This is a genomic window from Pseudomonas defluvii, assembly GCF_001695625.1.
Lineage (GTDB): Bacteria > Pseudomonadota > Gammaproteobacteria > Pseudomonadales > Pseudomonadaceae > Aquipseudomonas > Aquipseudomonas defluvii.
On the sequence record NZ_MBPN01000005.1, the window covers coordinates 1 to 56152 of the forward strand.

The 56152-nt window shown below is 61.4% G+C and carries 53 protein-coding genes; 28 read left to right on the plus strand and 25 right to left on the minus strand.

The window, feature by feature from the left end:
* Positions 1 to 181: 181 nt before the first annotated feature.
* The 8 genes from rpsF (at position 182) to EKA13_RS02145 (ending at position 9677) form a co-directional block, all read left to right on the plus strand.
* Complete coding sequence (gene rpsF, locus EKA13_RS02110) at positions 182 to 607, plus strand: 30S ribosomal protein S6 (RefSeq protein WP_065757891.1); 426 nt, start codon at positions 182 to 184, stop codon at positions 605 to 607.
* 28 nt (positions 608 to 635) lie between these two features.
* Positions 636 to 866 (plus strand): 30S ribosomal protein S18, encoded by a 231-nt coding sequence (gene rpsR / locus EKA13_RS02115; RefSeq protein WP_065757892.1) that lies wholly within the window; start codon positions 636 to 638, stop codon positions 864 to 866.
* Positions 867 to 902: 36 nt separating this feature from the next.
* On the plus strand, positions 903 to 1802 hold the full coding sequence (locus tag EKA13_RS02120) for a hypothetical protein (protein WP_065757893.1): 900 nt from the start codon (positions 903 to 905) through the stop codon (positions 1800 to 1802).
* Positions 1803 to 1823: 21 nt separating this feature from the next.
* Positions 1824 to 2270, plus strand: coding sequence for a 50S ribosomal protein L9 (rplI, locus tag EKA13_RS02125; RefSeq protein ID WP_065757894.1), 447 nt, complete (start codon positions 1824 to 1826; stop codon positions 2268 to 2270).
* Positions 2271 to 2380: 110 nt separating this feature from the next.
* Complete coding sequence (dnaB, locus tag EKA13_RS02130; RefSeq protein WP_065757973.1) at positions 2381 to 3778, plus strand: replicative DNA helicase; 1398 nt, start codon at positions 2381 to 2383, stop codon at positions 3776 to 3778.
* Between the two features lie 101 nt (positions 3779 to 3879).
* Positions 3880 to 6177, plus strand: a complete 2298-nt coding sequence (locus tag EKA13_RS02135; RefSeq protein WP_065757895.1) for a YgiQ family radical SAM protein — start codon at positions 3880 to 3882, stop codon at positions 6175 to 6177.
* Between the two features lie 156 nt (positions 6178 to 6333).
* Positions 6334 to 8787 (plus strand): circularly permuted type 2 ATP-grasp protein, encoded by a 2454-nt coding sequence (locus EKA13_RS02140; RefSeq protein ID WP_065757896.1) that lies wholly within the window; start codon positions 6334 to 6336, stop codon positions 8785 to 8787.
* On the plus strand, positions 8787 to 9677 hold the full coding sequence (locus tag EKA13_RS02145; protein WP_065757897.1) for a transglutaminase family protein: 891 nt from the start codon (positions 8787 to 8789) through the stop codon (positions 9675 to 9677). Before EKA13_RS02140 ends, EKA13_RS02145 begins: the two co-directional genes overlap by 1 nt.
* A gap of 2 nt (positions 9678 to 9679) precedes the next feature.
* Here EKA13_RS02145 and EKA13_RS02150 read toward each other — a convergent pair whose 3' ends face one another.
* Positions 9680 to 10267, minus strand: coding sequence for a cytokinin riboside 5'-monophosphate phosphoribohydrolase (locus tag EKA13_RS02150; RefSeq protein WP_065757974.1), 588 nt, complete (start codon positions 10265 to 10267; stop codon positions 9680 to 9682).
* A 349-nt stretch (positions 10268 to 10616) separates the two neighbouring features.
* On the opposite strand from EKA13_RS02150, the gene azu reads away from it, so the two are divergent.
* Positions 10617 to 11063, plus strand: coding sequence for an azurin (gene azu / locus EKA13_RS02155; protein WP_065757898.1), 447 nt, complete (start codon positions 10617 to 10619; stop codon positions 11061 to 11063).
* An 87-nt stretch (positions 11064 to 11150) separates the two neighbouring features.
* Here the strand turns inward: azu and nadE are convergent, their stop codons facing one another.
* Positions 11151 to 11978 carry an ammonia-dependent NAD(+) synthetase gene (gene nadE, locus EKA13_RS02160; RefSeq protein ID WP_065757899.1) on the minus strand — a complete coding sequence of 276 codons (828 nt, stop codon included), beginning with the start codon at positions 11976 to 11978 and terminating at the stop codon, positions 11151 to 11153.
* Between the two features lie 3 nt (positions 11979 to 11981).
* The gene (gene pncB, locus EKA13_RS02165) at positions 11982 to 13187 is read right to left on the minus strand and encodes a nicotinate phosphoribosyltransferase (protein WP_065757900.1); all 1206 of its coding nucleotides are present in this window, start codon (positions 13185 to 13187) and stop codon (positions 11982 to 11984) included.
* A 431-nt stretch (positions 13188 to 13618) separates the two neighbouring features.
* Between pncB and EKA13_RS02170 the strand changes: the two genes are divergently transcribed.
* The 6 genes from EKA13_RS02170 to EKA13_RS02195 all read left to right on the plus strand — a co-directional run bounded on the left by EKA13_RS02170 (position 13619) and on the right by EKA13_RS02195 (position 20166).
* The gene (locus EKA13_RS02170) at positions 13619 to 14755 is read left to right on the plus strand and encodes a branched-chain amino acid ABC transporter substrate-binding protein (protein ID WP_065757901.1); all 1137 of its coding nucleotides are present in this window, start codon (positions 13619 to 13621) and stop codon (positions 14753 to 14755) included.
* Between the two features lie 164 nt (positions 14756 to 14919).
* Entirely contained in the window at positions 14920 to 15834 is a 915-nt protein-coding gene (locus EKA13_RS02175; RefSeq protein WP_065757902.1) for an ABC transporter permease subunit, read from the plus strand.
* Between the two features lie 2 nt (positions 15835 to 15836).
* Entirely contained in the window at positions 15837 to 17120 is a 1284-nt protein-coding gene (gene livM / locus EKA13_RS02180) for a high-affinity branched-chain amino acid ABC transporter permease LivM (protein WP_065757903.1), read from the plus strand.
* Positions 17117 to 17992 (plus strand): ATP-binding cassette domain-containing protein, encoded by an 876-nt coding sequence (locus EKA13_RS02185; protein ID WP_065757904.1) that lies wholly within the window; start codon positions 17117 to 17119, stop codon positions 17990 to 17992. The genes livM and EKA13_RS02185 overlap by 4 nt, the downstream gene beginning before the upstream one ends.
* Entirely contained in the window at positions 17989 to 18705 is a 717-nt protein-coding gene (locus EKA13_RS02190) for an ABC transporter ATP-binding protein (protein ID WP_065757905.1), read from the plus strand. Before EKA13_RS02185 ends, EKA13_RS02190 begins: the two co-directional genes overlap by 4 nt.
* A gap of 693 nt (positions 18706 to 19398) precedes the next feature.
* Positions 19399 to 20166 carry an SDR family oxidoreductase gene (locus EKA13_RS02195; protein ID WP_065757906.1) on the plus strand — a complete coding sequence of 256 codons (768 nt, stop codon included), beginning with the start codon at positions 19399 to 19401 and terminating at the stop codon, positions 20164 to 20166.
* A gap of 70 nt (positions 20167 to 20236) precedes the next feature.
* Here EKA13_RS02195 and EKA13_RS02200 read toward each other — a convergent pair whose 3' ends face one another.
* The 3 genes from EKA13_RS02200 to EKA13_RS02210 all read right to left on the minus strand — a co-directional run bounded on the left by EKA13_RS02200 (position 20237) and on the right by EKA13_RS02210 (position 22542).
* Entirely contained in the window at positions 20237 to 21346 is a 1110-nt protein-coding gene (locus EKA13_RS02200) for an AGE family epimerase/isomerase (protein WP_083199730.1), read from the minus strand.
* A 71-nt stretch (positions 21347 to 21417) separates the two neighbouring features.
* Positions 21418 to 22050, minus strand: coding sequence for a TetR family transcriptional regulator (locus EKA13_RS02205; protein ID WP_065757907.1), 633 nt, complete (start codon positions 22048 to 22050; stop codon positions 21418 to 21420).
* Between the two features lie 135 nt (positions 22051 to 22185).
* The gene (locus EKA13_RS02210; RefSeq protein ID WP_065757908.1) at positions 22186 to 22542 is read right to left on the minus strand and encodes a hypothetical protein; all 357 of its coding nucleotides are present in this window, start codon (positions 22540 to 22542) and stop codon (positions 22186 to 22188) included.
* Positions 22543 to 22881: 339 nt separating this feature from the next.
* Between EKA13_RS02210 and EKA13_RS02215 the strand changes: the two genes are divergently transcribed.
* The 4 genes from EKA13_RS02215 (at position 22882) to EKA13_RS02230 (ending at position 27436) form a co-directional block, all read left to right on the plus strand.
* The gene (locus tag EKA13_RS02215) at positions 22882 to 24942 is read left to right on the plus strand and encodes an AsmA family protein (RefSeq protein WP_065757909.1); all 2061 of its coding nucleotides are present in this window, start codon (positions 22882 to 22884) and stop codon (positions 24940 to 24942) included.
* Positions 24943 to 25014: 72 nt separating this feature from the next.
* Positions 25015 to 25905: an esterase/lipase family protein gene (locus EKA13_RS02220; protein WP_065757910.1), complete on the plus strand. Its 891-nt coding sequence runs from the start codon at positions 25015 to 25017 to the stop codon at positions 25903 to 25905.
* Positions 25906 to 25997: 92 nt separating this feature from the next.
* Positions 25998 to 26288, plus strand: coding sequence for a PsiF family protein (locus EKA13_RS02225; RefSeq protein WP_065757911.1), 291 nt, complete (start codon positions 25998 to 26000; stop codon positions 26286 to 26288).
* 140 nt (positions 26289 to 26428) lie between these two features.
* On the plus strand, positions 26429 to 27436 hold the full coding sequence (locus EKA13_RS02230; protein ID WP_065757912.1) for an AI-2E family transporter: 1008 nt from the start codon (positions 26429 to 26431) through the stop codon (positions 27434 to 27436).
* 30 nt (positions 27437 to 27466) lie between these two features.
* Here the strand turns inward: EKA13_RS02230 and EKA13_RS02235 are convergent, their stop codons facing one another.
* Both EKA13_RS02235 and EKA13_RS02240 read right to left on the minus strand, forming a co-directional pair.
* Positions 27467 to 28408 (minus strand): hypothetical protein, encoded by a 942-nt coding sequence (locus EKA13_RS02235; protein WP_065757913.1) that lies wholly within the window; start codon positions 28406 to 28408, stop codon positions 27467 to 27469.
* A 54-nt stretch (positions 28409 to 28462) separates the two neighbouring features.
* Positions 28463 to 29728, minus strand: a complete 1266-nt coding sequence (locus tag EKA13_RS02240; protein ID WP_065757914.1) for an Hsp70 family protein — start codon at positions 29726 to 29728, stop codon at positions 28463 to 28465.
* 167 nt (positions 29729 to 29895) lie between these two features.
* Between EKA13_RS02240 and cbpA the strand changes: the two genes are divergently transcribed.
* Together cbpA and EKA13_RS02250 are read left to right on the plus strand one after the other, a co-directional pair.
* Positions 29896 to 30861: a curved DNA-binding protein gene (cbpA, locus tag EKA13_RS02245; protein WP_065757915.1), complete on the plus strand. Its 966-nt coding sequence runs from the start codon at positions 29896 to 29898 to the stop codon at positions 30859 to 30861.
* A complete protein-coding gene (locus EKA13_RS02250) occupies positions 30861 to 31166 on the plus strand; it encodes a chaperone modulator CbpM (protein WP_065757916.1) in 306 nt (101 codons plus the stop codon). Before cbpA ends, EKA13_RS02250 begins: the two co-directional genes overlap by 1 nt.
* 58 nt (positions 31167 to 31224) lie before the next feature.
* On the opposite strand, the gene EKA13_RS02255 is transcribed toward EKA13_RS02250, so the two are convergent.
* The 15 genes from EKA13_RS02255 to EKA13_RS02325 form a co-directional block, all read right to left on the minus strand.
* On the minus strand, positions 31225 to 31746 hold the full coding sequence (locus EKA13_RS02255) for a GNAT family N-acetyltransferase (protein WP_065757917.1): 522 nt from the start codon (positions 31744 to 31746) through the stop codon (positions 31225 to 31227).
* 6 nt (positions 31747 to 31752) lie between these two features.
* The gene (locus EKA13_RS02260) at positions 31753 to 32274 is read right to left on the minus strand and encodes a GNAT family N-acetyltransferase (RefSeq protein ID WP_065757918.1); all 522 of its coding nucleotides are present in this window, start codon (positions 32272 to 32274) and stop codon (positions 31753 to 31755) included.
* Between the two features lie 34 nt (positions 32275 to 32308).
* On the minus strand, positions 32309 to 33007 hold the full coding sequence (gene urtE / locus EKA13_RS02265; protein ID WP_065757919.1) for an urea ABC transporter ATP-binding subunit UrtE: 699 nt from the start codon (positions 33005 to 33007) through the stop codon (positions 32309 to 32311).
* Between the two features lie 9 nt (positions 33008 to 33016).
* Positions 33017 to 33877 (minus strand): urea ABC transporter ATP-binding protein UrtD, encoded by an 861-nt coding sequence (gene urtD, locus EKA13_RS02270; protein ID WP_065757920.1) that lies wholly within the window; start codon positions 33875 to 33877, stop codon positions 33017 to 33019.
* Complete coding sequence (gene urtC, locus EKA13_RS02275; protein WP_065757921.1) at positions 33874 to 34953, minus strand: urea ABC transporter permease subunit UrtC; 1080 nt, start codon at positions 34951 to 34953, stop codon at positions 33874 to 33876. The genes urtD and urtC overlap by 4 nt, the downstream gene beginning before the upstream one ends.
* The gene (urtB, locus tag EKA13_RS02280) at positions 34953 to 36452 is read right to left on the minus strand and encodes an urea ABC transporter permease subunit UrtB (protein ID WP_065757922.1); all 1500 of its coding nucleotides are present in this window, start codon (positions 36450 to 36452) and stop codon (positions 34953 to 34955) included. The genes urtC and urtB overlap by 1 nt, the downstream gene beginning before the upstream one ends.
* A 64-nt stretch (positions 36453 to 36516) precedes the next feature.
* Positions 36517 to 37782 carry an urea ABC transporter substrate-binding protein gene (gene urtA / locus EKA13_RS02285; protein ID WP_065757923.1) on the minus strand — a complete coding sequence of 422 codons (1266 nt, stop codon included), beginning with the start codon at positions 37780 to 37782 and terminating at the stop codon, positions 36517 to 36519.
* A 220-nt stretch (positions 37783 to 38002) separates the two neighbouring features.
* Complete coding sequence (locus EKA13_RS02290; RefSeq protein WP_065757924.1) at positions 38003 to 39367, minus strand: PepSY-associated TM helix domain-containing protein; 1365 nt, start codon at positions 39365 to 39367, stop codon at positions 38003 to 38005.
* A 49-nt stretch (positions 39368 to 39416) separates the two neighbouring features.
* On the minus strand, positions 39417 to 41492 hold the full coding sequence (locus EKA13_RS02295; RefSeq protein ID WP_065757925.1) for a TonB-dependent copper receptor: 2076 nt from the start codon (positions 41490 to 41492) through the stop codon (positions 39417 to 39419).
* An 80-nt stretch (positions 41493 to 41572) separates the two neighbouring features.
* The gene (locus EKA13_RS02300; RefSeq protein ID WP_065757926.1) at positions 41573 to 41977 is read right to left on the minus strand and encodes a DUF2946 domain-containing protein; all 405 of its coding nucleotides are present in this window, start codon (positions 41975 to 41977) and stop codon (positions 41573 to 41575) included.
* A gap of 19 nt (positions 41978 to 41996) precedes the next feature.
* Positions 41997 to 42467, minus strand: a complete 471-nt coding sequence (locus EKA13_RS02305) for a copper chaperone PCu(A)C (RefSeq protein ID WP_065757927.1) — start codon at positions 42465 to 42467, stop codon at positions 41997 to 41999.
* Positions 42468 to 42513: 46 nt separating this feature from the next.
* Complete coding sequence (locus EKA13_RS02310; RefSeq protein WP_065757928.1) at positions 42514 to 42900, minus strand: DUF2946 domain-containing protein; 387 nt, start codon at positions 42898 to 42900, stop codon at positions 42514 to 42516.
* Between the two features lie 118 nt (positions 42901 to 43018).
* Positions 43019 to 43735, minus strand: coding sequence for a cobalt-precorrin-6A reductase (locus EKA13_RS02315; protein ID WP_065757929.1), 717 nt, complete (start codon positions 43733 to 43735; stop codon positions 43019 to 43021).
* Positions 43732 to 44826 carry a cobalt-precorrin-5B (C(1))-methyltransferase gene (locus EKA13_RS02320; protein ID WP_065757930.1) on the minus strand — a complete coding sequence of 365 codons (1095 nt, stop codon included), beginning with the start codon at positions 44824 to 44826 and terminating at the stop codon, positions 43732 to 43734. The genes EKA13_RS02315 and EKA13_RS02320 overlap by 4 nt, the downstream gene beginning before the upstream one ends.
* Complete coding sequence (locus tag EKA13_RS02325; RefSeq protein ID WP_065757931.1) at positions 44819 to 46030, minus strand: bifunctional cobalt-precorrin-7 (C(5))-methyltransferase/cobalt-precorrin-6B (C(15))-methyltransferase; 1212 nt, start codon at positions 46028 to 46030, stop codon at positions 44819 to 44821. The genes EKA13_RS02320 and EKA13_RS02325 overlap by 8 nt, the downstream gene beginning before the upstream one ends.
* A gap of 116 nt (positions 46031 to 46146) precedes the next feature.
* Between EKA13_RS02325 and cobG the strand changes: the two genes are divergently transcribed.
* The 7 genes from cobG to EKA13_RS02360 all read left to right on the plus strand — a co-directional run bounded on the left by cobG (position 46147) and on the right by EKA13_RS02360 (position 52731).
* Positions 46147 to 47475 (plus strand): precorrin-3B synthase, encoded by a 1329-nt coding sequence (gene cobG / locus EKA13_RS02330; RefSeq protein ID WP_065757932.1) that lies wholly within the window; start codon positions 46147 to 46149, stop codon positions 47473 to 47475.
* Entirely contained in the window at positions 47468 to 48094 is a 627-nt protein-coding gene (locus tag EKA13_RS02335; RefSeq protein WP_065757933.1) for a precorrin-8X methylmutase, read from the plus strand. The genes cobG and EKA13_RS02335 overlap by 8 nt, the downstream gene beginning before the upstream one ends.
* Complete coding sequence (locus tag EKA13_RS02340) at positions 48094 to 48825, plus strand: precorrin-2 C(20)-methyltransferase (RefSeq protein ID WP_065757934.1); 732 nt, start codon at positions 48094 to 48096, stop codon at positions 48823 to 48825. Before EKA13_RS02335 ends, EKA13_RS02340 begins: the two co-directional genes overlap by 1 nt.
* Complete coding sequence (cobJ, locus tag EKA13_RS02345; protein WP_065757935.1) at positions 48825 to 50525, plus strand: precorrin-3B C(17)-methyltransferase; 1701 nt, start codon at positions 48825 to 48827, stop codon at positions 50523 to 50525. Before EKA13_RS02340 ends, cobJ begins: the two co-directional genes overlap by 1 nt.
* Positions 50526 to 50633: 108 nt before the next feature.
* Positions 50634 to 51326, plus strand: coding sequence for a hypothetical protein (locus EKA13_RS02350; RefSeq protein ID WP_065757976.1), 693 nt, complete (start codon positions 50634 to 50636; stop codon positions 51324 to 51326).
* A 75-nt stretch (positions 51327 to 51401) separates the two neighbouring features.
* A complete protein-coding gene (locus tag EKA13_RS02355; RefSeq protein WP_065757936.1) occupies positions 51402 to 52106 on the plus strand; it encodes a hypothetical protein in 705 nt (234 codons plus the stop codon).
* Complete coding sequence (locus EKA13_RS02360) at positions 52099 to 52731, plus strand: hypothetical protein (protein WP_065757937.1); 633 nt, start codon at positions 52099 to 52101, stop codon at positions 52729 to 52731. The genes EKA13_RS02355 and EKA13_RS02360 overlap by 8 nt, the downstream gene beginning before the upstream one ends.
* Here EKA13_RS02360 and EKA13_RS02365 read toward each other — a convergent pair.
* Together EKA13_RS02365 and EKA13_RS02370 are read right to left on the minus strand one after the other, a co-directional pair.
* Positions 52728 to 53324 carry a MarC family protein gene (locus tag EKA13_RS02365; protein ID WP_065757938.1) on the minus strand — a complete coding sequence of 199 codons (597 nt, stop codon included), beginning with the start codon at positions 53322 to 53324 and terminating at the stop codon, positions 52728 to 52730. The two genes, EKA13_RS02360 and EKA13_RS02365, sit on opposite strands and share 4 nt — an antisense overlap.
* A 24-nt stretch (positions 53325 to 53348) precedes the next feature.
* Complete coding sequence (locus EKA13_RS02370) at positions 53349 to 56132, minus strand: hybrid sensor histidine kinase/response regulator (RefSeq protein ID WP_065757939.1); 2784 nt, start codon at positions 56130 to 56132, stop codon at positions 53349 to 53351.
* Between the last annotated feature and the right edge of the window lie 20 nt (positions 56133 to 56152).

Sequence of the window (56152 nt, forward strand, 5' to 3'; positions counted from 1 at the left end):
TGCGCAACGTTGTTCAAATAATCACCAATTACCTTGCTTGTCTGCGGGCGCTTCTCTACAATTGCGGCCCTTGTCGTGTTGGCAGGCGCGCATGTGCCTCTTTCCAAGGCAGGACATACAAGTGTCATTCACTCCTTGTCTGACCACTCTGGTGGCAGACTACAACCCGTAAGGAGCATTCATGCGTCATTACGAAATCATCTTTCTGGTCCACCCTGACCAGAGCGAGCAAGTCGGCGGCATGGTTGAGCGTTACACCAAGCTGATCGAAGAAGACGGCGGCAAAATCCACCGTCTGGAAGACTGGGGCCGTCGTCAACTGGCCTACGCAATCAACAATGTTCACAAGGCTCACTACGTGATGCTGAACGTTGAGTGCACCGGCAAGGCCCTGGCCGAGCTGGAAGACAACTTCCGTTACAACGATGCCGTGATCCGTAACCTGGTCATCCGTCGCGACGAAGCCGTTACCGGCCAGTCCGAGATGCTCAAGGCTGAAGAGAACCGCAGTGAGCGCCGTGAGCGTCGCGACCGTCCTGAGCATGCTGACAGCGCCGAAGGCGATGACAGCGACAACAGCGACAACAGCGATAACGCTGACGAGTAATCCACGGACCTTTTGAGGAGCCAATTACATGGCACGTTTCTTCCGTCGTCGTAAATTCTGCCGCTTCACTGCTGAAGAAGTGAAAGAGATCGATTACAAAGATCTCAACACCCTGAAAGCTTATGTATCCGAAACCGGCAAGATCGTTCCAAGCCGTATCACCGGTACCAAAGCTCGTTATCAGCGTCAGCTGGCTACCGCTATCAAGCGCGCCCGCTTCCTGGCCCTGCTGCCCTACACCGACAGCCACGGCCGCTGAGACCGGGTCGTCGACAAGTAGCAAGGGATAGAACGCATGCGCGCCTTGGCTGATTTCATCATGCGCGGTCGCGTGCAGGCCACTTTAGTGGTGGTTGGTTGTGCGGCAATGCCGCTGCTGTTCTGGTTGAGTGCCGCCGCCGGGAGCCTGGTGTTCCTGCGGCGCGGTTTCAGTGACGCCTCCGGTGTCCTCGCCTGGGCTTTGTTGCCCGCGTTGGCCTGGTGGTTCTTCGGTGACCCACGCATCTTGATGGTGCTGTTGGGAACGCTTGGCCTGGCTGCGTTTTTACGCGCTGGGCAGTCCTGGAACAGGGTGCTGTTGATCAGCACTGCCTTGGGGTTGGTGTACGGTGTGGTTCTTGGGTCGGTTTTCCGCGAACCGGTCGAAGCTTTGTCACAAGCGCTTGAGAAAGCCTTGCCGCAAATGCTCGACGGGCTCTACCAGCAGTTGACGGTAGAAGAGCGAGCGCACCTGGGTAGCCTTATCGCGCCAGTTCTCTATGGCCTGATCGCCGCGTTGTTGCAAGCCGTCAGTCTGTTGGCCCTGATGTTGGGTCGCTACTGGCAGGCAGTGTTGTATAACCCGGGTGGCTTCGGTCGCGAGTTTCGCGCCGTCAGACTACCGCTGGTGCCGGCGCTGGTGCTGCTGGCGTGCATGCTGATCGGGCCCAATTTCGGGGCCGGGTTGGCGATGTTGACGCCGATTTGCAGTGTACCGCTGATGTTTGCAGGGGCTGCCCTGTTGCATGGGCTGGTGGCGCAGGGCCGGCTGGCAAGGTTCTGGCTGGTTGGGTTGTACGTGACACTGCTGCTGTTCATGCAGCTGATTTATCCGTTGCTCGTGGTGTTGGCCATTGTCGACAGCCTGATTGATTTTCGCGGCCGCGGGGCACCAAAAAATGGTGCCGACAACGGTTCCGCGAACGGTGAAGGTTAAAAGTTAAGAGGTTATTACCAAATGGAACTGATCCTGCTGGAAAAAATCGCCAACCTGGGCAACCTGGGCGATAAGGTAAATGTTAAGGCTGGTTACGGCCGTAACTACCTGCTGCCGCAAGGCAAGGCCACCGTTGCCAACGCTGCCAACCTGGCTGCGTTCGAGGAGCGTCGCGCCGAGCTGGAAAAACTGGCTGCAGACAAGAAGTCTTCTGCTGAAACCCGCGCTGCCCAACTGGCCGAGCTGGAAGTGACCATCACTGCCACCGCTGGCGACGAAGGCAAGCTGTTCGGTTCGATCGGCACCCACGACATCGCTGATGCCCTGACCGCCTCCGGCGTTGAAGTGGCTAAAGCTGAAGTTCGTCTGCCGAACGGCACCATCCGTAATGTTGGCGAATACGACGTTGCCGTGCACCTGCACAGCGATGTTGAAGCCACCGTTCGCGTGGTTGTTGTCGCAGCCTAAGCTGCACCAATCGGCTGGCACCTCGCGTGTCAGCCGGTTAACATCGGGCACGATCCTGCTAGGCAGGTCGTGCCCTTTGTCTTTTTCGTCTCCCTGATTTCCGTGTGGCCATGAACGAGATATCCGCTCCCGAACAATACGATCTGCAAACCGCTGCCCTGAAGGTGCCGCCGCATTCCATCGAGGCCGAACAGGCTGTGCTCGGTGGCCTGATGCTGGACAACAACGCCTGGGAGCGCGTGCTGGATCAAGTCTCGGATGGCGACTTCTACCGGCATGACCACCGCCTGATCTTCCGTGCGATCTACAAGCTGGCCGATCAGAACACCCCGTTCGATGTGGTAACCCTGCATGAGCAGCTGGATCGGGAAGGTCTGAGCTCCCAGGTGGGTGGGTTGGGTTACCTCGGTGAGCTGGCCAAGAACACGCCATCGGTCGCCAACATCAAGGCCTATGCGCAGATCATTCGTGAGCGGGCGACCCTGCGTCAGCTGATCAGTATCAGCAGCGAGATTGCCGACAGCGCCTTCAACCCGCAGGGTCGCAACGCGGCAGAGATTCTCGACGAAGCCGAACGGCAGATCTTCCAGATCGCCGAAGCGCGTCCAAAGACCGGTGGCCCGGTTGGGGTCAACGAGCTGCTGACCAAGGCCATTGACCGTATTGATACCCTGTTCAACTCCGACAGCGATATCACCGGTATTTCCACGGGTTATACCGACCTGGATGAGAAGACCAGCGGTCTGCAGCCCGCTGACCTGATCATCGTCGCCGGCCGTCCGTCGATGGGTAAGACCACCTTCGCCATGAACCTGGTGGAGAATGCGGTGCTGCGCAGTGACAAGGCGGTACTGGTGTACTCCCTCGAGATGCCAGGCGAATCGCTGATCATGCGTATGCTCTCGTCGCTCGGGCGTATCGACCAGACCAAGATCCGTTCCGGCCAGCTCGATGACGATGACTGGCCGCGCCTGACATCGGCAGTCAACCTGCTCAATGATCGCAAGCTGTTCATCGACGATACGGCCGGTATCAGCCCGTCGGAAATGCGTGCCCGTACCCGTCGTCTGGTGCGCGAGCATGGCGAGATCGGCATGATCATGATCGACTACCTGCAGTTGATGCAGATCCCGGGCTCCAGCGGTGACAACCGTACCAACGAGATCTCCGAGATCTCCCGCTCGCTCAAGGCGCTGGCCAAAGAGTTCAACTGCCCGGTCATCGCACTGTCGCAGCTTAACCGTTCCCTTGAGCAGCGGCCGAACAAGCGCCCGGTGAACTCCGACTTGCGGGAATCCGGAGCGATCGAGCAGGATGCTGACGTGATCATGTTCGTCTACCGCGATGAGGTCTACCATCCGGAAACCGAACACAAAGGCATTGCCGAAATCATTATCGGCAAGCAGCGGAACGGCCCGATCGGCTTTGTCCGGCTGGCGTTCATCGGTAAATACACGCGCTTCGAGAACCTGGCGCCGGGTAGCTACAACTTCGACGACGACGAGTAATTTTCGCAGCGCCAATTCCGAGCTGCAGCGTCGGAATTGGTCAAAATTTGTGCTATAGTCCGCGCCCGCGATTTTCCTGTACTTCAGAACCGGTCACTGACATGCAAGCAGCCAAACCACTTTTCGACTATCCCAAGTACTGGGCCGAATGCTTCGGACCAGCACCGTTCCTGCCGATGAGCAGGGAGGAGATGGATCAGCTCGGCTGGGATTCCTGCGACATCATCATTGTGACCGGTGACGCCTACGTCGATCACCCGTCGTTCGGTATGGCCATCATCGGCCGTCTGCTGGAAGCCCAAGGGTTCCGGGTGGGGATCATTGCCCAGCCGAACTGGCAGTCGAAAGACGACTTCATGAAGCTGGGTGAGCCGAACCTGTTTTTCGGTGTCGCTGCGGGCAACATGGACTCCATGATCAACCGCTACACCGCCGACAAGAAGATCCGTTCCGACGACGCCTATACGCCGGGTGGCCTGGCTGGCAAGCGTCCGGATCGCGCCAGCCTGGTCTACAGCCAGCGCTGCAAGGAAGCCTACAAGCATGTACCGATCGTGCTGGGTGGCATCGAGGCTTCGCTGCGCCGGATCGCGCATTACGACTACTGGCAGGACAAGGTGCGTCATTCGATCCTGATCGACGCCTGTGCCGACATCCTGCTTTACGGCAATGCCGAGCGGGCCATTGTCGAAGTGGCCCAGCGCCTGTCGTACGGCGAGAAAATCGAAACCATTACCGACATTCGTGGCACGGCATTTGTTCGTCGGGACACCCCTGAAGGCTGGTACGAGGTCGACTCCACACGTATCGACCGTCCGGGCAAGATCGACAAGATCATCAACCCGTACGTGAATACCCAGGACACTCAGGCCTGCGCCATCGAGCAAGAAAAAGGCCCGGTTGAAGACCCGAATGAACCGAAGGTCGTCCAGTTGCTGGCGAGCCCGCGGATGACCCGCGACAAGACCGTGATTCGCCTGCCGTCCTTCGAGAAGGTCCGTGGCGACGCGGTGCTCTACGCTCACGCCAACCGAGTCCTGCACCTGGAGACCAACCCAGGCAACGCCCGGGCGCTGGTGCAGAGACACGGTGACGTGGACGTCTGGTTCAACCCTCCGCCCATTCCGATGACCACTGAGGAAATGGACTATGTGTTCGGCATGCCCTATGCGCGCGTGCCGCACCCGGCGTATGGCAAGGAGAAAATCCCGGCCTACGACATGATCCGTTTTTCGGTCAACATCATGCGCGGCTGCTTTGGTGGCTGCACCTTCTGCTCGATCACCGAGCACGAAGGCCGGATTATCCAGAACCGCTCCGAAGAGTCGATCATTCGCGAGATCGAAGAGATTCGCGACAAGGTGCCAGGGTTTACCGGGGTCATCTCCGACCTTGGCGGCCCTACCGCGAACATGTACCGAATCGCCTGCAAGAGCCCGGAAATCGAGTCCGCGTGCCGCAAGCCGTCGTGCGTGTTCCCCGGCATTTGCCCGAACCTGAACACCGACCACTCGTCGTTGATTCAGTTGTACCGCAGTGCGCGTGCCTTGCCGGGTGTGAAGAAGATCCTGATCGCCTCGGGCCTGCGTTATGACCTGGCGGTAGAGTCGCCGGAGTACGTCAAGGAACTGGTGACCCACCACGTTGGCGGTTACCTGAAGATTGCGCCGGAGCACACCGAAGAAGGCCCGCTGAATCAGATGATGAAGCCGGGTATCGGTACCTATGACCGCTTCAAGCGTATGTTCGAGAAATTCTCGAAAGAGGCGGGCAAGGAACAGTACCTGATCCCGTACTTCATTGCGGCGCACCCGGGCACTACCGATGAAGACATGATGAACCTGGCCCTTTGGCTCAAGGGCAATGGTTTCCGTGCCGACCAGGTACAGGCGTTCTATCCGTCGCCAATGGCGTCGGCTACCGCCATGTACCACTCGGGCAAGAACCCGCTGCGCAAGGTCACCTACAAGAGTGACCCGGTCACGATCGTCAAGAGCGAAGCGCAGCGTCGCCTGCACAAGGCATTCCTGCGCTATCACGATCCGAAGGGTTGGCCGATGCTGCGTGAGGCGCTGGAGCGTATGGGCCGTAGCGACCTGATCGGCCCGGGCAAACACCAACTGATCCCGTTGCACCAGCCTGCAACCGACAGCTACCAGAGTGCGCGACGCAAGAACTCGACGCCTGCAGGCAGCCACAAGGTCGCCAAGGATCAAAAGATCCTGACCCAGCACACTGGCCTGCCGCCGCGTGGCAGCGATGGTGGCAAGCCGTGGGACAAGCGCGAAGAGGCCAAGGCGGCAGCGTTCGCCCGTAACCAGGATGCGGCCAAGGCGCGCAAAGACGCCGCCAAGGGCAAAGGCAAGAAGAAGCCGCGTCAGCCGGTACTGCCGCGCTAACCTGGCCTTGGCCCGCGCGCCGGGGTGGTGCGTTGCCCGTGCGGCAAGGCACGATTCTGGTGCGCCGATAGGCTAAGCCGTGCGCAGGCGCGGCGTAGCCGCTCATGGCACAACTCTTGCGCGGTTCAGGGCTGACCTTGGCCCTTGAGCGCTGCCATGCCTGACCAGCCTGACTCCTACCATGAACTGTTGCAGGGCGACGGAGCGGTACGCCCGCACTGGCAGGCGCTGTTCGCGCAGTTGCAGCGCAGCAGCCCCGAGCAGTTGGCGCAGCGTCAGGCGCTGTTGACCCGCCAGCTTCAGGAAAATGGTGTCACCTATAACATCTACGCCGACCCCAAGGGCGCTGATCGCCCGTGGGAGCTGGACCTGTTGCCGCACGTGTTGTCTGCCGAGGAATGGCAGCCACTGGCCGCCGGTATCGCTCAGCGCGCGCGTCTGCTCAATGCGGTACTGGCCGATACCTACGGACCGCAACAGCTGCTGGCCGACGGGCTTTTACCTCCCGAACTGATCTACGGGCACAACAATTTTCTCTGGCCCTGCCAAGGTATCGAAGTGCCTGGCGGAACCTACCTGCATGTCTACGCCGCTGACCTTGCACGCGCGCCGGATGGGCGCTGGTGGATCACTGCAGACCGTACCCAGGCGCCTTCCGGTGCTGGCTATGCCCTTGAGAACCGCACAATTCTTTCGCGGGCCTGGCCGGAGCTCTACCGCAGCCTCCATGTACAGCACCTGGCGGGTTTCTTTCGAACCTTGCAGCAGACTCTCGCCGAGACGGCACCGAGTGAAGGGGAGGCGCCGCTGGTGGTGCTGCTGACCCCCGGGCGATTCAACGAGAGTTACTTCGAACACCTGTATTTGGCGCGGCAACTGGGTTACCCCTTGGTCGAGGGTAGCGACCTGACGGTGCGCGATGCCACCGTGTACCTCAAGACACTGGATGGTTTGCGTCGTGTTCACGGCATTTGGCGGCGTCTTGACGATGACTTCTGCGACCCGCTGGAGTTGCGCACGGATTCGGCATTGGGCGTTCCTGGTTTGCTCGATGCCGTGCGTCAAGGGCGCGTGCTGGTGGCCAATGCCTTGGGCTGCGGTGTTCTGGAGTCACCCGGCCTGCTTGGTTTTTTGCCCGCTATCAATGAGCACCTGTTCGGCGAGGCCTTGAGCCTGCCCTCCGTTGCCAGTTGGTGGTGCGGCGAGCCTCCGGCATTGGCACAGGCGCTGGAGAAACTGCCAGACCTGGTGTTCAAGCCAGCGTTCCCTTCGCAGCGGTTCACGCCTGTGTTGGGAGGCGCACTTGATGCTGAACAGCAGCAGGCGCTGGCGGCGCGTATTGGTGCGCGACCGGCTGTCTATGTTGCCCAAGAGCGGGTGCAGTTGTCTCTGGCGCCGGTCTGGCAGGTCGATCAACGTGCACTGCAATCCCGTTCGGTAGGTATGCGTGTTTACGCCGTGGCCTGTGCCGATGGCTATCGGGTGTTGCCTGGCGGGCTGGTGCGGGTGTCGGCACAGGCTGATGCCGACGTGATCTCGATGCAGCGCGGTGGTGCCAGCAAGGATGCCTGGGTGTTGGGTGAGCAGGCCTGCGCCGGTGAGCAGTGGCGGACGCGGCACAGTATTGGCGTGGCAGACCTGATTCGTCGCGACCCGTACTTGCCCTCGCGGGTGGTGGAAAACCTGTTCTGGTTCGGCCGTTACTGTGAGCGCTGTGATGTGGGGGCGCGCTTGTTGCGCATTCTGTTGACCCGTTACCTGGACGATGACAGTCCACTGGCGCTGGAGGGGGCTGTGGCGTTGGCGGACGGCTTGTCATTACTGCCAGAGGGCGCAAGCCTGCCCGAACGTTTGCGTGCTGCATTGCTGGATGCCGAATGGGGCTTCGGTTTGCGCGCCAACCTGCAGCGCTTGCAGGGCGCAGCCTCTCAGGTGCGCGGCAAGCTCTCACGGGAAAACTGGCAGGCGCTGCAGGAGTTGCAGCGGCAAGCGCGAGTGCTGGAGAACGCGGAGGCGGGCTTCGGTGAGCTGCTGGAAACCCTCGACCGTCTGGTCATGTCGTTGGCGGCGCTGTCGGGCTTCGCCCTGGACGACATGACCCGTGATGAGGGTTGGCGCTTTCTGATGATCGGGCGCCGACTGGAGCGGCTGCAAGCCTTGAGCGACAACCTGGCACTGTTCTTGAGTGGCCCGGCAGTGTTTGATCAGGCCGGGCTGGAGGCCTTGCTGGAGCTGGGCAACAGCAGCATCACTTACCGCTCGCGTTACCTGGAGGTCGCTCAGTTACTGCCGGTGCTCGACCTGCTCGTGCTTGATGAGCAGAACCCGCATGCCCTGTTGTTTCAGCTCAAGCTCACGACGGCCTCGCTCAACCGCCTGCACCGTGACCTCGGTACACCGCTCGAGCCCGAACTGGTTAGCCTGGCTGAACGGTTGCGCCGCTATGACCTGGCGACGGTGCAAGGTGCATCGACGGTCAATGTCGCGCTTGCTGAACTGGTTGGTTTGCTGGAAGGCATTTCTTCGGCATGTGCTCACGTGGCTGAGCGTCTGGCGTTGCGTCACTTTGTGCATGTCGACGATCTTAGCCAGCAGACGGTGTCGATCTGATGAGTGTCCGTTACCAGGTGGTTCATGAAACCCTCTATCGCTACACCAGCCCGGTGTCGTTGGCCCAGCAACTGGTTCATTTGTGGCCGCGCGACTGTGCCTGGCAGCACTGCACTGAGCGGGACATGCAGATCAGCCCGGCGCCGACCCGGCGCAGTGATGCGCTGGACGTCTTTGGCAACCCGTTGACCCGCCTGGCGTTTGATTGCCAGCACGACGAACTGCGCATCGAGACCCGACTGACGCTTTGTGTGTACGCCAGGGCGTTACCGGATCTGGCTCGCTCGCAACCCTGGGAGGCGGTGCGAGAGGCGCTGAGTTACAGCAGTCGACCGTTTTCCGCCGAGCGCCTGGAGGCCTGTCGCTATCGCTTCGAGTCGCCACAGGTGCGGCTCAAGCAACGGTTTGTGGCCTATGCAGATAGTTGCTTCGTGCCGGGGCGTCCATTGCTGTTGGCGGTGCAGGCGTTGATGGAAAAGATCTTCAACGAGTTCACCTTCGATGCAACGGCAACACAGGTTGCCACGCCGCTACTGGAGGTGCTGGAGCGACGTCGTGGTGTATGCCAGGACTTTGCCCACCTGATGCTCGCCTGTCTGCGCTCGCGGGGCCTGGCGGCGCGCTATGTCAGTGGTTATCTATTGACGCGACCACCACCCGGCCAGCCGCGACTGATCGGTGCCGATGCGTCGCATGCCTGGGTTTCGGTGTTCTGTCCGGAGCAGGGCTGGGTGGATTTTGACCCGACCAACAACCTGCGGCCTGCGTTGGAGCACATCACCTTGGGCTGGGGACGCGACTTTTCCGATGTCTCGCCGCTGCGTGGGGTGATTCTTGGCGGTGGCAGCCATGACCCGGAAGTACGGGTCACGGTCACCCCCTTGGCTTGAAATCAGGCGGGCTGCTGGTCGGCCCACTTGGGTGGCACTACCGGCTTCCAGTGCTCAAGGGCATCGAGCAGGGCGTCAGGCGAGGTGTTTTTCTGTAGCAGCGTGCGGTGTTGTTCACGGACGAAGCCTTCGCTGACCATGTGGTCGAGAAAGCCGGTCAGCTTGTCGTAGAAGCCGTTTACGTCCAGCAAACCGAGTGGTTTGCCGTGGTAACCCAGTTGGCCCCAGGTCCAGACCTCGAACAGTTCTTCGAGTGTACCCAGGCCTCCGGGCAGTGCGATGAAGGCATCACTGAGTTCGGCCATGCGCGCTTTGCGTGCGTGCATACCGTCGACCACTTCCAGGCGGCTCAGGTTGGGGTGGCCGATTTCAGCGCTTTTCAGGCGCTCGGGAATGATCCCGACGACCTCGCCACCGGCCGCCAGGGCCGCATCGGCGACGATCCCCATCAGGCCCACGGCACCGCCACCATAAACCAGTGTCAGGCCGCGTTGGGCAATCGCCTGGCCCAGCGCTTCGGCGGCTGCCCGGTAAGCGGGGCTGGCGCCGGTACTGGCACCACAAAACACACAAACGGAACGTAACGACATGGCGCTCTCCTGATCGTTGAGCGCGACAGGGTAAAGCGCCATTGGGTGCCTTCCAAGTGTTGTGTCATTCCGGGCGGGAGAACTCACAGGCGGCGCCGCTGGCGCCGCAGGCGTAGGCGGCCAGCAGGCTGCGCATCAGACTATTGAGGGACACGACAGTTACTCCTAAGTGAGCGGTTGTTTCATCGTCCAACAAAGGGGCATGATGGGCACGTTGATTGTCTTGATGAGCACCATAGAACAAATTCACTGCCTGGCTAACGATGCAGCGCTTGACCCATATCACGGGCCTTGTCATGCGTATCGGGCAGTCTGAAGACGATAAAAAACCCTGCCATGGAGATTCACGATGTTTGCCAAACTTGTTGCCGTATCCCTGCTGAGCATTGCCAGCGCTCAGGTCATGGCCGCTGAATGCAAGGTCACGGTCGACTCCACCGATCAGATGTCCTTCAATACCAAGGAAATCGCCATCGACAAGAGCTGCAAGCAGTTCACGGTTGAACTGACCCACTCCGGCTCATTGCCGAAGAACGTCATGGGCCACAACCTGGTGGTGAGCAAGGAGGCCGACATGCAGGCCATCGCTACCGACGGCATCGGCGCCGGTCTCGACAACAACTACCTGAAAGCGGGTGATACCCGGGTTATCGCGCACACCAAAGTCATCGGCGCTGGCGAGAAAGACTCGCTGACGATTGACGTTTCCAAGCTGGCGGCCGGTGAAAAGTACGGTTTCTTCTGCTCGTTCCCAGGCCACATCTCGATGATGAAAGGCACTGTCGTTCTGAAGTAACGCCACTACCGCTGCATCGCGGGCAAGACCCGCTCCCACTTTGTTGGAGCAGGCTTGCCTGCGATGCTGTCAGCGTCTACATGCGGCTTATGGTGCGAACGGCACCACGCGCTTGTGATGGGTTTTCTCGAAGGTTGTCCGGATGATCTCGAAGGCTTCCTGGCTTACCGGCTCGCCATGCAGGAAGGCATCGATTTCCTGATAGGTCACCCCGTGGGATGCTTCGTCTGGTTTGCCCGGTGCGAGGTCCTCCAGATCGGCCGTTGGTACTTTTTCGACCAGTGATTCCGGTGCGCCGAAGCTGCGCGCGATTGCCCGTACCTGATTTTTCACCAGGCCGCTGAGCGGTGCCAGGTCGCAGGCGCCGTCGCCGAATTTGGTGAAGAAGCCCATCACTGCCTCAGCGGCATGGTCGGTACCGATCACCAGGCCTTGGCGTGCTCCAGCGATGGTGTACTGGGCGACCATGCGCATGCGCGCCTTGGTGTTGCCGAGGACGAAGTCGACCATGCTTGGCTTGCCCCCTTCCAGTGCCTTGACCTCGGCTGCCAGCGCCTTGACGGCTGGGCCGATGTTCACCGTATGGCACTCGTCGGGCTGAATGAAGTCGATGCAGGCCTGGGCGTCATGTTCATCGTGCTGCACCTGATAAGGCAGACGCACCGCAATGAACCGGTACTGCTCGTCACCGGTCTTGCTACGCAGTTCGTTGATTGCACGTTGCGCCAGCAGGGCAGCCGTCAGCGAGTCGACCCCGCCACTGATGCCCAGTACCAGGGTTTTGAGCCCGGCAGCTTGCAGGCACTGCTGGATAAAGGCGATGCGTCGGGCCACTTCGGCCTTGAGCGCGGCATCGTCGGCGAACGGCGGCTGCACCTTGAGCTGCTGCGCAATCTCTAGCTGGACGGCTTGCATGGGTTACTCCTTGCTGGGAACTTTGAATACGTGGCGCAGGTAGGCGACGAAGTTCTCGTCGCGGCATTGGATCTTTGCCGCCTCGTCGGAAATCTTGGCGACAGGCTGGCCGTTGCAATCGGTCATTTTAAGCACGATGTTCATCGGCGCCACCCCGGGAATGTCACAGGTCAGGTTTGTGCCGATACCGAAGCTGACATTGATCCGTCCGCGCAGTGCGCGAAAGATCTGCAGCGACTTGGTCAGGTTCAGGCCGTCTGAAAACACCAGTGTCTTGCTCATCGGGTCGATGCCCAGTGTTCGGTAATGGGCGATGGCTTTCTCGGCCCAGAGGATGGGATCGCCCGAATCGTGGCGCAGGCCATCGAACAGCTTGGCGAAGTACAGGTCGAAATCGTTGAGAAAGGCATCCATGGTGATGCAGTCTGTCAGCGCGATCCCCAGTAGCCCGCGGTACTCGCGGACCCAGCAGTCGAGTGCGGCGATCTGGCTGTCGATCAGCCGAGGCCCTAACTGCTGGTGTGCCATGATCCATTCGTGGGCCATGGTTCCCAAGGGTTTGATATCCAGTTTCCGTGCCAGATGCACATTACTGGTGCCGACGAAACGGGCCGGAAAGTCCTCCTTCAATACGCGCACCACTTCTTCCTGAACGCGGTAGGAGAAGCGCCTGCGGGTGCCGAAATCGGCCACCTGCAACTCGGCCAGCTCGTCTGCGCTGGCATTGGCCTTGAGCCAGTCGAATTTGCGGTACAGCTGTTCGCGTGCCTGCTCCAGTTTGACCTGCGGATACCGGTGGCGATTGCGTACTTCGCTGATGATCGCCAGCAACGGGACCTCGAAAAGAATCACGTGCAGCCAGGGGCCGCGCAGGCGCAGGTAGAGCTGGTCGTTCTCTATACCCAATTGCAGGTAGCGCAGGTCGAAACGAAACAGCCCGAGAAAGCGCAGGAAGTCGGGTTTGAGAAAGCTGATCTGCTCAAGGAAGCCCAACTGCCCGTTGCCTAGGCTCAGTTCCGGCAAGCGCTCGATCTGCTCGCGGATCTCTGCCAGGTAGGGGCGCAAGTCTTCACCGTTGCGGCAGCGAAACTCCCATTCGACATCGACGTTCGGGTAGTTATGCAGGACGGCCTGCATCATGGTCAGTTTGTAGAAGTCGGTGTCGAGCAGGTTTTGCACGATGCGATCAGCGAAGGCGCTTTCGCTCATAAAAGGCTCCAGATGGGGCGCAGGATGGCTTCATTGTGCCAGCCTTTTTTCTCTAAAGGCTGGGAAAACCGGTAGCAGGCTATGGGTAACGGTCTGTTGCGGAGCATTGAGCCTCCCTGCGATGGTGCCCGTTGTAGCAGTCGCGCACCAAGGATGTGCAGTTCGGTTACGCATGCTGTAACAGGTTGGTTGCACGTAACCAAAAACGGTGGTTGCAATGATGGCACTTGCGGGTTGCCCTTTTTCCGGGTTTCAGGTGGCGCCAAAGCGGATGTAGACGGTTGCACGGCCTGTAAAAAAAGGCCGCAAATCCGCAGCCTTTGCTTTGCACGTGAGTTTTTTCGGAATGTAAAACCGATGGCACGGCCCTTGCTCATAGCTAGTGCTGAAAGTTGTAGTGCCAACCAAAAAAACTCTAGGAGCACCACCTCATGTCGCAGACGTTTTACAAGAAAGGCTTCTTGGCCCTTGCCGTTGCTACGGCGCTGGGTGTTTCTTCGTATGTTCAGGCCGACATCAAGATCGGTGTAGCGGGCCCGATGACCGGTGCCAACGCGGCGTTTGGCGAGCAGTACATGAAAGGTGCCCAGGCGGCAGCGGACGAGATCAACGCCAAGGGTGGGGTCAACGGCGAAAAAATCGTGCTGGTGAAGGGCGATGACGCGTGCGAGCCGAAACAGGCCGTGGCTGTCGCCAACCGCCTGGTCGATCAGGACAAGGTGGCGGGCGTAGTTGGGCACTTCTGCTCGTCTTCGACCATTCCTGCGTCCGAGGTGTATGACGAAGCAGGTGTGATTGCAATCACACCAGGCTCCACCAACCCGGCCGTCACCGAACGCGGCCTCGGTGCGATGTTCCGCATGTGCGGCCGTGATGACCAGCAGGGCATTGTCGCGGGTGATTACATCGTTGACGTGCTCAAGGGCAAGAAGGTTGTCGTGCTGCACGACAAGGACACCTACGGTCAGGGTCTGGCTGACGCAACCAAGGCCCAACTGGCCAAGCGTGGTGTCACCCCAGTGCTGTATGAAGGCCTGACCCGTGGCGAGAAAGACTTCAGCGCCGTGGTCACCAAGATCCGTGCTGCGGGAGCCGACGTGGTTTACTTCGGTGGCCTGCACCCAGAGGCTGGCCCACTGGTTCGGCAGATGCGTGAACAAGGTCTGAAAGACGTGAAGTTCATGTCCGATGACGGCATCGTGACCGACGAACTGGTGACCACCGCTGGCGGCCCACAGTACGTCGATGGCGTGTACATGACCTTCGGTGCCGACCCGCGCCTGCTGCCAGACAGCAAGACGGTGGTCGATGCCTTCCGCAAGGCCGGCACCGAACCTGAAGGCTACACCCTGTACGCCTATGCCTCGGTCCAGGCCCTGGCCGCCGGTTTCAACGGCGCCAAGTCGAACAAGGGTGAAGACGCCGCCAAGTGGCTGAAGGCCAACCCGGTCAAAACCGTCATGGGCGAGAAGACCTGGGACGCCAAAGGCGACCTGAAAGTCTCCGACTATGTGGTCTACCAGTGGGACAAGGACGGCAAGTACCACCAGCTGGAAAAACAAAAATAACACCGGCTTCCGGCCTGGGCCGCAGTGGCTGCCCGGGCCGTTACCCGCTTGATTGCCGTACCTGTCTTTTCTCGTAGATCTGCACAACTGCGCTGCGAGGGTCGCTTCATCCAGGGCCCACCGTAGTCGGCGCTTGTGCAATCTCAAATACGTGAGATTGCGTTATGGATGGTATTTTTCTGCAGCAACTGATCAATGGACTGACCCTCGGGTCTGTCTATGGTCTGATCGCCATCGGCTACACAATGGTCTATGGCATTATCGGCATGATCAACTTCGCGCACGGCGAGGTGTATATGATCTCCGCTTACCTGGCGGCGATCAGTCTGGCATTGCTGGCGTACTTCGGTATCGAATCCTTCCCGCTGCTGATGCTCGGGACGCTGATCTTCACGGTCGTGGTCACCGGTGTTTACGGTTGGACCATCGAGCGCATTGCCTACAAACCCCTGCGTAACTCCACCCGTCTGGCGCCCTTGATCAGTGCCATCGGGATCTCGCTGATCCTGCAGAACTATGCACAGATCAGTCAGGGTGCACGTCAGCAAGGTGTGCCGACGCTGCTCGAAGGTGCCTGGCGCCTGGAAGTGGGCAGTGGTTTCGTGCAGTTGACCTACACCAAGATCTTCATTCTGGTGGCCGCCTTCGTGGGTATGGCGCTGCTCACCTATATCATCAAGTTCACCAAGTTGGGGCGCATGTGCCGTGCGACTCAGCAGGATCGCAAGATGGCCTCGATCCTGGGGATCAACACTGACCGGGTGATCTCCTACGTGTTCATCATCGGCGCCGTCATGGCTGCACTGGCTGGCGTGCTGATTACCATGAACTACGGCACCTTCGACTTCTATGCCGGCTTCATCATTGGCATCAAGGCATTCACCGCAGCGGTACTTGGCGGCATCGGCTCGCTGCCTGGGGCCATGCTCGGCGGAATCATTCTGGGTATCTCCGAGTCGCTGTTCTCTGGCTTGATCAACTCTGACTACAAGGATGTGTTCAGTTTCTCGCTGCTGGTGATGATCCTGATCTTCCGTCCCCAAGGCCTGCTGGGTCGCCCACTCGTGGCGAAGGTGTAAGTATGTCTGCTGCCAATAACTCTGCTATCGATATCAAGCGCAGCCTGATCGACGCGATTCTCGCCGGGCTGATTTCCCTGATCGTCTTCGGGCCCATCGTCGGTGTGGTACTGGACGGTTACAGCTTCAACCTTGAGCCCACCCGTGTCGCCTGGCTGGTGGCCGGTGTCATGGCCGGGCGTTTCCTGCTCAGCCTGTTCCTGCAGACCGAGAAGGGCCTGAGCATCCTGCAAGGCTTCGAGGGCGGGGGTTCCGGTGTACATGTGCTGGCGCCGGACTACAAATCGCGGTTGCGCTGGATCATTCCAATGCTGATCGTGATTGCCATCGTCTTCCCGTTCTTTGCCAACAAGTACCTGCTGACCGTGGTCATCCTCGGCCTGATCTACGTGTTGCTCGGGCTGGGCCTGAACATCGTGGTCGGCCTGGCCGGGCTGCTCGACCTGGGTTACGTGGCGTTCTATGCCATCGGCGCCTACGGCCTTGCGCTGGGCTATCAGTACCTGGGCCTGGGCTTCTGGACAGTGCTGCCGCTGGCAGCGATTGCTGCTGCGATGGCCGGTTGCATACTGGGCTTCCCGGTGTTGCGAATGCATGGCGACTACCTGGCCATCGTGACCCTGGGTTTCGGTGAGATCATCCGTCTGGTGCTGAACAACTGGTTGTCGTTCACCGGCGGCCCGAACGGCATGCCCGTGCCATCGCCGACCTTCATGGGCCTGGAGTTCGGCCGTCGGGCCAAGGACGGTGGGGTGCCATTCCACGAATTCTTCGGCATCGATTACAACCCCAACGTGAAGTTCCTGTTTATCTACATCGTGCTGTTCATCGTTGTGATGGCCGTGCTGTACATCAAGCACCGTCTGACCCGCATGCCGGTCGGCCGTGCCTGGGAAGCGCTGCGCGAAGACGAGATCGCCTGCCGCTCGATGGGCCTCAACCATGTGCTGGTCAAGCTCTCGGCATTTACCCTGGGGGCCTCGACTGCAGGCCTTGCCGGTGTGTTCTTCGCCAGCTATCAGGGCTTCGTCAACCCTTCGTCGTTCACCTTCTTCGAGTCGGCGTTGATCCTCGCCATTGTTGTACTGGGCGGTATGGGTTCGACGGTTGGTGTGGTCATTGCAGCCTTTGTCCTGACCGTGGCACCTGAACTGTTGCGCAGCTTCTCCGAGTACCGGGTGCTGCTGTTCGGCGTGCTGATGGTGTTGATGATGATCTGGCGACCGCGTGGGCTGATCCGCATCAGCCGTACCGGTGTGACCCCGCGTAAAGGAGTGGCGCCATGAGCGACGACGTTATTCTCTCGGTCGATAACCTGATGATGCAGTTTGGCGGTATCAAGGCGCTCAGTGATGTCAGCCTGAAGGTCAAACGCAATGACATTTTCGCCCTGATCGGCCCTAACGGTGCAGGCAAGACCACGGTGTTCAACTGCCTCACCGGCTTCTACAAGGCCAGCGGCGGCAAGATTGAGCTGAACCTGCGTGGCAGCCGTACCAACGTGATCCAGCTGTTGGGTGAGCGCTTTCAGGTGGCGGACTTCTTCTCGCCCAAGCGCTTTGCCAACCGGCTGTTCTACAAGATGTTTGGCGGTACCCACCTGGTGAACCGTGCCGGCCTGGCGCGTACATTCCAGAACATTCGCCTGTTCAAGGAAATGTCGGTGGTGGAGAACCTGCTGGTTGCCCAGCATATGTGGGTAAACCGTAACCTGCTGTCTGGGGTGCTCAACACCAAGGCCTACCGCAAAGCCGAGAGTGATGCGCTGGATCATGCGTTCTACTGGTTGGAAGTGGTCGATCTGGTGGATTGCGCCAACCGTCTGGCCGGCGAATTGTCCTATGGCCAGCAACGGCGCCTCGAAATTGCCCGCGCCATGTGTACCCGACCACAGATCATTTGCCTGGATGAGCCTGCCGCGGGCCTCAACCCGCAGGAAACCGAGGCACTGAGCAAGATGATTCGGGTGCTGCGCGATGAGCATGACCTGACCGTCGTGCTGATTGAGCATGACATGGGCATGGTCATGAGCATCTCCGACCATATCGTGGTGCTCGACCACGGCAACGTCATCGCTGAGGGCGCGCCTCAGGATATTCGCCACAACCCGACGGTAATTGCCGCCTACCTGGGTGCTGATGAAGAGGAGCTGGTATGAGCGCACCCATTCTCGAACTGAAAGAACTCGATGTGTTCTACGGGCCGATCCAGGCGCTGAAGAAAGTCTCGATGCACATCAATGAGGGGGAGACCGTCAGCCTGATCGGCTCTAACGGGGCCGGTAAATCGACCCTGCTGATGTCGATCTTTGGCCAGCCACGGGCGGCCAGCGGGCAGATCATCTACCGCGGTACCGACATCACCCACAAGTCGTCCCACTACATTGCGTCCAACGGCATTGCGCAGTCGCCGGAAGGGCGTCGGGTGTTCCCCGACATGTCGGTGGAAGAGAACCTGATGATGGGTACCATCCCCATTGGCGACAAGTACGCCAGTGAAGACATGGAGCGCATGTTCGAGCTGTTTCCCCGGCTGAAAGAACGGCGTAACCAGCGTGCCATGACCATGTCCGGTGGTGAGCAGCAGATGCTTGCTATTGCCCGTGCCTTGATGAGCCGACCGAAGCTGCTGTTGCTTGATGAGCCGTCGTTGGGGCTGGCGCCGATTGTGGTCAAGCAGATCTTTGCCACCCTGCGTGAGCTGGCCAACACCGGCATGACCATCTTCCTGGTCGAGCAGAACGCCAACCATGCGTTGAAGCTCTCGGACCGGGCTTATGTGATGGTGAACGGGCAGATTCGCATGACCGGTACGGGTCAGGAGCTGCTGGTCAACGAGGATGTGCGAAACGCCTATCTCGGCGGGCATTGATTGCCGCTTGGCAAAACGCCCCGGTATCTCCGGGGCGCTTTGCTGTCTGCTGATAATGTGGACAAGTCATTGGCGGTTGTGCACAGCACGTGACATCGGGTCGCTGCAGTTGGCCGCAGTTCAAGATGGATGAGTTGTCCACGTTTCGTGTGGAAGCGGCTGTGGGTAACTTGGTAGCAGGTGTCTACACCCCACGTATTACAAGGCGTTTAGAGCTTTGGTCGTTTTTTGATCAGCCTTTTTAAAGTGTTACTCAATAGCATTTGTCAAGGATTTTGTCCTACTGAAATTGCGCCTGAAAAGAGCTGGAAAGCCTGTGGATAACTCTGTGAGTAAGCACTGGAAAGACTGACGCGACCGGCAGAACTACAGGCTTGGCGCCATCGCCGTGCTTTTCGCGGATTGTCTCGCGGGTCAACTCGCAGGCGGGGCGTCAAGGAAAATACTTTCTGTTGAGCCTTTGCACGTTGTTCACAGCTGTTCAGCGATGCTGAAAGTTGCCCCCAGAGTGTGTGGAAGGGGCTGTGGATAAGGTGCGTAAAACACGCGCCAGGCCCTCTGGGACGGTACTTTTGCGTGATTGCTCGTTTTTTGTACAGGCGTAGAATCGACTTGCTGCCCTGAGGCTGGGCGGGCATGCTGCAAACCCTGCCGCCCGCCTGCCTGTGGGCAAGTCAACTCAAGGAGAATCGCATGACTTCCACCGTTTTCATCACTGGCGCTACGTCGGGGTTTGGCGAAGCCTGTGCGCGCCGCTTTGCCGAAGCGGGTTGGTCGCTGGTGCTGACCGGTCGCCGCCAGGAGCGTCTCGATGCCCTGTGCGCTGAGCTGTCGAAACAGACCGAGGTGTTGGGCCTGGTGCTGGACGTTCGTGATCGTAAGGCCATGGAACAGGCCATTGCCAACCTGCCGCCGTCGTTCGCCACGCTGCGTGGGCTGATCAACAATGCGGGCCTGGCGCTGGGCGCCGACCCGGCGCCGACGTGCGATCTGGATGACTGGGACACCATGGTCGACACCAACATCAAGGGGCTGATGTACAGCACCCGTTTGTTGCTGCCGCGACTGATCGCCCATGGTCGTGGTGCGACCATCCTTAACGTCGGTTCCGTGGCGGGTAACTACCCTTATCCCGGTAGCCACGTGTATGGCGGCACCAAGGCGTTTGTTGGGCAGTTCTCCCTGAGCCTGCGCTGTGACCTGCAAGGCACAGGCGTGCGGGTTACCAACATCGAGCCGGGGTTGTGTGAGAGTGAGTTCTCGCTGGTGCGTTTCGGTGGCGATCAGGCGCGTTATGACGCCACTTATGCAGGGGCGGAGCCGATCCAGCCTCAGGACATCGCCGAGACCATTTTCTGGATCATGAATCAGCCGGCCCACATCAACATCAACAGCCTGGAGCTGATGCCGGTGAGCCAGGCATGGGCAGGGTTCTCGATCGATCGTTCCGGCAAGGCCTGAAGGGCCTGATCGCGGGCAAGCCCGCTCCCACAGGTGTCAGTAGAGCATGCCTGTGGGTGCCGCGATCGCGTCAGATCTGACGCTGGAGTCCTTCCAGGCAGGTCGCCAGATGATAAGGCGTGGTCGAAGGCATATCGTTGCGGCTGACCTCGCCGCTGGCATCTCGGCACTCGTACCAGCCGCCCGCATGCAGGAAGTGCGCTTGCAGCGCTTTCAGCTGCGCCAGCACCTTGGCCTCGGCCCCTGGCCGCAAGGCAAGCGCCCGCAGGTATTCCGCCTGGGCCCAGATACGCTGGGTAGCGTCGCGCACCTCGCCTTGGGGGCTGAGCATCGCCAGCACCGCCCCGGCCGTCACGCCATACTGCTCGGCATAGTCGAACGCCCGCTCCAGTGAGTGGTGCAGCGCGCTGCCACGCAGCAAAGGCGATGACGCCAGCAGGTAGTACCACTCGAACTGATGGCCTGGCTCGAACCAGTTATCCACAGCTGCGCGCGGTTTTTCCAGCATGACCCCGTGTTCAGGGTCGATGAAGTGGGCCTGCATTGCCTCGGCCAAGGCTTCCAGCGCCTGCTGTACGGCTGTGTCCTTGCGGATGCTCAGGGTCGCCAGAAACGCCTCGGCCAGATGCATCAGCGGGTTTTGCAGTGGGCCGCTGTCCAGGCTCGACCAGTCTTCGGCCAGGCTGGCTTCGTACAGGCCGTCATCGCGGCTGAAGTGTTCACTGACCACGCTCAGGGCCGCGTTGAGGGTCGACTCCACCAGCGGTTCGCGGACTTTGCCCCAGTAGTGGGCGCAGGCGAAGATGATGAAGGCGTGGGTATACAGGTCCTTGCGACGGTCGAGCGGCGCGCCCTGGGCGTCGATGCTGTAGAACCAGCCACCATGCTCGGCATCGTGGAAATGCCGTTGCAACGAGCGAAACAGCGCGGCGGCGTGTTCACGGGCGCCTGGCTGCTCGATACGGCTGGCGAACAGGTACAACTGTCGGGCGCAGGCCATGGCGCGGTAGCGTTGCACGGGCAGTGGTTGGTGCTCTGGGCTCAAGGCCTCGAAGGGCAAGGCCATCTGTGCGTTCCAGCCCGGACCTTGCCAGAGTGGCACGATGCGCTGGGCGAAGTGCTGCTGGAGGTCAGTCAGCAGGGCGGGCAGTTCGGGCTGGGCATTGCGCAGGTCGGGCATGGGTCTAAATCGTCGCGGCAGGTGCGTTTGCGCGCATGGTAGCAGGAAACCGTGGCCGGCTTCTGCTGTGCTCACCCTGGCGTGCCAAGCCCTTGCCAATGCTTGGCGCCAATGAAGATGAAGCGCAGTTGCTGGATGATCTTGGCCTCGGGGGTCAGGTGGTGTTCCAGCGGTTCGGCGGGAGGGTCGATCAGTTCCGGCAGGGTGGCGAACACGGTCTTGACCACCAGGTCGGCAAGGACAGCCAGTGCGGCGGCATCCAGATGGTGCCAGCGCGGCATCAGCGCCAGGTCGGCCGCGAGGTCCGAACTGATGCCTTCGCGCAAGGTGGCAATGGCCTGGCGAACCGTTTGCGAGCCGCCGTACTGCTCACGGGCAAGGAAGAGAAATTGCGCACGATTGGCGGCCACGATATCCAGGAAAATGCGCACCGACGCATCGGTGATGCCACCGAGTTCGAATTCATTCTGTCGGACCAGACGAATGCTCTGGCGGAAGGTTTCATCCACCTCGCAGACCAATGCCAGGCCCAGTTCATCCATATCGCTGAAGTGCCGGTAGAAACCGGTCGGGACAATGCCGGCGCTTTTGGCGACTTCACGCAGGCTGAGGCTGCCAAAGCCGCGTCCGCTCTCCATCAGTTGGCGAGCCGCATCAAGGAGGGCATGGCGAGTCAGTTGCTTTTGTTCGGCGCGCGGCAGCATGGGACGTGTCGATCCGCAAATTAAACGGCCCTGCACTGTATTGCCTTGGCCCGGAAAAACAAAGCCCGGTTCAAATGACCGGGCCAGGAGGGGAGGTGTTCGCGCGTTTGGTGATCTTGTTGTTCGGCATAGGCATCAGCTCACGCGCTGGTTTCTTTCGATGAGGCGATCAGCACCCCCCTCGGCGACGCGCTCACGCTGCAGCAGGCGGTCGGCGCCGCCTTCGGCAACACGGTTGCGTTCGATCAGGCGGTCGGCGCCGCCCTCGGCAACACGGTTGCGTTCGATCAGGCGGTCGGCGCCGCCCTCGGCAACGCGGTTACGTTCGAGCAGACGGTCCGCGCCACCTTCGGCAAGGGTATCCAGAGGTTGGCTGATCACGGCGCTGCTGGAGCGTGCTTCGGCGGACGGGGCTTGTTCAACTGCCGGCAGTGCAAACGCGTTGGCAGCCAGAAGGGATAAAGACAGGCTAAGCAGCAATGGGTGTTTCATGGGATGGCGCTCCTTGAAAGGATTGGAAAGTGAGTACGGCGCCAATGCTACTCCCGGAAATCAGATGGAAAAGTGCATAAAGCTAATGGTAACAATCAACAGGATTGATAGTTCTCCGCGCCCCCTCTAGCCCGTGCGTTTCCAGCCATGCTGCAACGGCAGAGCGGCCTGCTGCGTCGCGTTGCAAACGGACGTACGGCGTGAAGTTGGCAGCCGGGTCAGAAAAAAACGCCGTTATCATGCACGCCGGATTAAACCCCTGCGTATTTCGTCGGTCCCAATCCAAGAGTGCTATCAAAGCGCCCGCTTTTTGCCATGCAGTGACTGGAGAATTGTGCAATGACGCGCCCTGCCAAACTATTTACCTGGGTCTTCGCCAGCCTGTTTCTGGTGTTGACCGCGTTGGCCGTGTTCATCGCCACGTTCGACTGGAACCGAATCAAACCGATGCTCAGTGCCAGGGTTTCCGAAGCCCTGAATCGACCGTTTGCAATCAATGGCAATCTGGCCGTTCGCTGGCAGCGTGATGCCGATCAGGAGGGCTGGCATGCCTGGGTGCCCACCCCTCATGTCCTTGCCGAAGACCTGAGCCTGGGCAATCCGGACTGGTTGGCGGGCACTCAAATGGTCGGCCTCAAGCGTGTCGAATTTCGCCTGTCGTTGTTGCCACTGCTGGTTCGCCAGGTGGTCATCCCGCGTATTGACCTGAAGCAGCCGACCGCCAGCCTCAAGCGCTTGGCCAACGGGCGCGCGAACTGGACCTTTGAGCGGGCCAACACGGTCGAGCAGGACGAGCCTTCTGCGTGGACGCTGGAGATCGGGACCATTGGCTTCGACAAGGGGCAGGTACGCCTGGACGATCAGACCCTCAAGACTCAACTGAACCTGGTGATCGACCCACTGGGTAAGCCTATCCCTTTCAGTGACATCGTCGGTCAGGCGTCAGCGCAGAAGACCGCCACGCAGGACTATGCATTCGGGTTCAAGGTCGAGGGCCTTTATCACGGCCAGCCATTGACCGGGCATGGCAAAGTCGGGGGGCTGCTGGCTCTTCAAGACGTGCGCCAGCCGTTTCCGCTGCAGGCGGATCTGCGTAGCGGCGACACCCATGTCACCCTTGCTGGCACATTGACGGATCCGCGTAACCTTGGCGCGCTTGACGTGCGTTTGCGTCTTGCCGGGGCGAGTCTGGCCAACCTGTACCCGTTGACCGGGGTGACCTTGCCCGATTCCCCCGGCTATTCAACCGACGGCCATTTGACCGCCAAGTTGCGTGAGCCGGGTGGTGCAGTGTTCCGTTATGAGGGCTTCAACGGCACGATCGGTGAGAGCGACATTCACGGTGATCTGACCTTTGTTGCCCGTCAGCCACGGCCCAATCTCAGTGGTGCGCTGGTGTCCAATCAGGTGCTGTTCAAGGACCTGGCACCGCTGATCGGTGCCGATTCCAATAGCGCGCAGAAGGCCCGCGGCGGCGCCAGTGCGCAACCCGCCGGCAAGGTACTGCCAGTGGAGGCATTCCGTACCGAGCGCTGGCGGGCAATGGATGCCGACGTGAGCTTTAGCGGCAAGCGCATTGAACACGGTGCGAGGCTCCCTTTCAGCGACCTGTCGACCCACGTCCTGCTCGACGATGGCGTGTTGAGCCTTGAACCGCTGCGCTTTGGCGTGGCCGGTGGCTCCCTGCGGCTCAAGGTGCATCTCGATGGCCGCACGGAGCCCATGCAAGGCAGCGCTCAGCTCAGTGCCCGCAACCTCCAGCTGAAAGCGTTGTTCCCGGGCTTCGAACCCCTGCAGACCAGTTTTGGTGAACTGAACGGGGATGCTGACCTGAGCGGGCGCGGCAACTCGGTGGCGGCCCTGCTGGGCACTGCCAATGGTGAACTGAAGATGCTCATCAACGATGGTGCGATCAGCCGTGACTTGATGGAAATCGCCGGCCTCAACGTTGGCAACTATGTGATCGGCAAGTTGTTTGGCGACAAGGAAGTGAAGATCAACTGCGCTGCCGCCGATGTCGGGATCAAGGAGGGGCTGGCCACAAGCCGGTTGTTTGTCTTCGACACCGAGACTGCGATCATCAATATCGAGGGGACGGCCAACCTGGCCGAGGAGCAATTGGACCTGGACATCGACCCTCAGTCCAAGGGCGTGAGGTTGTTGTCGTTGCGCTCGCCGCTGTATGTGCGCGGGCCGTTCGCCAAGCCGAGTGCCGGGGTGCAGGCCGTGCCGTTGATGCTGCGCGGTGCCGGTCTGGTCGCGCTGGGGGTGGCGGTTGCCCCGGCAGCGGGCTTGCTGGCGTTGGTCGCTCCCAGTGGTGATCAGCCCAACCAATGCACGCCTCTGCTGGCGCAGATGCAAGCGGGCAAGACTGACGAGATCACGTTTTCGGCCCCTTAGGGGACTCGATTGCGGTTGTCGTTGCCGGGGTTGTAATGTGGAGGCCTGTGCACAGATCAGGAGCCTGATGCGATGTCGCAACCGCTTGCCACACGTTATCCACTGGTGCTGGTGCCGGGCATGTTTGGTTTTGTGCGCCTGCTGCTCTACCCCTACTGGTTTGGCATTGTTCCAGCGCTGCGCCAGGGGGGCGCCACCGTATTTGCAGTGCCCGTCTCGCCCCTGCACGCCAGTGAGGTCCAGGGTGAGCAACTGTTACAGCACATCGACGCGATTCGGCGCCAGACGGGCGCGGAAAAGGTCAACTTGCTGGGCCATAGCCAGGGTGCGCTGAGTGCGCGTTATGTGGCGGCCAAACGCCCGGAATGGGTGGCCTCGGTGACATCGATTGCCGGGCCCAATCACGGCTCGGAACTGGCCGATCACCTGCACGCGCGCTATCCCGTCGGCTCCGTCAGGGCGCGGCTGCTCAAGGTTACCCTGCACGTCTGCGGGGTGTTGATCGTATGGCTGGAAACCGGTTGGCGCGGTCCTCGGCTACCGATTGATGTACACGCCGCGCACCATTCACTGACCACGGCTGGCGTTGCACTGTTCAATCAGCAGTATCCCCAAGGGTTGCCGGACACCTGGGGCGGGCACGGGCCGTCCTCGGTAAATGGCGTGCGCTACTACTCCTGGTCCGGCACGCTGCAGCCAGGGTTCACCGATCAAGGCTTGAACCGCTTCGATGGCAGTAACCGTTTCTGCCGTCTGTTCGCCCGAGCCTTTGTGCGCGAGGCGGGGCAGTGTGACGGTATGGTCGGGCGCTACAGCTCGCACCTGGGCGAAGTCATTCGTGACGATTACCCGTTCGACCACCTGGACATCGTCAATCAGTCGCTCGGCGCAGTCGGCAAGGGTGCTGAACCCGTGCGGTTGTTCAGTGAGCATGCGGCGCGCCTGAAAGCGGCAGGGATGTAACTTCGGCCCTTGGCTGGACGCAAGCGTGTAAAAACCTTGTCTACACTCTCGGCGAGGCCGTGCGCAGGGTGCGGCGACAAGGAGACGACTCCATGAAAATGCTGCACGTGCCGTTGCTGGTGGTGGGTTTGCTGCTGTGTTCGCAAGGCTTTGCGGCCACGGCGCAACAGGAAAAAATGACGACTTGCAACGCCGAGGCGACTGCCAAGAGCCTCAAGGGCGATGAGCGCAAGGCGTTCATGAGCACCTGCCTCAAGGCGGCACCTGCTGCGCCCATGAGCCAGCAGGACAAAATGACGATGTGCAACAAAGTTGCCGGTGAAAAAGCGTTGAAAGGGGACGAGCGCAAGGCCTTCATGAGCGATTGCCTGAAGAAGAAATAACACTGGCTTCATCGGTTGATCCGCTACGCGCAGCCCCTTGAGGGCAAGGGTTTCAGGTGAGGTCCTGTGACAGGTCACTATGCCTGCCCGTCGAAGGCTGGCAGACTGCCGTCTTTGTGACCGTACCCGGACGAGGTTGTATGACGTTCACCCAGCGCCAAGTCACCCTGGCCAGTTGGATCATCGTGTTTTCCGGCCTGTTGCTGGTGTTGCCGCTCAAGCTGCTTCCCAGTCTTCTGGCCGGCTTGCTGGTGTTTGAGCTGGTCAACATGCTGACCCCGAAACTGCAGCACCTGATCGCGGGGCAGCGAGCACGTTGGCTCGCTGTCGCCTTGTTGGGCACCCTGGTGGTCAGCACCCTGACCCTGTTGTTTGCCGGGGCAATCAGTTTCCTCCTGCATGAGGCCGAGAACCCTGGCGCCTCGCTGGACAAGTTCATGCTGCTGGTGGACCAGGCGCGTGGGCAGCTACCGCCCTTTATCGATGCCTACCTGCCGGCCAGCGCCGCCGAATTCAAGGTGGCCATCGGCGAGTGGCTCAAAACCCACCTTGGCGAGCTGCAACTGGTGGGCAAGGGGGCGGCGCATATGTTCGTCACCCTGCTGATCGGGATGATCCTGGGGGCTATCGTGGCCTTGCAGAAAATTCCCGACATCTCCAAGCGCAAGCCGTTAGCCGCCGCGTTGTTCAACCGGCTGGCGCTGCTGGTGCAGGCGTTTCGCAACATCGTCTTCGCCCAGATCAAGATCTCCCTGCTCAATACCTTCTTCACCGGGATCTTCCTGGCCCTGGTGTTGCCGATGTTCGGTGTGCACCTGCCGCTGACCAAGACCTTGATCGTGCTGACCTTCCTGTTGGGGCTGTTGCCGGTCATTGGCAACTTGATATCCAACACCCTGATCACCATCGTGGGGCTGTCGCTGTCGATCTGGGTGGCGATGGCCGCGCTGGGTTACCTGATCGTCATTCACAAGGTCGAGTACTTCCTCAACGCCCGGATCGTCGGCGGGCAGATCAGTGCCAAGTCGTGGGAACTGCTGCTGGCTATGCTGGTGTTCGAGGCCGCGTTCGGCCTGCCCGGTGTGGTGGCTGGGCCGATTTACTACGCGTACCTCAAGAGTGAGCTGCGCCGGGCTGAACTGGTCTGATCGTCGTCATGGCAGGCATGTTGCCCGCGCCTACGGGGTGGTGACTCGCTCAAGCCGGTCGATCCCCTTACCGGCAAACAGCGAGAAGGGGCGACCGATGAAGGCGATGATGTTTTCGCAGTCTTCGCTCAGCCTGTACATCCGCCAATCTGGGCGCTGGTCCAGCCATAGCCGATGCCTGCCGAGCCTGGCGTACTCCAGTGACAAGGTGAAACCGGCCGCTGGGTTTGCGTCCAGTATGACGGTTTCCTGCCAGGGCCTGACTTCGCCGCGCTCGATCTTTTGCCGCAAGGAGGCGTCCTTGAACAGGAAATGTGCGGGAATTTCTGCAGGCGGGTAGCCCGTGTTCCGTGAGTAGCGCAGCAGTGCACGTTCCGGTGGACTGCCGGGCAGTTGGGTGATCCCCAGCAATTTGAACGGCGCGGGGCCCGAGACATCCGCAGAGAAATGGCAGTCCATTTCGGTTTCCACTTCAGTGCCGTTCAGGCGGGCTTGTCGACGTTCCGCCGCTGAGGCGCTGGCGTACATTTTCAGTTGCGGATCGAGTTTCAGCGTCAGGCTGATCGGTTGCGTGAAGTGGTTCAGCCGTTGCCGCTCCTGCGTACTCAAGCCAGCAGCTTCCTTGGCATCCGGCTCCAGCACCATGTCGACCTCCCAGGAGGTGGCTGCGCGTGCCTTTGGAATTTCCTCGAACAACGCTTGCAGGGTCGCACGTTGTTCGGCGCCCAGCGAGTCGCTCACCTTCAGATGAATGACCCTGTTGTCGTTTTCGTCCAGCTCCAGTTCGACCTGTTCAGGATCAATGCCACGGGCATTGATCGCGGTATAGAGCGAATTGAGATAGGTGTCATTGACCGCTTTGTAGAGGTCGTGGCTGTGTACCGGCGTTTGAAAATGCAGGGTCAGGAGTGTGTCCTTGCAGCCGGTCAGAGCTAGCGTGAAGACAAGGGTCAGTACGCGCATGTTCATCATTTCCGTTCCTTGTGAAGATCCCGTCCTTGGGCATTGATGTGCGTGTGGCGGCTGTTAGCCGTAGCGCTTGCGTGCCTCGATCGCCAGGCCGCTGCCGATACTGCCGAAGATGTTGCCTTCGACATGGCGAGCATTGGGCAGCATCGCTGCCACGCTTTGGCGCAGCGCCGGGATGCCGCTGGAACCGCCGGTGAAGAACACCGTATCGACCTGTTCGACACTGACACCGGCCTTGCCCAGCAGCTCATCGACACTGCCACGCACGCGCTCCAGCAGGTTTTCGATAGAGGCTTCGAACAGGGCGCGAGTGAGGTTCACGTCCAGCCCCGACTCGATTCGGCCAAGGTCAACGCGGCGGTTGTCGGCGTGGGTCAGTTCAATCTTGGTTTCTTCCACTTCCATGGCCAGCCAGTGTCCGGCGCGCTGTTCGATCAACTTGAACAGGCGGTCGATGCCACCGGTGTCTTCGATGTCGTAGCGCATGCTGCCCAGGGCCAATTGGGACTTTTGCGAGTACACCGAGTTGATCGTGTGCCAGGTGGCCAGGTTCAGGTGATAGCTGGTAGGCATCAGCGCCTGGCTCTTCATGCGGCTGCCATAACCGAACAGCGGCATGACGCCTTGCAGGCTCAGTTGCTTGTCAAAGTCGGTACCGCCAATATGGACACCGCCGGTGGCGAGAATGTCGCTGTGCCGGTCATCGAGCATGTGCCGCTCCGGTGCCAGGCGCACCAGGGAGAAGTCCGAGGTACCACCGCCGATGTCGACGATCAGCACCAGCTCTTCACCGCTGATGCTCGACTCGTAGTCGAATGCTGCCGCGATGGGCTCGTACTGGAATGAGACTTCCTTGAAGCCGATCTTGCGGGCCACTTCGGCCAGGGTGTCTTCGGCTTCCTGGTCGGCCACCGGGTCGTCATCGACGAAATGCACCGGGCGGCCCAGTACCACTTCGTCGAAGGCTCGGCCGGCGTTGGCCTCTGCACGCTTCTTCAACTCGCCAATGAACATCCCCAGCAGGTCTTTGAACGGCAGGGCAGTGCCGAGTACGCTGGTGTCGTGCTTGATCAGCTTGGAGCCCAGCAGGCTCTTCAGCGAACGCATCAGGCGGCCTTCATAGCCTTCCAGGTACTCGTGCAGGGCCAGCCGACCATAGGCCGGGCGGCGTTCTTCAAGGTTGAAGAAAACGACCGACGGCAGGGTGATCTTGCCGTCCTCCAGGGCGATCAGCGACTCCACGCCAGGGCGATGCCAGCCGACGGTGGAGTTGGAGGTGCCGAAGTCGATGCCGCAGGCACGGGCCGGGGATGCGTGATTCATGGAATGCGGTTCCGGGGGAAAAACGGCCGCGCAGTTTATGCCAGCCACCGGCAGAATCAAGACCGAATATCTGTCCGGGAGCAAACCGCAGTGCGTCTTGAAAGGCTATGCTTGACCCCAATCTCTATAAGCAGTGATGCATTCGATAACTGATGGTGATTCCTTAGATGGACTTCAAAGACTATTACAAGATTTTGGGCGTAGAGCCGACAGCGGATGACAAGGCGATCAAGACCGCCTACCGCAAGCTTGCGCGCAAATATCACCCTGACGTCAGCAAGGAGCGTGACGCCGAGGAAAAATTCAAGGAGGCCAACGAGGCCTATGAGGCGCTCAGCAGCCCGGAAAAACGCGCCGAGTACGATGAGTTGCGCAAGTACGGTCAGCATGGTCGACCGTTCCAGGGGCCGCCGGGCTGGGAAAGCCGTGGTGGTGCCGGGGCCGGTGGCGGTTTTGCCGGTGGCGACTTCTCCGAGTTTTTCAGCTCTATCTTCGGTGCTGGCGGGCGTGGCAACGGCAGCCCGTTTGGCCGTGGTCAGCAGCAACGCAGCGCTGGTCGGCGAGGGCAAGACGTGGAAATGGAACTGGCGATTTTCCTTGAAGAGTCCCTGGCCAGCGAGTCGAAGCAGATCAGCTTCAAGGTGCCGCAGTACAACGGCCATGGTCAGCGCACCGGTGACACCACCAAGACGCTGAACGTGAAAATTCCCGCCGGTGTCACCGACGGTGAGCGCATCCGCCTCAAGGGCCAGGGGGCGCCGGGTATTGGTGGTGGCGCAAGTGGCGACCTGTACCTGACCATCCGCATGGCACCGCACCCGCTGTTCGATGTCGAAGGCCATGACCTGATCATTACCGTGCCGCTGGCACCGTGGGAGGCGGCGCTGGGTACCAAGGTGGCCGTACCGACCCTGACCGGCAAGATCAACCTGACCATTCGTCCGGACAGCCAGAGTGGTCAGCGCCTGCGGGTCAAGGGCATGGGCCTGGCCAACAAGCAGGGCGAGCGTGGCGACCTCTATGCGCAGTTGAAGGTGGTGATGCCAAGCCAGTCCGATGCCGCCACCCGCGAACTGTGGACCAAACTGTCGGAGAAGGCCGGGTTCAATCCGAGAGCACAATGGAGTAGCTGATTATGAGCACCCTGATCGTTCAACTGGACATGCAGACCTTTTGTCAGGAAGCCGATCTACCGGCGGCCTATGTGATCGAAATAGTCGAACACGGCATTGTTGAACCGTCAGGGCGAACGCCGGAGGAATGGCTGTTCGACGAACAGGCGTCGGTCCTGGCCAGGCGCGCAGCGAAATTGCAGCGCGACCTTGGCCTGGAGTGGGAGGGTGTAGCGCTGGCGCTGGAGCTGCTGGAGGAAGTGCAGCAGTTACGCAGCGAAAACAGCATGCTCAGGCAGCGCCTGGGACGCTTTTTAAAGGTCTGAGCTTGTGGCCCGGGCGTCGCGCCAGCTGTGTCGGCGCTTCGACGACGCAGGCTGCCGGTTACAGTAATTTGTAATACAACGCTGTCGGTCGGTAGGTGCCGTCCGGCCCACAGGCATAGTCCGGGATTTCACCGGCACGGATGTAGCCCTGGGACCGGTAAAACGCCTCGGCCTCCGAGCCCGCCTCGGTGTCCAGGTACAGCAGACCGCGCCGTTCCTTGCGCGCCGTGTGCTCCAGCGCCTGCATCAACTGCTGGCCCAGCCCGCGTCGGCGAGCATTGCCATGCACCAACAACTTCTGCACTTCGGCACGGTTAAGGCCATTGGGCTTCTGGCACAAACCGAGTTGAACACTGCCCAGCACATCCTTGTCCTTGCTCACGACCCACAGCAGCAACTCACCCGTGGTCAGGCGTGCCTTGACCTCGTCGAAGTAGTTGTTGGCCTGCTGGGCGTCGATATCCGCGAGAAAACCAACCGATGCGCCCTGACGAACCGCGTCAAGCAACAGCGCCACCAGGCCGTCGCGGTAATGCGCAAAACTTTCGTGGGTCACGCGGTGTAATTGGGCAGCGTTCATCAGCGGTCACTCCATGGGCTGTGCACCCGGGTTGAGGATCAATTGCATGAAGGTCAGGTCCAGCCAGCGGCCAAACTTCACGCCCACCTGAGGCATGTTTCCGTTCAGGGTGAAACCCAGGCGTTCATGCAGGTGAATCGACGCCTGGTTGCCGCTTTCGATAGCCGCCACCATCACATGTTTGCCGCAGGCCCGTGCACGTTCGATCAAGGCCTGCATCAAGGCCGGGCCGAGGCCTTTGCCACGTTGATCGGCGCGGATGTAGACCGAATGCTCGACCGTGTGGCGAAACCCCTCGAAAGGACGCCAGTCACCGAATGATGAGTAGCCTAGCACCTCACCGGCTGCGTCGACGGCCACCAGGATCGGGTACTGCTGCGTTTGGCGCGCCTCGTACCAGGCCCGGCGGTTGTCCAGGTCGACCGGTTGTTCGTTCCAGATCGCCGTGGTGTTCAGCACGGCGTCGTTGTAGATATCACGGATGCCCGGCAGGTCGGCGTGAACGGCATCGCGGATCAGGTAGGTCATGGCAGGTTCTCAAGGCGTAAGGCAGTTGTTCAGGTTAAATGGTTACCAGCCCGCGTACACCTTCGGCCTCCATGTTTTTGCCGCGACCCTGCTGGACGATCTCGCCCCGAGACATCACCAGGTACTGATCGGCGAGTTCGGCGGCGAAGTCATAGAACTGCTCCACCAGCAGGATCGCCATGTCGCCACGCGCTGCCAGGGTGCGGATCACCGCACCGATTTCCTTGATCACCGAGGGCTGGATACCTTCGGTGGGCTCATCGAGGATCAACAGGCGAGGGCGGCTGGCCAGCGCCCGGCCAATCGCCAATTGCTGTTGTTGGCCGCCGGATAGGTCGCCGCCACGACGGTGTTTCATCTGTAGCAGTACCGGGAACAGCTCATAGATGAACGCCGGTACGCTTTTGGCCTCTTTGGCACTGAAGCGAGAGAGCCCCATCAACAGGTTTTCCTCCACGCTCAGGCGTGGAAAGATCTCGCGCCCCTGAGGCACGTAGGCAATGCCAGCCTCTACCCGTTGATGCGGCTTGAGTGCAGTGATGGGGTTATGCTCCCACTGCACCGTGCCTTCGCGAACCGGCAGCAGGCCCATCAGGCAGCGCAGCAGGGTGGTCTTGCCGACACCGTTGCGGCCCAGCAGGCAGGTCACCTCACCGACCTTGGCCTCGAATGACAGGCCGCGCAGGATGTGGCTACCGCCGTAGTATTGATGAAGCGAATCGACTTTCAGCATGGCAATCTCCTAGCGGCCCAGATACACCTCGATGACCCGGTCATCGGCCTGTACCTGTTCCAGTGAGCCTTCGGCCAGCACGCTGCCCTGGTGCAGTACCGTGACGTGGTCAGCAATGGCACCGACGAAGCCCATGTCGTGTTCGACCACCATCAGCGAGTGCTTGCCCGCCAGGCCCTTGAACAGCTCGGCGGTGAACTCGGTTTCCGCGTCGGTCATGCCCGCCACGGGCTCGTCGAGCAGCAGCAGTTGCGGGTCCTGCATCAGCAGCATGCCGATCTCCAGAAACTGTTTCTGGCCGTGGGAAAGCAGGCCCGCAGGGCGCAGGGCTGAGCCGTCGAGGCGGATGGTCTTGAGCACCTCGTCGATCCGGTCGCGCTGCTCAGCACGCAGGTGCGCGCCAAGGCAGGCCCACACCGATTTGTCATTCTTCTGCGCCAGCTCAAGGTTCTCGAACACGCTCAACGCCTCGAACACCGTTGGTTTCTGGAACTTGCGCCCGATGCCGGCTTGAGCGATTTGCACCTCGCTCATGCGGGTCAGGTCCAGGGTATCGCCGAACCAGGCGTTGCCGGTGTTGGGGCGGGTCTTGCCGGTAATCACGTCCATCAAGGTGGTCTTGCCCGCCCCGTTGGGGCCAATGATGCAGCGCAACTCGCCGACACCGATGTACAGGTTGAGGCTGTTGAGGGCCTTGAAGCCATCGAAGCTGACGCTGATATCTTCCAGTGTCAGTACCGTGCCGTGGCGCACCTCCAGCCCTTCGCCGCGACGTTGGCCGAGGCCAATGGCATCGCGCCCGCTGCCGGCGTCCAGGATGGGCTCGAGCATGAATTCCGGATGAACCACCGGCAGTGGTGTCGTTCTCATTGTTCGCCTCTTTTCTTCAGCAGGCCGACCACGCCCTTGGGCAGGTACAGGGTGACCAGAATGAACAGTGCCCCGAGGAAGAACAGCCAGAACTCCGGAAACGCCACGGTGAACCAGCTCTTCATGCCGTTGACCAGACCGGCACCGAGCAGCGGCCCGATCAAGGTGCCGCGCCCGCCAAGGGCGACCCACACCGCCGCTTCGATGGAGTTGGTCGGTGACATTTCACTGGGATTGATGATGCCCACCTGTGGCACGTACAGGGCGCCGGCCAGGCCGCACAGCACGGCGCTGAGCACCCAGACGAAGAGTTTGAAACCACGGGGGTCGTAACCGCAGAACATCAAGCGGTTTTCAGCATCGCGCAGGGCGGTCAGAACCCGGCCGAACTTGCTGCGCGCCAGCCGCCAGCCGATGTAGAGGCTGGCCAGCAATAGCGCGACGGTCAGCAGAAACAGCACGGCGCGGGTGCCCTGGGCGGTGATGTCGAAGCCCAGAATGCTGCGGAAACTGGTGAAGCCGTTGTTGCCGCCAAAGCCGGTCTCGTTGCGGAAAAACAGCAGCATCCCGGCGAACGTCAGGGCTTGGGTCATGATCGAGAAGTACACGCCCTTGATGCGCGAACGAAAAGCGAAGAAGCCGAACACCAGCGCCAGCAGCCCGGGTGCCAATACCACCAGGCACAGCGCCCAGGCGAAGTGCTGGGTGCCGGCCCAGTACCAGGGCAGTTCGCTCCAGGACAGGAAAGTCATGAAGGCCGGCAGGCTGTCACCGGCCGCTTCGCGCATCAGGTACATGCCCATGGCGTAACCGCCCAGGGCAAAAAACAGCCCGTGACCGAGGGAGAGCAGGCCGGCATAGCCCCAGACCAGGTCCAGCGCCAGGGCAACGATGGCATAGCAGAGGATTTTGCCGACCAGGGTCAGGGTGTAGGCCGATACCTGCAGGCTGTGGCCGTCGGGCAGCAGTGACAGTAGCGGCAGTGCCAGCAGGGTTAGCAGTACCGCAGCGCCGACGGCCAGCGAGAGGCGCAGCCCGGCTTTCTGTGTGGCGCGGATCAAGAGTGGCTGGTTCATCAGTCGATTACCCGTCCCTTGAGTGCAAAGAGGCCTTGCGGGCGTTTCTGGATGAACAGAATGATCAGCGCAAGGATCAGGATCTTGCCGAGTACCGCACCGATCTGCGGCTCCAGCAGTTTGTTGGCCACGCCCAGGCCGAAGGCCGCCCAGAGGCTGCCGGCCAATTGCCCGACGCCGCCAAGCACCACCACCAGGAACGAGTCGATGATGTAGCTCTGGCCGAGGTCCGGGCCGACGTTGCCGATCTGGCTCAGGGCTACGCCGCCGAGGCCGGCGATGCCCGAACCAAGGCCGAAGGCGAGCATGTCCACACGCCCGGTGGGTACGCCGCAGCAGGCGGCCATGTTGCGGTTCTGTGTCACCGCCCGCACGTTCAGGCCAAGGCGTGTGCGGTTGAGCAGCAACCAGGTCAGCAGTACCACGAACAGGGCGAAGCCGATGATCACCAGGCGGCTGTAGGGCAGCACCAGGTTAGGCAATACCTGCAGCCCGCCAGACAGCCAGGCCGGGTTGGCGACCTCGACGTTCTGCGCGCCGAACAGCAGGCGGATTGCCTGAATCAGCATCAGGCTGATGCCCCAGGTCGCGAGCAGGGTTTCCAGCGGGCGACCATACAAGTGACGAATCACCGTGCGCTCCAGCAGCATGCCGACCCCGGCACTGACGCAGAACGCCACCGGTAGCGCCAGCAACGGATAGAACGGTAGTGCCTCGGGCATCAGGCGTTGCACGAGTACCTGCACCACATAGGTCGAGTAGGCGCCAAGCATCAGCATCTCGCCGTGGGCCATGTTGATCACGCCCAACAGGCCGAAGGTAATCGCCAGGCCCAGCGCCGCCAGCAACAGGATCGAGCCGAGTGACAGCCCACTGAATGCCTGGCCGAGCAGTTCACCGATCAACAGCTTGCGCTTGACTTGGGCCAGGCTGGTTTCAGCGGCGGTGCGCACGGCTTCATGGGTTTCCACCGCTGGGTCAAGCAGGCTCTCCAGGCGGGTGCGGGCCATCGGGTCGCCGGTTTCGCCGAGCAGGCGTACAGCGGCCAGACGCACCGCCGGGTCGCTGGCGGCCAGTTGCAGGTTGGCCAAGGCCAGGCCGAGGGCCGCGTGCACGGCGCTGTCTGCTTCGCTGGCGAAACGGCGTTCGAGAAAGGCAACCTGGGCCGGCTGCGCGCTTTTCTGCAACTGTTGCGCGGCACTGAGCCGTACGCGGGGATCCTCGACCAGCAGTTGATGGCTGGCCAGTGCGTTATCCAGCAGACCGCGCAGACGGTTGTTCAGGCGCAACTTGCGGCTATCGTCCGGGCTGATGCGGCCTTGCTGCAGTGATGTGAGCAGTGCCAGCCGGGCCGGGTCGGGTTGTGCCGCCCAAGCCTGCAGCAGGCGGGCCTGTTCGGTGGCGTTGGCAGCGACGAAGTAGTCGGCGTCGCCGGCCTCTGCGGCCAGAGGCAGCAGCAAGGCGAGGCCGATGATCAAACGGTACACGGCAGTGAGCATAGTGATGTCTCTTGAGGAGGGCCTGCAGGCACCGGCTGTGCCAGTACCTGCAGGGAGGGACTACTCAGTTGCCCTTCACTGCATAGTCCGGGCGCTTGTCGTTGCCAGGGATAAAGGGGCTCCAGGGTTGCGCGCGCAGCGGTTGCTCGGTCTGCCAGACCACGTTGAACTGACCGTCGTCCTGGATTTCGCCGATCATGACCGGCTTGTGCAGGTGGTGGTTGCTCTTGTCCATGGTCAAGGTGAAGCCCGACGGTGCCTTGAAGCTCTGGCCGGCCAAGGCTTCGCGAACCTTGTCGACGTCGGTGGACTTGGCCTTTTCCACGGCCTGTGCCCACATGTGAATGCCAACGTAGGTGGCTTCCATCGGGTCATTGGTCACGGCCTTGTCGGCACCTGGCAGGTTCTTCGCTTTGGCATAGGCCTTCCAGTCGGCGACGAACTGGCTGTTCACCGGGTTTTCCACCGACTCGAAGTAGTTCCAGGCGGCCAGGTGCCCGACCAGCGGTTTGGTGTCGATGCCGCGCAGTTCTTCTTCGCCCACCGAGAAAGCCACGACCGGTACGTCGGTCGCTTTCAGGCCCTGGTTGGCCAGTTCCTTGTAGAACGGCACGTTGGAGTCGCCATTGACGGTGGAGATCACTGCGGTCTTGCCGCCTGCGGAGAACTTCTTGATGTTGGCGACGATGGTCTGGTAATCGCTGTGCCCGAACGGCGTGTAGACCTCTTCGATGTCCTTGTCGGCCACGCCCTTGCTGTGCAGGAAGGCGCGCAGAATCTTGTTGGTGGTGCGTGGGTAGACGTAATCGGTGCCAAGCAGGAAGTAGCGCTTGGCCGCGCCGCCTTCTTCGCTCATCAGGTACTCCACCGCCGGAATGGCCTGCTGGTTCGGCGCTGCACCGGTGTAGAAGACATTCGGCGACATTTCCTCGCCTTCATATTGCACGGGGTAGAACAGCAGGCCGTTGAGCTCCTCGAACACCGGCAGCACGGACTTGCGCGATACCGATGTCCAGCAGCCGAATACCACGGCGACCTTGTCCTGGGTCAGCAGTTGGCGGCTCTTCTCGGCGAACAGCGGCCAATTCGAGGCCGGGTCGACCACGACAGGTTCCAGCAACTTGCCATTGACCCCACCCTTGGCGTTGATCTGTTCGATGGTCATCAGCGCCATGTCCTTGAGCGACGTCTCGGAAATCGCCATGGTTCCCGACAGCGAATGCAGGATGCCGACCTTGATGGTCTCGGCGGCCTGGATACTCCAGCTCAAGCCCATCGCGGCGATGGATGCGCTCAGGGTAAAGGCCTTGATCAGACTGCGACGCTTCATAGTGCACTCTCCATTGAATTCGATTGTTCTGTTTGGCAGATGGCGACTTCAGGAGAGAGCGTTAGCAAGCGCTGTGCCGACTTGTGTACAGGCTGGTGGGCTGCGTGTTTACAGGTTCAGGGGCAAATGGAATGCACTGTGATGACGCCCCGGTACGCTCGTTACGGGGGCGATTGCACAGGAATGGCTCATGGCTGGTATTGAGTCGGGCAGGGCGAGGTCAGGTTGCCGGTGCCAGGACGCGACGGCCCAGCCCTCGGTCCAGCAGCCATACCACCAGCATCGAGGCACCCACCAGCGGGAAGGCAATGCCCAGGCCGAGCATGATCACGGTGGCCGACTTCCAGCGTGGCAGGTCATGTCGCAGGGGCGGTACGCCCAGCCCGCCCTGAGGTCGGCGTTTCCACCAGATCACCAGCCCGCTGACCGAGCCCAGCAGGATCATCAGGCAGATCAGCAATACGATGAGCTGGTTGACCAGGCCAAACAATTTGCCCTCGTGCAACATCACCCCCAGCTCAGTGGCTCGGGCAACGCTGTTGTAATCCTGCCAGCGCACATCCACCAGCACCTTGCCGGTGTACTGGTCGACATGCAGGGTGGCGTCGTTACGCGGGTCGTCGGCGAACACGGCAATGGTGAAAACACCTTCGGCCGTGCTCGGCAGGGTGATGCTGTAGCCCGGTTCAACCTGGCGCGCAGTGGCAATGTCTTCGACCTGTTGCAGGCTTACCTGTGGCAAAGCGGGCGCAGAGTTTGCGGCCACGTGACCGGTATGTTCAGCGTGCGCGCCGGATTGTGGCATTGGCGTGTTTTCCACGGCCCAAGGCACGGTCTGCCGGTTGGCGTTGTTGAGGGTGCGGGCCTGCTGGTCGGACTGCGGTACTTCGTTCCACATGGCCGCCGGAAAGCGGTTCCACAGGTCGGCGTATTGTTTGCCCCAGAAGCCGGTCCAGGTCATGCCACTGAGTAACATCAGCAACAGTAAGGCTGAGCCCCAGAAACCGCTGACGGCATGCAGGTCGCGCCAGAACAGACGCCCGCGTGCGCCCAGGCGCGGCCACAGCACGCCAGCCGAAGCTTTGCCGCGTGGCCACCACAGGTACAGCCCGGACACCACCAGGACGATGCCCCAGCCTGCGGCCAATTCAACCACGCGGTCACCGACCGTGCCGATCATCAGCTCGCCGTGTAGCGCACGGGCCACCGCTTGCAGGTTGCGCTTGGCATCCTGCGCGCCGAGTACAGTGCCGGTGTAGGGGTCGATGAATACATTCAGTTCTCGCCCGCCCTCATGCACCACGAATTGCGCACTGCGATCGGGCGCTGGGGCAGGCAAGTACTGCCCGACATGCCCCTGTGGGTAGGCGTGTTGTACGTGTTGTTTCAGGGCGTCGGCGCTTTGCCGGTGATGGCCCGCCTCGACCACCATCAGGTCACGGTACATCAGCGGATCAAGCTGTGGCTTGAACAGGTAGATGATCCCGGTGATGGCCAGCAGGATCATAATCGGAGCCACGAACAACCCGGCGTAGAAGTGCCAGCGCCAGGCCAGGTTGTAGAAAGACGGTTGTATTATTTTCATTGCACGCTCCAGCGGTGTGGGCGCGGCTTTTCAGCCGCGCCCGGCTGCATCAGAAACTCAGGTCGACTTTGGTCCAGAACGTACGGCCCGGCTCGTTGATCGCTTGTGGGTCATTGGCCGGATAACCGAAGCCGGCGTTACCCGCCAGGTTCAGGTGTTCGGCGTAGGCTTTGTCGAACAGGTTGTCGACGCCCGTGCTGAGCTTGAGGTTCTTGTTCACGCGGTAAGCGCCGTTGAGCGAGAACACGCCGAAGCCCCCACTCTTTTCATAGTCCTTGCCGACCACGTTGCCTTTGTTTTCATCAATGCGGTTCTGCGCCGCTACCACGCGCCACAGCGCGCCGGCACTCCAGTCATCGCGACTGTAGGTCAGGCCCAGGCGGCTTTCCAACGGAGGCATTTGTGGCAGGGCTGCGCCATCGCTGCTGTTCTTGCCCCAGGCGTAGGCCAGGGTGGCATCGGCCTTCCAGTTGGAGGTCAGCTTGTAGGCGGCACCGAGCTCACCGCCCATGATCCGTGCATCGATGTTCTGGGCCTGGGAGCTGTTCTGGGTGTAGTCGAACAGGATGTAGTCGCGCACCTGGCCAACATAACCGGAGGCCCAGGCCTCGACCACGTCGGTCTGGTACTGGATACCGAAGTCGAGCTGGGTGGTTTTCTCTGGCTTGATCGCGTCGAAGGCATTCACCGAGCCGTCAGGGCCGGATTTGGGCGAGAACAATTCCCAGTAGTCCGGGAAGCGCTGGGCATGCCCGAGGCCGATGTAGGTGGTAGCCGGGATGGCCGCGAGGTCGTGCTCATAGCGTACAAAACCGCTGGGCAGGGTGTCGGCACGGGTGTCACCGTAGGTGGGGTTGGGCCGCGGCATCATGCCTGAGGTGGTCTTGCGATAGTCTTTGGCCGAGGCGCGGTCCAGGCGTGCGCCGGTGATCAGCCGATCCTGCTGGGTGGTTTCCCAGGTCAGTTCACCAAACACGCCGTAGTTGTGGAAGTCGGCATCTTTGGTCCACGGTTTGTCTTTGTGTGCATCGATGCCCATGCCGCCACGTTGGCGGTGTTCGTTGGTCTGCGCATCGATACCGCTGATCAGCTTCACGTCGGCCCAGCGCCAGGTCGCCTTGATCCGCGCACCCATCGTGCGGCGGTCGACGTTGCTGACCATCGGCCCGGCCATCATGCCGCTGGTGGGCGGTGTACGCAGGCTGTAGTTATCCATCACGTGATCGGCGTAGTTGTAGTAGACCTGCGCTTCGACCTTGTCGAGCACGTCGCCAAGGTTGGATTTCTCGAAGCGCAGGCCCAGGCTTTCGCGTTTGAACTGCGACCCGTCCATGCCTCGCCCGGCATACCGCGCTTCACCGTCGCCCTTTCCGGCGGTCAGCTCCAGCAGGGTATCGGCGTCTGGCGTCCAGCCGAGGGCGACGTCGCCGTTCCACTTGTCCCAGCGGGACGGCACCGTATCGCCGTTACCATCCTCGTAGTCATCCGAGTGCGATTGGTTGCCGATGACACGTACATAGCCCAACTGGCCGCCTGCCGCCGCGTCCAGCACCTTGTCGAAGCGGCCGTTGGAGCCAGCCAGCACGCTGGCGTTGACTCGGCTGCCAAGCTCGCCGAATTGCTCGGGCTCGCGCTCGAAAAGGATGGTTCCTGCTGATGCGCCCGGCCCCCAGAGGACGGTCTGCGGGCCTTTGATCACGGTCAGGCGATCGTAGGTTTCCGGTGCGATGTAGGACGTCGGCGCATCCATACGGTTTGGGCAGGCGCCGAGCATTACGCCGCCGTTGGTGAGGATGTTCAGGCGTGAGCCGAACATGCCGCGCAGCACCGGGTCGCCGTTGGTGCCGCCTGCGCGAATGGCGGAGAACCCGGGGATGGTCTTCAGGTAGTCGGCACCGTCGCTGGCGGGTACGGGCTGGCGAGGGTCCTTGGGGTTGGTGACCACGGTCAGCGGTGAACTGGGCGCCACAGCGGTGATGACCGTGGGGCTCAGTTCGGCTGGGTCTTGAGTGTGGTTCTCATGGCCTTGCTCGGCGGCCAGGATGAACGGGCTGAGCAGGGAGCCACAGGCCACGGCGATAGTGCCGCGCAGGGACAGACGAAACATAGCGGTGCAGCCAGACATAATCATTCCAACGTTTTTCAGTCAAAGGCAGATGTCGACCTTCGGGCAGACGCCCGGGCCGAGTTCGATAACAAGTGGGTTCAGACTGAAAACGAGGTAGGCGGAGCGCGGGTTCGAGCGCCGGGGAAGATCGCTTGGCGGGCATGGCCTTGGCGAGGCTGGACGATCAGCCCTGTGCTGGCCGGTGTGACGGTGCTGTCCAGCAGGCTGTGCGTCTGGGGCAGGGCCGGGCAGTGGAAGAACAGGCTGCAGTAGCCGCACTTCTCCCACAGGACGTGCAGTGACGGTGAGGCCTTGTGTGCGCTGGTCGCCTGAGCACCCTCGTGACAGGCCATCTCCATGCCCGCAGGCATGGAGGCACGATGATCCATCGGCATCGACTGAGAAATCAGTGGGCCGATGAAGATCATCAACATGGCGAACAGGCTCAGCCAGCTGCCGCGAGGTGATGCGGGCCGGATCTGGCGTTGGCGCAAGGTGCTCATCGCGGGGACGCGTCAGCGATCAATGGCTGTGGGCAGCCTCTTCGGGCGGCTGCTTCTGTACCGCGACCTCAACCGTGATATCGCCGGCTTTCTCAAAATGCAGTGTGAGTGGAAAGCGCTTGCCGTCGCGCAGCAGGCTGCGGTCCTTGGGTTGCATGAGCATGACGTGATAGGCGCCAGGGGCGAAGACCAGGTCGCTGCCGGCGGGAACGACGACGCTAGGCACCTGCTGCATCTTCATCAGGCCGTCCTTCATCAGGTGCTCGTGCAGCTCGGCATTGTCGCTGATGGGGGAGGCGACGCTGAGTAGGCGGTCGGCGTTGTTGCCCTTGTTGTGAACAACGAAATAGGCCGCCACATTGGGCGCGTTGGGCGGTAGTTCTTGCGACCATGGGTGCGCGATGTGCAGATCGCCCTTAGTGTATTCATGGGCGTTGGCAAACGTCACCGGCAGCAACAGGGCGGCCAGGGCAAAGGCTTTCAATAGCATGGTAGTTCTCCAGTCGATTCGGTTTCGCAACGGATAGCGTAGAGAATCAAACCAGAGGTGGGGCACGAGGATTGAGGGCGGGCCACAATTGCCGCGGTGTTGGCTGAAGCGTGCTGAACAGGGGTTGCGGTATGCCAAACGCCTGTTCGGGCAACAGCAGTCGCGGTGCTTGTGCCGGTAGCGCCAGCACGGGTGCCGATCCGGAGCAGCACCAGCAGTGCTGCATCACGGAATGATCGTCATTCGCCGGCCCGGGCTCGGTCTGGCCCAGCGAAATCGCTACCAACTGCGTACCGCTGCCAGAGCAGAACGCCCCCCAGAGCAGTTGCTCGGCTTGCCCCTTGGGGGCTGCCGCAGACAACGGCATCGCCAGCATGTTCACCAATACGGCGATGCAGGCGATCCAGGCATAGGCAAGCCGTTGTCGTGGCATGGAAAGATCCGGTCAGGAATCGTGAGTGTTGGCCATTTAGCCAGAAGTGCCAGTATAAGTACAAAAGCCCGGGTGCGATGAAGTGCCGCAGGCTGAGCCTGCCGGACTGACCGGGCGTTTAACGCAGCGCCTCCAGCAATGCCTGTGTCGACCAGAACAGGCGGTCTGCCTCCGGCAATGCCGGGCGCTTGAGAATCAACACCGGCACCCCGCGCTCGCGCGCCACGTCCAGTTTGGGCTCGGTGGCGCTGCTGCCACTGTTCTTGCTGATCAGCACGTCGATCTGCCGACGCTCAAACAAGGCACGTTCGTCGTCGATGCAGAACGGCCCGCGTGCACCGATGATTTCGCAGTGCTCGTTGCCAAGGCAGCTCTCCAGTGCGCGCAGGGTCCAGAATTGCTGGGACGGTATCTCGTCCAGGTGCTGCAACGGCTCGCGGCCCAGGGTGAACAGCGGGCGCTGGAAGGGGGCCAGCGCCTGCATCAGTTCGCCCCAGTCGGCCACTTCACGCCAGTCATCTCCAGGTTGTGCTTGCCAGGCCGTGCGACGCAGTGCCCAGCACGGAATGCCCACCTGCTTGGCCGCGAGAACCGCGTTGTGGCTGATTTGTGCGGCGTACGGGTGTGTGGCGTCGATCAGCAGGCGGATGCCTTCTGCCTGTAGGTACGCCGCCAGACCTTGTGCGCCGCCGTACCCGCCAACGCGCACCTGGCAGGGCAGATCCTGTGGCACGCGCCCAACCCCCGCCAGGCTGTAGACGTGCTCGGGGCCCAGTTGACGCGCTATGGCCAAGGCTTCGGTGACGCCTCCGAGCAGCAGGATACGTGGGCTCATTGCACACCCGCCTGGCCGACAATGCCGCCTTGGCGGTCGATGGCGAAGACTTCCACCTGCACCTGGGGTGGGACGATGGTTTGCGCGAAGGCCCGGGCATGAGCGCAGACGGCATCGCCCAAGGCTACGCCCGCCGCGTGAGCCAGCGCTAGCGCCTGCTGGCTGGTGTTGGCCTGGATGATGGCCGCCTGTAGCTCGGCGTCGGCACCAATGGCAGCGGCCCACCCGGCCAACTGTGGCAGGTCGATACTGGAGTGGCGGCTGTGCAGGTCCATGTGCCCGGCGGCCAGCTTGCTGATCTTGCCGAACCCCCCGCAGATACTCAGCTTGTCCACAGGCACCTTGCGCAGGTGCTTGAGCACCGCACCGACGAAGTCGCCCATTTCGATCAGGGCGATTTCCGGCAAGTTGTAGTACTGGCGCATGGTGTCTTCACTGGCATTGCCGGTGCAGGCTGCGATGTGCAGGTAACCGTTGGTTCTGGCGACATCGATGCCTTGATGAATCGAGGCGATGTAGGCTGCGCAGGAAAACGGTCGGACGATGCCGCTGGTACCGAGAATCGACAGCCCGCCGAGAATCCCCAGGCGTGGGTTCATGGTTTTCAAGGCGAGGTTTTCGCCATCGCGGACATTCACAGTCACTTCAAACCCTCCGGCGTAGGCGGCTTCCTCTGCCAGCCGTTGCAGGTGTTCAGTCATCATCTTCCGAGGCACAGGATTGATGGCTGGCTCGCCCACCGCCAGCACCAGCCCGGGGCGGGTCACGGTGCCGACGCCGCTGCCCGCGACAAACCGTACGCCCGGCTGTGCTTGCAGGCGAACGCGGCTGTAGAGCAGCGCACCGTGGGTGACATCCGGGTCGTCACCGGCATCCTTGAGGGTTCCCGCTTCGGCGCCATCGTCGAGCAAACGGCAGAACTCCAGGCGCATCTGCACGACCTTGCCCTTGGGCAGGGTGATCTGCACCGCATCACTGGCTTGCCCCGTCAGCAACAGGCGAGCCGCCGCCAGGCTGGTGGCTGTGGCGCAGCTACCGGTGGTCAGGCCACTGCGCAGTGGCGCGGGTTGTTCGGCCGTTTCGTCACGCATCGAGGGGTTTGACCAGATCGAGCAGGGTAATGGGGAGCGCCTGGCGCCACGTGTCGAACTCACCCAGCGGCTGCGCCTGGGCGATGTGAATACGGGTCAGTTCGCCGCCGTGGCGCTCACGCCAGTCGGCCAGGGTGGCCTCACTTTGCAGGGTCACGGCGTTGGCGACCAGGCGGCCCCCGGGGCGCAACTGATTCCAGCAGTGCTGCAGCACACCCTCACGGGTGACACCGCCGCCGATGAAGATTGCATCGGGCTGCTCCAGGCCTGCCAGCGCGTGCGGTGCGCGCCCGCGGATCAGTTGCAGGCCGGGTACGCCGAGTGCATCGCGGTTGTGTTCAATCAGCTGTTGGCGGCCTTCGTCGGCCTCAATGGCCAGAGCCCGGCAACTGGGATGCGCGCGCATCCATTCGATGCCGATGGAGCCGCTGCCGGCGCCAACGTCCCAGAGCAGTTCGCCAGGTTGCGGGGCGAGCCGGGCGAGGGTGATGGCGCGTACATCGCGCTTGGTGATCTGGCCATCATGACGAAAGGCGGAATCCGGCAGGCCGGCCAAGGGCGACAGGCGCGGCGCGTCGGGGTCGGCCTGGCAGTCGATGGCAACGACATTCAGTGCTGCCACGTCCGGGTTGGACCAGGTATTGGCATGCCCTTCGTGTTGGCGCTCCAGCGGGCCACCCAAGTGCTCCAGCACCACCATGCGGCTGGCGCCAAAGCCTCGGGCACGCAGCAGTTCGGCCAGCGCTGCAGGGCTGCTGGCGTCGTTGCTCAGCACCAGCAGGCGCTGACCGGTATAGAGGTGAGCGGCCACCGCGGCGACCGGGCGAGCGACGACCGAGAGGGTGACAACGTCTTGCAGCGGCCAGCCGAGCCGGGCCGCCGCCAGCGAACAGGAAGACGGTGCCGGTAGCACGGTCATTTCACTGGCCGTGACCTGACGTGCCAGGCTAGCGCCCACGCCATACAGCATGGGGTCGCCACTGGCCAATACACACACCGCTTCACCGCGCAGCGCCAACAACGGCGTCAAGGAAAACGGGCTAGGCCAGGGCTCGCGTTCAGCGCCGATGCAGCGTGGCAGCAAGGCCAACTGCCGTGGGCTGCCAAACACCCGCGCAGCGCCGAGCAGCGCCCTGCGGGCTTGCTTGCCGAGGCCGTTGAAGCCGTCTTCGCCGATTCCTACCAGGGTGAGCCAGGGGGCCATGCCGCATCCTCTACACTGCCAATCCGACCAGCAGGCTTATCCTGCTGCCGGACAAAGCAGGCATAATACCGCGCCTTCCAACGACCAGCGCCTTTTGACGATTATCGGGTGATCTTTTGAACGAGCTACAGCCGTCCCCTGCGTTACGCCCCTCGGCCTGTCCGGGGTTGTGGCGCATCGTCCAGGCGCTGGATGGCGGTATTTCCCGGATCAAGCTCAATGGCGGCGAAATCAGTGCCGGCCAGGCTGATGCGGTGGCCGAGGCGGCCGAGCGTTTTGCCATCGGAGTGATCGAGCTGACCAACCGCAGCAACCTGCAGATTCGCGGCATCGGCACCGAGCGCGACGCGTTGATTGCCTGTTTGCTCGCGGCGGGCCTGGGGCCGACCCAGATGGCCGGTGATGATGTGCGCAACCTGATGCTCAGCCCAACGGCGGGCCTGGACCGCGCCATGCTGTTCGATACCCGGCCATTGGCCCGGCAGATTCTCGATTCGTTGCAAAGCAGCCCACGTTTTCAGCAACTCTCACCCAAGTTCGCCGTGCAGCTGGATGGCGGTGAAGCGATGGCCATGCTCCGTCACCCTCATGACCTGTGGCTATCGGCACTGAGCCTGGAAGGTCAGCCCTGGCTGGCATTCGGGCTGGCAGGGTGCCCGAGTGAGGACGGCGCATTGGGCGCGGTGCCGTTGGCACAAGGGCATGCGCTGGTGCTGGCGGTACTGAACACCTTTCTTGATCTGGCTTCGCCTGAGCAGGCGCGTATGCGCCAGTTGTTGGCGACAATGGACGTGGAGGCGTTCGTTGCCCGTTTGCCCCTGACGCTACGGCGCGATGTTGCCGTTCGCCAGTGGCGCAGGGGCGTGGGTGACCTTGCCCAGCCGCTGGGAGTCTACCCACAGCTTCAGCCTGATCATGCGGCCGTCTGTGCAGTGGCCCCATTGGGGCGGTTGAGTGTCGAGCAATTGCGTGGTGTTGCGCGGCTTGCGCGCGAGTGGGGTGACGGTAGCTTGCGCATGACGCCGTGGCAGGGTGTGCTGTTGCCGAACGTCGCCGTGGAGCAGGCCTCGGCGGCCGTGGCCGGTTTGAGCGCATTGGGGTTGCTGTGTGACGTGCGTGAACCCTTGGCCCGACTGGTCGCGTGCACCGGTTCGACGGGCTGCGCCAAGGCGCTGTCCGACACCAAGGGCGATGCCCAGCGGCTGGCCCCGCTGCTGTCCCGATCGGGAGCGCTTGGTGCTGTTCACCTCAGCGGCTGCCAGCGCTCCTGTGCCATGGCCCATGCCGCGCCAGCCACGCTGCTGGCCGTGGGCCCCGGTCATTACGACCTGTATTTTCACGACCCGGCGCAGCCGGGCCTGGGCGTCCTCAGCGGGCGCAATCTGACAATAGAAGAAGCGGGCGTTTATCTGGACACCCGCTTATGGAGCAACATCGATGATTGATTACATCCGCGACGGCCAGGAGATTTATCGCAACTCCTTCGCCATCATTCGCCAGGAAGCCCGTCTTGAGCGGATTCCGGCTGACCTGGAAAAGCTCGCGGTGCGGGTGATTCACGCGTGCGGCATGGTCGAGGTGGTTGATGCCCTGCGTTTCTCCCCGGGTGCGGGCAAGGCCGGGCGCGATGCGCTGGCGGCGGGTGCGCCGATTCTCTGTGATGCGCGGATGGTTGCCGAAGGCATTACCCGTGCGCGCCTGCCGGCTAACAACGAGGTGATCTGTACCCTCAAGGACGACAGCGTGCCGGACCTGGCCCGCGAGCTGGGCAACACCCGCTCGGCGGTGGCGCTGGAGCTGTGGCGCCCTTTCCTGGAAGGCAGTGTGGTGGTGATTGGCAATGCCCCCACCGCCTTGTTCTACCTGTTGGAAATGATTGATGCCGGGGCGCCCAAGCCCGCGCTGATCCTGGGGTTCCCGGTGGGCTTTGTCGGTGCTGCCGAGTCCAAGGCCATGCTCGCCGCTGATAGCCGTGGCGTGCCGTTTGTGATCGTCGAAGGCCGCCGTGGCGGCAGCGCCATGGCCGCAGCGGCGGTCAACGCCCTGGCCACGGAGGTGGAGTGATGCAGGCTCGTGGACGTTTGCTTGGCCTGGGCGTCGGCCCGGGTGATCCGGAGCTGATCACCGTCAAGGCCTTGCGCCTGCTGCGCGAGGCGCCGGTGGTGGCGTACTTTGTTGCCAAGGGTAAGCGTGGCAACGCATTCGGCATTATCGAAGCGCATTTGCAGGATGCCCAGACCCTGTTGCCACTGGTCTATCCGGTGACCACCGAAGCACTGCCAGCGCCATTGTCCTATGAGCAGGTCATCAGCGATTTCTACGATCAGGCCAGCCTTGACGTGGCGGCGCACCTGGATGCCGGTCGCGATGTGGCAGTGATCTGCGAAGGCGATCCGTTCTTCTACGGCTCATACATGTACCTGCACGACCGCCTTGCCGAGCGTTACGACGCACAGGTGGTGCCGGGTGTCTGCTCGATGCTGGGCGGTGCTTCTGTGTTGGGCGCGCCGCTGGTGTATCGCAACCAGAGCCTGTCGGTTCTCTCGGGCGTGTTGCCACACGAAGAACTCAAGCGCCGCCTGGCCGATGCCGATGCGGCAGTGATCATGAAGCTGGGGCGCAACTTCCCCAAGGTCCGTCAGGTGCTGAGCGAACTGGGGCTGGCCGAGCGTGCGTTGTATGTCGAGCGGGCGACCATGGCCAATCAGAAGATCGTCGCGCTGGATGAGGTCGACCCGCAATCGTCACCTTATTTCTCGCTGATTATCGTGCCGGGTGAGAGGTGGCAAGGGTGATGGCGCGCAAGGCTCCGGCCATCGTGATTCTCGGCAAGGGCAGCCTGGCCACTGCCCGGAAAATCCAGCAGGTGTATCCCGACGCCCTTATCCATGGCCTCGCGGGCCGGGTCGAGGGTGCCGACCTGAGTTATCAGGCGTTCGGCCAGACCCTGCGCCAGCTGTATCAGCAGGACACGCCGATTATCGCCCTGTGCGCCGCTGGTATTGTCATCCGTACCTTGGCCGACCTGTTGCTGGAGAAGGGCGCTGAGCCTCCGGTGCTGGCCGTGGCCGAAGATGGTAGCGCCGTGGTGCCGTTGCTGGGGGGGCTGGGTGGCGTCAACGTAATGGCCCGTGAAATTGCCGCCGGCCTGGGCGTCGCGGCGGCGATCACCACCAGTGGAGAATTGCGCTTTGGCACCTGCCTGCTCAACCCGCCCAGTGGTTATGCCTTGGCTGATCTTGAGCTGGGTAAGCGCTTTGTCTCCGACCTGCTGGCTGGTGAGCCGGTGCGTATTGAAGGGGCTGCGCCTTGGTTGGCTCAAGCCCAACTGCCGCACGATGAACAGGCGCAGCGTTCGATCCATGTCGGCTGTGAAGCCCGTGAGCCTTCGCCCCATGAGCTGTTGATCCATCCGCGCTGCGTATTGGTGGCAATCAGCGCAACAGTGCCGGAACCGGCTCAGGCCGTGCGCGCTGCCCTGCAGGCGGCGAAGATCGCGGAGCCCGCGCTGGCCTGCCTGTTGGCGGCAGACAGCGAGATGAGCAGCCCGGCGCTGCGTGATGCCGCGGCTGAGTTGGGCGTTGCCTTGCGTTTCGCCCCGGCGGCTGACAGTGTTGTGGCACTGGCGGCACAGGCCCTGCCTCAACTGCTGCTGCCTCAGGCGATGGGTGACGGCATTGCGATTGCCGTGGCCAGTCAGCCTATCGACGTTCAGTCGATAGGCCGTGCCCGTGGTCGACTGGCGGTGATTGGCCTGGGGCCAGGTGCTGCGCAGTTCATGGTGCCGGCGGTCAAGGCCGAGTTGGCCCGCGCCAACGATGTGCTGGGGTACGAGACCTACGTGCGTATGGCCGGCCCGTTCCGCGACGATCAGGTGCTGCATTGCACCGATAACCGCGAAGAGATGCAGCGCGCGCGTCACGCGTTCGAGTTGGCGGTCCAGGGCCGTTCGGTGGTGGTGGTATCGTCGGGTGACCCCGGCGTGTTCGCCATGGCCTCAGCGGTACTGGAAGCCCTTCATGAGTCAGACGACCCGGCCTGGCATGCGGTTGACCTGGAGATCCTGCCGGGGGTTTCAGCCTCGCTGGCCACCGCCGCTCAAGCGGGTGCGCCATTGGGCCATGACTTCTGTGTGCTGTCGCTGTCGGACAACCTCAAGCCGTGGTCGATTATCGAGAAACGCCTCGACCTGGCGGCTCAGGCAGACCTGGCGCTGGCTTTCTATAACCCGATTTCGCGTTCGCGGCCTTGGCAACTGGGGCGTGCCCTGGAAATCGTACGTCAGCACCGTACGGCGCAGACGCCTGTAGTCCTTGGCCGTGATATCGGTAGGCCGGGGCAAACATTGCGCGCCATCACCCTCGGGGAGCTGACCCCTGAGCAGGTGGACATGCGCACCATGGTGTTGGTGGGGTCGTCCACCACCTGCGTGTTCCCTCGTCCTGAGGGCGGCCAATGGGTGTACACGCCACGCTGGTACCCCGAGCAAGGCTGATCCTGCTGAGGAAAGTTTTCGCTCCTGACCCGCCATCGGCTGTTTGAGTAGTGTGATCGGGAAATCCCAATGAAGGGGTTTCCCAATCAAGACAAGGACTATTCAATCATGAGCGATAAAAACGAATTACTGAGCATCGATTCTGCAGCGGTAGTGGAAAGTTCGCTGGTTGCATTCGGCGCCGGCATCTCCCTGCAAAGCCGTAATGACGCCAAAAACGCTTACCTGTTTGCCTCGCTGGCGAGCAACAAACTGTTTGACCCGACGACTCAGGGAGAGGCCTGGTTCAATCAGTTCCTGAAGGTCATGCAAGATTGTGGCTGGGTAACTGCGCATCGCACCTACGAAAAGGAAACGACCTCCGGTCAGTCGATCAAGCTCTCGAACGTGGTGGTCAAGGCTGTCCAGGCAGCCGCTGCTGCTGCAGTACCGGGTGCCCCAGCGGTAGCGGTACTCGGGGATCTGGCGCGCAAGGCGATTGGTGGCCTGCCCAAAAGCGATCAGGCCTTGTCGCTGTTCAAGCGTAACGTGAACCAAAAGGCGGCTGCGGTTGTGGGTGTGGCTTCGTGCATCGAGACCGCCGATGGTGAGGTGGTCATGGCCATGGGTGCCATTCAGCGTCGAGCCTCCACTCATGATGTGGATGTGCTGTTTTTTGACTGGGATTCGGCTTCTTCCGAAACCTATAAAGGCACTGCGGCACTGTCCTTCAACAAGGTGATCTATGATCGCGTGCGTGCGCGCATCGAGCAGCAACTGGGTGATCGTGCGCTGGCCAAGATCCTGGACTACGACATCTGACGATATGTCGTCGGCGAGATGAGCCGCTGTTCGGCTCATCTCTGCACGGGAGACTATCCAGACGAGGAGGTGAGCATGGATGTTGACGGTTATACCCTTTGGATCAACGGCGGCAGCCTGTTGTTTGTAGCGCCACAGGTTGAGGGCGCTGAGCGGCAGGCGGTACTGGATTCGCACCTGTACGCACAATTGCTGGCAAACAAGCGCGCAGGCTCGCGCTTTACTGAACATAAGGCGTGGTATCGCGCGTATCGGACAGCCCTGACGGATCGCGGCTGGTTACTGACACAGCAGCATCAAACGGTAGAAACGGTTTCGGCGCTAGCGCCCATCGCGCCTGTTCAACCGATTCAGGCACAACTTGCCAGCCAGTACCCAGCGTTCCATGAGGTGCTGGCGAAAGGTGTCGAGGCCATGCGCCAAGCGTCGGACCTACAGGGTTTGGACGCGCTGCGCCAGCAGGTCGTGCAACCACTTGAGGCCAGCACGGTTACCCGTATAGCGCTGGAGGTTGGTGTGGTTCAGACGGGGCCCGTCGTGTTGTTCAACAGCGTTGTCCTGGACACGGAGCAGGTGCCTGGCGAGCATTGGCTGGTTGAGCCGCTGGCGGCCCAGTCGCTGACTGGCGAGACCCGCCTTCAGGGGTTTCATGCCCAGTTGGAGTTGCGTCTCTATGAGCCTTATCGCCAGAAACTTGAGTGTTTGATGGCCGATAAGCGCCAAGTGTTCCCGTACACCCGCAAGGTTGAATCCATTCAAGGAGCGATCACTCATGGATAACATTCAAGCATCGGTGGTGGGGGCCAGTGTGGTTTCGTTTCTGCCGGGTGTGCCTGCCCAGCAGCGGGAGTCTGTGCAGTTGGCAACCCTGTTTGCACAGCGTGCAGCCTTGAGTGCCTATAAGGATGGTCAGGTGGAAGACTGGTACAGCTACTATAAGAACCAGTTGAAGTACTTTGGCTGGGATGCGACCCCGGCCGACGCGACGTATCGCCCTGACCCGAGTCGACAGCGCGTAGTCGATCAGGCGCTGGAAAAGATTTCCCAGGTGGCCGGAAGGCCTTATGCCGAGGCGAGTCGGCGTTCGCTTGAAGCGCTGGAAAAGAACGGCAACGCCTTGTCGCTGTTCGAGAGCCGCTCAAGGAACCTTGACTATGCCTACTTCCAGCTAATCCCCTGTAGCCAGGGGGCTTCGGGCGTGGTCGACATGGTGCTGTACCATGAAACGCTCAACATCTCGGAGCAGAGCCGCGGTTTTCTGTTTCAATCGAGCAAAACTGTTTCATCCGCGCGGGCAGAACTGGTGCGCTTCAACACGCGCGGTTTCGAGCACACACACCGCGACAGGGTTTTGGCGAGGTTGAGTAGTGTCCTGCAGAAAGAAATCCTCAGCCTGGAACTCTAAGGGAGTAGGTAGCCCTTTATCCCGGTAAAGATGATTTGCGCCGCCAGGGCGCAGACGAACAGCCCCATCAACCGGCTGACGATCTGCAGGCCCTGGTCGCCGAGCAGGCGTTCGATGCGGTTGGACAGGTAGAGCACCAGGCCGACCGTGAGGCTGGCTGCAGCGATACTGACGATGGCCAGCAGTTTGTCGTCCCAGTGCGGTTGACCAACCCCCATCACCAGCAGCGCACCGATGGTACCTGGGCCGACCGTCAGCGGTATGGTCAGTGGCACGATGGTGACGTCCTGCTGCACGCTGTCGGTCTGCACCGCAGACTTGCCCTGTGCCATGCCCAGTGCGGAAATGAACAGTACGCTGCCCGCACCAATGCGAAAGGCATCGGCGGTGATACCGAAGATGCCGAAGATTACCCGTCCGAACAGGTACAGCAGAACGCTGGAGACGAGCACGCCAATGGCGACTTTCCAGGCCAGGTGCTTGCGCTCCTTGCTGGAGTAGCCACGGGTCAGGCTGATGAAACAGGACAGAACAAAGAACGGGCTGTAGAGCACGAGCATTTTCAGGTAAACGCTGAACAACTCATGAAGCATGGCGTGGGCTCGCGGCAGATGGACTCAACGAAGTGTATCAGTGCCTGTCGCCTGGCTGGCCTCTTGTTCTCGGCGGGCCACCCATTGTTCGATCAGTTCACGCAGTTGTGACAGCTCAACGGGCTTGGCCATATGCCCGTCCATGCCCGACAGGCGTGCACGCTCCTTGTGCTCGGCAAGGATATGCGCGGTCAGGGCGACCACCGGCGTGCGTTTGCGTTGGGTGTTGGCTTCCCAGGCGCGCAACTGCTGGGTGGCGGAAAAACCGTCCAGCACGGGCATTTCGCAATCCATCAGGACCAGGTCGTAGCGCTGAGCTTTCATTGCCGCCAAAGCCTCTTCACCGTTGCTGGCCGTGTCGGGCTCCAGGTTGAGCTTGCCCAGCATGCCCCGAATGACCTTGGTCGAAATGCTGTTGTCTTCGGCAACCAGGATGCGAAAGTCGCTGGGCATCTGCAGTGGCTGATAGCTGAACGATGCGGCGTGCGGCAGGTGTGGCCCTTTGGCCCGCTGGCTGAGTTCCTCGGCCAGGGTCGTCTTGAGGGTATAGCCGGCCACAGGCTTGGCCAGGATCCGCTTGACCCCGGCGTTGCGCGCGATGATCTTGCTTGGCGCATTGCTGATGCCGGTGAGCATGATCAACAGGATGTCGTGGTTCAGGCTCGGGTCTTCCTTGATTTTGGCGGCAAGTTGCATCCCGGTCATGCCTGGCATGTTCTGGTCGAGCAGTACTGCATCGAAGTAGTCCCGCAGATGGGCCTTGGTGCGCAGCAGGGCCAGCGCTTCCTTGCCTGATGGCACGGCACTGACGTTCATGCCCCAGGCACTGCACTGCTGTACCAGTACTTTTCGGCAGGTGTCGTTGTCATCCACCACCAGCACGCGGGCGTCACGCAGCGGGCCGTCCAGGTCGGCGGCGGGTTGTTCCAGGCGCTGAGGATCCAGCGGCAGGGTTATCCAGAGGGTGTTGCCCTGATTGGTGCTGGTCTTGATGCCGAACTCGCCGTGCATCAAGGTGACCAACTGCTTGGCGATGACCAGGCCCAGATGCCCGCCCAGCTTGCTTTCGGAGAGGTAGTGCCGGCTGTTCAGCTCGGCTTGCAGCAAGGCATCGCGATCACTGTCGGCCATCGGTTGGCCGCTGTCCTGTACGGCAATGCGCAAGCGAGGAGTGTCAGTACGTTGGTCCAGGGCGATCACCAGTAGAATTTCGCCCTGATCGACCGTCTTCAGCGCATTCTCCAACAAGCCCAGCAGGGCCTGGCGCAGGCGTGTCGGGTCGCCACTGATAACCCGGGGAACTTGCGGCTGGGTGAAGCTGATCAACTCCACATTCTGCTGTTCGGCCTTGGCCCTGAAGATACCCAGGCAATCTTCGATCAGGGCATTGAGGTCGAACTGCACGTCGTCGAGTTCGATCTGCCCGGACTCCAGCTTGGAGATGTCGAGGATTTCGTTGATCAGGGTAAGCAGTTCGTTGCCGGCGCTATGAATGGTTTGTACGTAGTCACGCTGCTTGACCGACAGCGGAGTGCCCAGCAGCAGTTCAGTCATGCCCAGCACACCGTTCATGGGCGTGCGGATTTCATGGCTGATCCTGGCGAGAAACTCGGCCTTGGCGTTGACCTCTGCATTGCTCGCGGCCAATGCGCGGCTGGCACTGAAGCGCGCTTCTCTGATGGTACGCAAGCGCTCACTGACGGCCATGTTCAGCAGCAAGCCACTGAGCGCGGTCAGCCCGAGCAGGATGAACAGTAACCATTGGGTCGGCGTACGTGTGAGCACCAGCAAGGCCGGGAGCACGACCAGGCAGCCGATGTTGAACACCAGCATGGCCAAGGTGAGCAGCCTGGCTGGCGCATACCCCTTGTAGCATTGATAGCTGGCCACCAACAGCATGCTCAGGCTGCCTAACGCCATCAGGGCGTAGGTCATCAGGTTCAGCGGCAGGGTATCGACAAACAGCAGCACCAGGCCGCAGAGGCTGATCAGGAGCAGGTCTGCCTGCAGCAGGCGAGTCAGGCGAGGCTGATCGAAGCCATTGAAAAAACGAGCGGTAAAGACCAGGCCGCACAGCGTTGCCAACAGCGCTGTCAGGTACGCCGCAGGGGTTTGGGCAGAATGCCAGAGGTTGATCCAGGGGCTGCCGAGGTTCAGCAGAATCAGTGCGCTGAACAGCATCAGGCCCTGATACGCGGCCAGTGCCAGGCTGGTGGTTGAGCGTGAATAGGCGAAACGGGCGAGGTTGTGCAGTATCAGCATGCCAATGCAACCGAACAGCAGGCCGAACATTACGGCTTCACGCTGGTCGGCGGCGGCTTCGGCAGCAGGTTGCAGGGTTATGTCGGGGCGCAACTGGTGTTCGGAAACCAGCCGTAGATAGACATCCAGTGGCTTTGCACTGGTGGGCAGTCGTAACAAGTGGTCACTGCTACGCAGCACGGGTTCGCTGGTGTCACCGACGCGGCCGTTGAGAGACTGCTTTAGCAGCACGTTGCCATCCAGCACATACAGATCAAGGCTGGACAAGTCCGGAGCGAAGACACGCAACAGTTGTTCGTTCTCGCCCGGGGGTAGCCGATAGTGCAACCACAGTGCGTGATTGGGGGCGGCAGCGTTGAGTCGGCTGATCTGGATAGGGCTGAACTGGTTTCGGTAGCGTTCGGAGCGTACATCGCTCAGTTGCAGGTTGGCTTGCTCGTCAAGCAAAACGGCCCAGCCACCGCTATGTTCGGCAGACGCCGGAAACAGGCAGAACAGGGTCAGCAGGCTGACGGTGAGGCCAATGGCAATCCTGAGCCAACGCACGACGAAATCCCTTCCTTAGC

What these genes read in the sequence shown, in the direction of transcription:
- pncB (WP_065757900.1), bottom strand. Translation starts at nt 13,187, where the DNA reads ATGAGCGAAAGCGCCTTCGCTGATCGCATCGTGCAAAACCTGCTCGAC.
- dnaB (WP_065757973.1), top strand. Translation starts at nt 2,381, where the DNA reads ATGAACGAGATATCCGCTCCCGAACAATACGATCTGCAAACCGCTGCC.
- EKA13_RS02255 (WP_065757917.1), bottom strand. Translation starts at nt 31,746, where the DNA reads ATGAACGCTGCCCAATTACACCGCGTGACCCACGAAAGTTTTGCGCAT.
- livM (WP_065757903.1), top strand. Translation starts at nt 15,837, where the DNA reads ATGTCTGCTGCCAATAACTCTGCTATCGATATCAAGCGCAGCCTGATC.
- rpsF (WP_065757891.1), top strand. Translation starts at nt 182, where the DNA reads ATGCGTCATTACGAAATCATCTTTCTGGTCCACCCTGACCAGAGCGAG.
- EKA13_RS02140 (WP_065757896.1), top strand. Translation starts at nt 6,334, where the DNA reads ATGCCTGACCAGCCTGACTCCTACCATGAACTGTTGCAGGGCGACGGA.
- urtA (WP_065757923.1), bottom strand. Translation starts at nt 37,782, where the DNA reads ATGAAGCGTCGCAGTCTGATCAAGGCCTTTACCCTGAGCGCATCCATC.
- EKA13_RS02360 (WP_065757937.1), top strand. Translation starts at nt 52,099, where the DNA reads ATGGATAACATTCAAGCATCGGTGGTGGGGGCCAGTGTGGTTTCGTTT.
- EKA13_RS02340 (WP_065757934.1), top strand. Translation starts at nt 48,094, where the DNA reads ATGCAGGCTCGTGGACGTTTGCTTGGCCTGGGCGTCGGCCCGGGTGAT.
- EKA13_RS02120 (WP_065757893.1), top strand. Translation starts at nt 903, where the DNA reads ATGCGCGCCTTGGCTGATTTCATCATGCGCGGTCGCGTGCAGGCCACT.
- cbpA (WP_065757915.1), top strand. Translation starts at nt 29,896, where the DNA reads ATGGACTTCAAAGACTATTACAAGATTTTGGGCGTAGAGCCGACAGCG.
- EKA13_RS02295 (WP_065757925.1), bottom strand. Translation starts at nt 41,492, where the DNA reads ATGTCTGGCTGCACCGCTATGTTTCGTCTGTCCCTGCGCGGCACTATC.
- EKA13_RS02310 (WP_065757928.1), bottom strand. Translation starts at nt 42,900, where the DNA reads ATGCCACGACAACGGCTTGCCTATGCCTGGATCGCCTGCATCGCCGTA.
- EKA13_RS02325 (WP_065757931.1), bottom strand. Translation starts at nt 46,030, where the DNA reads ATGGCCCCCTGGCTCACCCTGGTAGGAATCGGCGAAGACGGCTTCAAC.
- EKA13_RS02230 (WP_065757912.1), top strand. Translation starts at nt 26,429, where the DNA reads ATGACGTTCACCCAGCGCCAAGTCACCCTGGCCAGTTGGATCATCGTG.
- EKA13_RS02145 (WP_065757897.1), top strand. Translation starts at nt 8,787, where the DNA reads ATGAGTGTCCGTTACCAGGTGGTTCATGAAACCCTCTATCGCTACACC.
- EKA13_RS02320 (WP_065757930.1), bottom strand. Translation starts at nt 44,826, where the DNA reads ATGCGTGACGAAACGGCCGAACAACCCGCGCCACTGCGCAGTGGCCTG.
- cobJ (WP_065757935.1), top strand. Translation starts at nt 48,825, where the DNA reads ATGGCGCGCAAGGCTCCGGCCATCGTGATTCTCGGCAAGGGCAGCCTG.
- EKA13_RS02190 (WP_065757905.1), top strand. Translation starts at nt 17,989, where the DNA reads ATGAGCGCACCCATTCTCGAACTGAAAGAACTCGATGTGTTCTACGGG.
- nadE (WP_065757899.1), bottom strand. Translation starts at nt 11,978, where the DNA reads ATGCAAGCCGTCCAGCTAGAGATTGCGCAGCAGCTCAAGGTGCAGCCG.
- EKA13_RS02215 (WP_065757909.1), top strand. Translation starts at nt 22,882, where the DNA reads ATGACGCGCCCTGCCAAACTATTTACCTGGGTCTTCGCCAGCCTGTTT.
- EKA13_RS02195 (WP_065757906.1), top strand. Translation starts at nt 19,399, where the DNA reads ATGACTTCCACCGTTTTCATCACTGGCGCTACGTCGGGGTTTGGCGAA.
- EKA13_RS02240 (WP_065757914.1), bottom strand. Translation starts at nt 29,728, where the DNA reads ATGAATCACGCATCCCCGGCCCGTGCCTGCGGCATCGACTTCGGCACC.
- EKA13_RS02355 (WP_065757936.1), top strand. Translation starts at nt 51,402, where the DNA reads ATGGATGTTGACGGTTATACCCTTTGGATCAACGGCGGCAGCCTGTTG.
- urtB (WP_065757922.1), bottom strand. Translation starts at nt 36,452, where the DNA reads ATGCTCACTGCCGTGTACCGTTTGATCATCGGCCTCGCCTTGCTGCTG.
- EKA13_RS02175 (WP_065757902.1), top strand. Translation starts at nt 14,920, where the DNA reads ATGGATGGTATTTTTCTGCAGCAACTGATCAATGGACTGACCCTCGGG.
- EKA13_RS02185 (WP_065757904.1), top strand. Translation starts at nt 17,117, where the DNA reads ATGAGCGACGACGTTATTCTCTCGGTCGATAACCTGATGATGCAGTTT.
- urtC (WP_065757921.1), bottom strand. Translation starts at nt 34,953, where the DNA reads ATGAACCAGCCACTCTTGATCCGCGCCACACAGAAAGCCGGGCTGCGC.
- urtE (WP_065757919.1), bottom strand. Translation starts at nt 33,007, where the DNA reads ATGCTGAAAGTCGATTCGCTTCATCAATACTACGGCGGTAGCCACATC.
- EKA13_RS02225 (WP_065757911.1), top strand. Translation starts at nt 25,998, where the DNA reads ATGAAAATGCTGCACGTGCCGTTGCTGGTGGTGGGTTTGCTGCTGTGT.
- EKA13_RS02300 (WP_065757926.1), bottom strand. Translation starts at nt 41,977, where the DNA reads ATGAGCACCTTGCGCCAACGCCAGATCCGGCCCGCATCACCTCGCGGC.
- EKA13_RS02210 (WP_065757908.1), bottom strand. Translation starts at nt 22,542, where the DNA reads ATGAAACACCCATTGCTGCTTAGCCTGTCTTTATCCCTTCTGGCTGCC.
- EKA13_RS02200 (WP_083199730.1), bottom strand. Translation starts at nt 21,346, where the DNA reads ATGCCCGACCTGCGCAATGCCCAGCCCGAACTGCCCGCCCTGCTGACT.
- rpsR (WP_065757892.1), top strand. Translation starts at nt 636, where the DNA reads ATGGCACGTTTCTTCCGTCGTCGTAAATTCTGCCGCTTCACTGCTGAA.
- azu (WP_065757898.1), top strand. Translation starts at nt 10,617, where the DNA reads ATGTTTGCCAAACTTGTTGCCGTATCCCTGCTGAGCATTGCCAGCGCT.
- rplI (WP_065757894.1), top strand. Translation starts at nt 1,824, where the DNA reads ATGGAACTGATCCTGCTGGAAAAAATCGCCAACCTGGGCAACCTGGGC.
- EKA13_RS02260 (WP_065757918.1), bottom strand. Translation starts at nt 32,274, where the DNA reads ATGACCTACCTGATCCGCGATGCCGTTCACGCCGACCTGCCGGGCATC.
- EKA13_RS02220 (WP_065757910.1), top strand. Translation starts at nt 25,015, where the DNA reads ATGTCGCAACCGCTTGCCACACGTTATCCACTGGTGCTGGTGCCGGGC.
- EKA13_RS02315 (WP_065757929.1), bottom strand. Translation starts at nt 43,735, where the DNA reads ATGAGCCCACGTATCCTGCTGCTCGGAGGCGTCACCGAAGCCTTGGCC.
- EKA13_RS02205 (WP_065757907.1), bottom strand. Translation starts at nt 22,050, where the DNA reads ATGCTGCCGCGCGCCGAACAAAAGCAACTGACTCGCCATGCCCTCCTT.
- EKA13_RS02350 (WP_065757976.1), top strand. Translation starts at nt 50,634, where the DNA reads ATGAGCGATAAAAACGAATTACTGAGCATCGATTCTGCAGCGGTAGTG.
- EKA13_RS02235 (WP_065757913.1), bottom strand. Translation starts at nt 28,408, where the DNA reads ATGATGAACATGCGCGTACTGACCCTTGTCTTCACGCTAGCTCTGACC.
- EKA13_RS02170 (WP_065757901.1), top strand. Translation starts at nt 13,619, where the DNA reads ATGTCGCAGACGTTTTACAAGAAAGGCTTCTTGGCCCTTGCCGTTGCT.
- EKA13_RS02365 (WP_065757938.1), bottom strand. Translation starts at nt 53,324, where the DNA reads ATGCTTCATGAGTTGTTCAGCGTTTACCTGAAAATGCTCGTGCTCTAC.
- EKA13_RS02335 (WP_065757933.1), top strand. Translation starts at nt 47,468, where the DNA reads ATGATTGATTACATCCGCGACGGCCAGGAGATTTATCGCAACTCCTTC.
- EKA13_RS02135 (WP_065757895.1), top strand. Translation starts at nt 3,880, where the DNA reads ATGCAAGCAGCCAAACCACTTTTCGACTATCCCAAGTACTGGGCCGAA.
- urtD (WP_065757920.1), bottom strand. Translation starts at nt 33,877, where the DNA reads ATGAGAACGACACCACTGCCGGTGGTTCATCCGGAATTCATGCTCGAG.
- EKA13_RS02150 (WP_065757974.1), bottom strand. Translation starts at nt 10,267, where the DNA reads ATGTCGTTACGTTCCGTTTGTGTGTTTTGTGGTGCCAGTACCGGCGCC.
- EKA13_RS02305 (WP_065757927.1), bottom strand. Translation starts at nt 42,467, where the DNA reads ATGCTATTGAAAGCCTTTGCCCTGGCCGCCCTGTTGCTGCCGGTGACG.
- EKA13_RS02290 (WP_065757924.1), bottom strand. Translation starts at nt 39,367, where the DNA reads ATGAAAATAATACAACCGTCTTTCTACAACCTGGCCTGGCGCTGGCAC.